The organism is Rossellomorea sp. NS-SX7, from assembly GCF_052828565.1.
Map to the genome: position 1 here is coordinate 3052204 of NZ_CM128249.1, position 57671 is coordinate 3109874.

Here is a 57671-nt window from a genome sequence, read left to right on the forward strand (position 1 = left end):
CAAGGACTGGACGATAATTAATATTACATACCGTATAGCAATTGCTGATCAGCGCATATTCCTGACGGCTGCGGTAAAAGTAATCCAGATGATGGGAAAAATGTTTGAACGACCCCACTCCCTCATCCACTGCGTCAAGTCCAGGTGCAGGAAAGAAGAACAGTCCGTCACGCTTACGGTTCAGATCCCAGTTCTTACCCGAACCGAGATGGTCCATCAGCGAGCGATATTGAAACTTTGGGAAAATCGCAACAGAGCCTATATCAGAATTCACCATATTCGAAAGGACAAAATCAATCAAGCGGTATCTTCCCGCAATCGGAAGGGCCGCCATGGAACGATGTAAGAGCAAATCCTCTAAAGATTTATAGTAACTAGTGGCATCAATGACTCCAAGCAATGAATTTTTCACGACAATTCCTCCTCTTAAGTTGTACTTTAGAGCTCCTTACACTTCTTCTTGTTCAAGTAATGTTTCGATGAATGATTCCGTCACAAGGATCACTTCTTCAGACCCCTCTTCCGGTATGATACAAACCCCTTTAGGCACTTTCACATTTGAAGGCACTATCGCTTGTTCGATATAAGCATTCTCTCCGATTACCGCGTCCGGCATGATGACCGACCGCGAAACGTGTGCTCCTTTTTCCACCGTGGTCCCCTGGAATAACACCGACTTCGAGATTGTTCCTTCAATCGTACATCCTTCATTGACTAGCGACCCTTCAACGAATGCATCCGCTGAAATATATTGCGGCGGTTCATTCGGATTGACTGAATACACTCTCCACTCATGATCGAACAGATTCAATTCGTTGTCCTCATCTATGAGATCCATATTCGCTTCCCATAAGCTTTTAACCGTACCGACGTCCTTCCAATAGCCCTTGAACGGATATGCCATCAGCTTCTTCTTTTCATCAAGCAGGAGCGGAATCACATCTTTTCCGAAATCATGACTGGAATGGGGGTTGCGTTCATCCATCTCAAGGAAATCCTTTAAGACGGACCAATTGAAGATATAGATCCCCATTGATGCGAGGTTGCTCTTCGGATACGCCGGCTTTTCTTCAAATTCAGTGATTCTCATTTCTTCGTTCGTATTCATTAAGCCGAAACGGCTGGCCTCGGCCCAATCCACTTCAATGACCGATATGGAGACGTCCGCTTTCTTCTCGATATGGTAGTCAAGCATTTTACTATAATCCATCTTGTAGATATGGTCGCCTGACAGGATCAATACGTACTCCGGATCATACTGTTCCAGATAATTCATATTTTGATAGATGGCGCTCGCCGTCCCTGTATACCAGCGCATCTCTGATGATTCAGCATAAGGAGGAAGCACCGTCACACCGCCATTTTTACGATCCAGATCCCACGCACTTCCAATCCCGATATAAGAATTCAGAACGAGCGGCTGATACTGAGTCAGAACCCCGACTGTATCGATTCCTGAGTTCGTGCAGTTGCTCAAGGTAAAATCTATGATGCGGTATTTTCCTCCGAATGGAACGGCTGGCTTCGCTAAGTTTTTCGTCAACGAACTCAGCCGACTCCCCTTACCTCCTGCTAATAACATGGCCACACATCTTCCCTTTGCCATTCTATTCTCCCCTTCCGTCATATTCTGGTTTTAAGTAAACAGCTCCATATGGAGGTATTGTCATGACCACAAACCCCTCTTTCCCGTGATAGGTTTCATGATGTACATGAAGCGGTGCAGCATTAACCTGATTTGAACCTCCATATTTCCCGTCATCACTATTCCATATCTCTCTATAGGAATCGGCTTGAGGGACACCGACCTTGTACCCGTGATAGACCATAGGACTGAAATTGCAGATCACCACGAGATGATTGTTCTGTTTCTTTCCTTTTCTTATAAAGGAAAAAATCTGCTGATCTGAATTATTCACATCGATCCACTCGAAACCCCGGGATTGGTGATCCAGCTCATATAAAGCTTCAGCACCCTTATATACATGCATGAGATCCCTGAAATATGAATTGAATTTGTGATGAAAATCGTAACTCGTTAAATGCCAATCCAATTCCTCTAGATCCTTCCACTCCGAAAACGGAGCCAGCTCGCTTCCCATAAAAAGAAGCTTCTTACCCGGATGGGCAACCATAAAACTGAGAAGAAGCCTGTATTGCGCAAACTTCTGCCAGTAATCACCCGGCATTTTATTCAATAACGATTTCTTCCCATGCACGACCTCATCATGTGAAAAAGGGAGAACATAATTCTCAGAAAAGGCATAAAGAAGAGAAAACGTCATCAGGGAGTGAACGTCTTTCCGTTCGGAATGAGGCGTCTCCATATAATCGAGCACATCATTCATCCATCCCATATTCCATTTATAATTAAAACCTAACCCCCCATAATGAACCGGGGATGTGACCTGAGGCCAGTCAGTCGAATCCTCCGCAATCATCAGGATGGAAGAATCAAATTCGAATACCGCCTGGTTAAGCTTTTTCAAGAATTCAATCGCCCCCTGGTTCGGAGACTGCTGGCCCTGATTGGCCCAGTAAATGATATTCGCCACTGCATCAATCCGGAATCCGTCAATATGATAAACTTCCATCCAAAAGCGGGCATTGGAAATTAAAAAGCTCCTGACTTCGCCTTTCCCTAAGTCGAAATTCGCCGTCCCCCATGTATAGTTCTCACGGTCACGTTCTTCCCCGTATTCATAGGCGAATGACCCATCGAACTGATACAAGCCATGAGCATCTTTACAGAAATGTCCCGGAACCCAGTCCAGGATCACTCCTATATCGTTTCTGTGGCATTCATTGATGAAACTCATCAAGTCATGAGGCTCGCCGTACCGGCTTGTCGGTGCATAATACCCTGTACTCTGATAGCCCCAGGACCGGTCAAAAGGATGCTCTGTAATCGGCAGCAGTTCAATATGAGTAAAGCCATGCTCCTTCACATATGGAATCATCTCCCCGGCAAGCTCCTTATAAGAAAGAAATTTCCCTTTCTTCTTTCTCCACGTCCCCAAATGCACTTCATAAATGAACATAGGTTTATCGTATACCGTCGAACCTGACCTCTTCTCGAGCCACTCTTCGTCGCTCCATCTGAATCCTTCCAGATCGTACACGATGCTTGCTGTTTGAGGGCGCTTCTCTGAAGCAAAACCATACGGATCCGCTTTAAGCTTCCTCTCCCCGGATAATGTCCTGATTTCAAATTTATACGTTTCCCCCGTCAAATCACGGTCCACCTTGATGACCCACAGACCTTCCCGGTTCCACTTTTCGAGTTCATAACCGGAACCATTCCAGTCATTGAATGAACCAACCAAAGCCACACTTCTCGCATTCGGTGCCCAAACGCAAAATTCTGTATAGGTCCCACGTGAATCCCTTCTCACATGAGAACCCATAAACTGATACGCTTGCTGTAAACTTCCCTCATGAAATAAAAATACATCATAATCAGATAACATCATTGCGTTCATCACTTCACCTACATTTTTCAATCTATTAACTACTTTCTGCCACTTATGAAAAAATCCTTTTTAAAAACATCGCTCAATTACGACATAATCCTACATCGATTATTAGGAAAACGCTTGCATTGTAATATACAGGAAAATGATAGGGGTTACATTCAAAGAAAATGCAGAAACTTGTCGAAAATTATTTGAGTGAAAAAAGAGGGAAAAAAAGAAAAAAATAAAAGGATTCCGTTATTTAGTAGGGAAATCATGTCAATAGTACTATCCATTTTTTACTTATATGAGAATGATAAAGATGTAGAATTTAGAGGGAATACACGGAATTAAAGTATAAATATGGTAAAATATAGATACGTCCCTCTCTGCATTAACGCGATGAGGAATGGGCCTTTAATATTTTTTAGGGGGGTTGTATGAATGGGTATGTTACAAGATAGGTTGATGGAACACTTGTCGGTGCTTTCGCGTGAAATCGGGTGCAGGCCGGTGGGGAGCGCAGAAAATGCTGCTGCAGCGGATTATATTAAAAAGGTTTTCAACGACATGGGAGCATATGTGGAAGAACAGGAATTCGAGGTTCCCAGTTGGGAATCGACCGAAGCTTTTCTTGAAATAAACAATGAACGCCTGGAAGTAACCGCCAACACGTTTACAGTTCCCTGTGAAGCATCGGGTGAACTGGTCTCATTTTGTACACTGGACGAGCTGGAATCCGCTCCCGATTTAAATGGAAAGATTGCTTTGCTGTACGGTGAACTATCAAAGGAGAACTATGTTCCAAAAGGATTCACCATCTATAACCCTGAACATCATAAAAAAGCATTAAGATTGCTAGAATCAAAGAATCCATCCGCCATCATCACGATTCGTATGCAAAAGGGAAGTCCGAGCCCGCTCATCAGTGATTGGGATTTTAACATCCCTTCTGTCACTGTAACCCCTGAAACAGGATTATTTATTAAAGAGAACCAGTCCGCAAAGCTTCTGATAAAGAGTAAAAAAAGTCCCGGTACCACCAGAAACGTCATCGGAAAAATACCTGGGAGACGCAAAGAGAAAATTATATTAACTGCCCACTACGATACCGTCTTCAATACGAATGGTGCCTTTGATAATGCATCGGGTGTATCCGTCATGCTAACGCTTGCCGAAGAGCTTGCCAAACGAAGAAATTTGGAGACTGGGTTTGAATGTATCGCATTCAGTTCTGAAGAATACCTCGGCCTTGGAGATGAAGTTTACTTACAGCAGCACAAAGAAGACCTTCACAATGCGCTGGCAGCCATGAATTTTGATGGAGTAGGCCAATCACTGGGTACAAACAACATCACCCTTATGTCGGGCTCAGATGAACTCCAGACCCACCTGAAAACAATAAAACACGACTTCCCTGCAGTCGAATGGACGAATCCATGGTACGAAAGCAATCATTATACATTTTTCTCAAACGGCGTACCGAGCATCCCATTCAGCTGCAGAGGCGTTTCGGATTTACTTCATACTGCTGAAGATACCATGCGATGGGTCTGCTCTGACAAATTGGCTGAAGTCCACTCATTGGCTTTAAACATACTGATGAGCCTGCAGGATAAACGGCCGTCATGGACAAGGGAGGCCAAGCAGTCTTGTTCTAAGTTCATTACTTGACCTGAACACAAAAAGGGAGACTGAACTATGATCTTCTTTTCGATAATAGGTGTTATACTCAGTTTACTAATTTTATATTACATCATCGAAATCGCTGTCAGGAATGCCATCAACAGTTCGGTCATCGGAGAATTCCTTGAAGAAAAGCACGGCACCTCAGCAAAATTAGACGACGATGATTTACTGGATGAGGAATTTAAGAAACAATAAGACTGCATTTTGTATATAGAAAAAACGCTCAGATTAGCATCTGGGCGTTTATGGTTTAGAAGGAAGGCTCGAATGCTGGGTGCTCCCTTTACTCAAAAAACTCCATATGTAACTTAGCTTCTTTATAGTAGTTCAGCCGATCTTGCAGTGTACCTGTATGAAACTCGAATTTATGGCCATCCGGGTCTGTAAAATAAATGGACTTCTTGTCTCTCTCATCTCTATCCCGCCCCGGTAAAATGTTTACCTCTAATTCAATCAGATTGTTGTACATACGATCAAATTCAGCTTCATCAATCGTGAAAGCAATATGTGTGTACGATTGCTTTATTTCCTGGCGCGGTATATCTTTCTCAACATTAAGAGCAAGCCACATCCCATTTAAATCAAAGTAGGCAGTGTTTCTACCCTTTGCTAACAACTTAGCTTGGAATACCTTTTGATAAAATTCAATTGATTGTTCAAGATTCGAAACTGAAAATAAGAAGTGATTGAGACCTTGTATCGACACGTTTCCACCTCCTTACGTTACACCTTCCCAAACGTTCTCTGAACAGCTTCATACCTCTCCCATTCATTCATCATATTCATAATCAATCCCGTTATATCTTTCACTCTTACTTCCCCGCATTCCTCCTTATTCAACAAATCGAGCAATGCAATCAGGTCCAGCAGCTTCGCTTTTTTCAGCCAGTCTTCCGGCAAGACGCCGCCGTTCTCCTGATAACTTAGGATGAAGGGCTTCAACATGCCTGTGGAGCCCATCCCCTCATATCGAAGCATATTCCCGATATCCATTAAAGGCGAACCGCTGAATGCGTATTCCCAATCCAGAATGGCAGAGATCTTCATCTCACTTTCTTTTTCCTCCACCACCAGGATATTCAACGGGTTAAAATCACTATGCACCAACGAATGTTGGTCCCCGGGATCGTCCATTAGAGAAGCATGTTCCTGCGCAAATCTCACAACATCACCGCATAGCGTCTCTTCTAAGTGTTTGGAAACATATCCTTTTTCAATCATTTCTTCAATAAACTCCAGAAATGTGTCTGCAGTGATTTCAACACGTTCTTTTATGTTCAACTCATCATCTAAGAAACCGGATTCGGGAAATGTAACTGCATGAATGTTGGCTAAAGCCTCTCCTGCTGCATGGGCTGCAGTCCATAGTATCTTTTCATTCTTCCTATCTACCATTTCAGAAAGCTGCACCCCCGGAACCCACTTCATCAACATGAACGGATAATGAAAAACAGAACAGCTTGAATCAGCGTACAGAGTCTGAGGCACCGGCACTCTTCCATCTAAGAGCCTGGCTATTTCTGCTTCAATCTTCATATTATTGCTGCGTTCATTATAAATCCGCAAAACAAAGTCTTCATGAGAATCTGTTGTGACCTTGATGTTGGAATTGTTCAACCCGCCACTCAACCTAGCGATTTTCTCGACAAACCTACCTTTTAAAAAGGGTTTCAACATATTTCTGACTTCGTGTAAGTCAGGCATGATATAATCATTTGAACGCTCCCACCCGGCTTTCATCACTACATTCCTCCCAGTCCATTTCAAATATCTCTATCGTTTCATCATCAAGCACTTTCATCTGCTTGGTTTAATTGTAACATTCTTCTATAACAGAACTCCCGGATACTAGTGACTCTATTCCTGTATGGCACGCATACACAACAATGCTGCTGATTGTTATAATCAGCGGCCAATACTCCAATACAATATAAAAAAAGAAGAGTGTCCCCACTCTCCTTTCTTCTGCTTACTTCTTCAATTCTTCGTACTGACGAACGACTTCCTCTGTAATCGGGCTCGATTCGTCCAGGCTGCTGACCTTTTTGAGCACGTAAGGAACTCCGTTTTCTTTGATCATATTCTGAAGTTCGACTGCTTCCTGATCTTCAGGATGATTAAACAGCAATGCGGCTGCAATGGCTTTGGCAAGGTAAGAATATGATAAGCCCGCTTTTTGAGCTTCTGTAGTCGGCCGGACCAGTCTGTCATCCGGACCGAGTTTGCGCATAGGCGCACGTCCCACTCTGGTGACCCCGTCATTCAGGTATGCATTCTTGAACCGCTCGATGTTTTTCTCGATATATGAGAGGTGCCCGCTTTCATCCAGCCCGTATTGCTTCACCAGGTAAGCACCGGTTTCTTTCAGCGTCTCCTTCACCTGTTCAGCGATGTTTTCGTCTGCCAATGTTTCATCGATTGTTGTTTTCCCTTTCAAGTAGCCAAGGTATGCAATCACGGCATGACCAGTGTTTACCGTAAACAGCTTCCGTTCAATGAATGGTGCAAGATCGCCGACGATCGTCATGCCGGTAACCGGTGGGATTGTTTCATTCGCTTCCACTACCCACTCATAGTATGGTTCAACGAGTACATCCAACGATTCGTGATTCTGGATGGGCACGATGCGGTCAACCGCGGAATTGAAGAAATGGATCTTCCCTTCCATTTTGGACTTCACGTCATGGGATAACTGCTCCATGATGTGCCCCTTTAAAATGTCCGTCGCACCGATTTGATTCTCACATGCAATAACGTACAATGGTTCGTCCGACGTGAGGACGCGCTTTTCAATTCCTTTCGAGATCAGTGGCGCAATTCTAGGAAGGATGTTCGGACCGATGGCTGTCGTCAAATAAGTTGCGTGTGTGATCTCCTCAATCACTTCATTTTCCTGGTGAAGATTATTAAGGCCTGACACATTGGAAATCGTTTCACTTTCTTGTTTTTCCGTTGCTAATTTAACCTGGTAGGTACCTTCCTCATTCAGTTTACCGATGATCCCTTCTGCGATATCGACAAAAGTGACATGATAGCCTGATTTGGAGAACAAAGCCCCGATGAAACCTCTGCCAATATTTCCTGCACCAAAATGAACGGTTCGTTTCACAATCATCATTCCTTTATCAAATTATTTTGTAAGTAATCGAGAAAAAGTTTTTCAAGTTTTCTATAAATCATGTTTTCGTTCGCGGACGAATAAATCATCATCGAACCATGATCTTCAATGAGGCTCGTACTGATGATACTGAGGATTTCCTGTTCTCTTTTCCTTAAATGCTCTGGAGCGATCATCAAAAGAAGGCTTTTCACCTCTAGGTCTTTCCCATCCATTCCCTTGATGACGCACGGTTGATCTATATGAGCCACCTGAAACAAGAGCTTCTTGACATGTTCGTCACGGCAATGGAAGAGTGCCATACTGGTGTTCGGGATCCCCAGTCCTCCTTTTCTCTCCCTTTCAACGAGCTGATTCAGCACGGCTTCCGTGTTCGTTACCAGGCCACCCTGTTCAGCATGGGCTACCATCTCATGTAAGACAGCATAATGGCTCTCAGCAGAGGATTTACGGTAGACGCGGAAATGATCGAGGATGGACTCAATGCTCGATTGAACATCTTTTATCTCCTCCAGGACCCCTCTGATTTCTGTAGGGCGTTTGTGATCCTCTGCCCGTGGCGCCGGCTTCATGTATTTTTTCCTTGTGATTTTTTCAATGTTTTTCTGCAAATAGTCCTGGATGAATCCGGTGTCCTTTTCACTTAACAGCGGATTTACCAATAGGTAGTCAACCTCGGTGAAAGGCAGCCTTACCGTTGAAACCACGATGTCATATTCATTTAGGTTCGCGGTCCGGAAATCGGCAATCGATAATATATCAACTGAATGAATCATCTTCAACTCTTTTTGAATACGGCTTGCCAGCATCTTTGATGCACCGATGCCGGTCGGACACACCACGACGGCGTCTATTTTGAGCTTTTCTTCATTCATCAGAAGTGCAGAGCCGAAATGAAGGACAATATACGCCACCTCTGCATCAGGGAAAACGATATCCGTAAATTCGTTCTCAAGGCTGTTTTTAACTGCCAAGAACAGCACCGGATACTTCTCCTTTATTTCCTCCGTCAGCGGATTGAATAATTCCATCTGCTGCTTCAGCCGGAAAATTGATGGTCCCATATGGGCAAGCAGGCCCTGGAACAGAGAAAAGTCGTCAGTCAGATCAACATTCAAGCTGGTGGATACATCCTTGACAACCTTCTTGATCAGATGACCGAGAAAAATGCTGTCATAATAAGCGGCATCCGCTTCTTGTACCTTGGAGCCTTTTAATATAAGCGTCAAAAAGTTGACATCCGAATCGGTGATCCGTATGGAAAGGACCTCCTCAAGCTCTGCCGCAATGTCCATCATCATTTTATATTCACTGGAGTAATTGCTTTCCAATCGATTCATGTTCGTTATGACCCAGTTTTTCTGAGTCCGCTGGATGCTCAGGCTCACATGGATGACCAGGCCGATATAATCGTTATCTACCAGGCTCAGCTGCTCTTTGGATAAGTGCCTGTCTACTGTCTGATAGACAGCCTTCAGATAATCCGGCTGGAAATAACCCAGAACCGGCTCAGTGATCAAATGTCCATTTTGCATTAAATACAGGCTTTCAATGATATCTTCATAAAAATAGACGAGGAAAAAGCTTGCGAGTGCATTTCGCTTACTTGATTCATCTGCAATCAGCTCCACGCCCACCCCTCTCTTCCTCGTGAGGGTGATGCTGAACTTACTCAGCCAGTCCGCCAGCTCGTCAAGATAGGCACTTAATGTGGTGACACTGATCCCGAGCTGATGAGCAAGCACTTGCTTCTTGAATGAAGGACCTTCATGCAGCAGGATGATCAATAGCTGCAGCTTTCGTTCTTCAGGTGTTTCGTCGGTTGGGCTCGCTTCTGCCAGCCCTTGGATCAGCTTGTATATATGTTCGTTCTTCCCATCGATGAACAGCCCATCGCTTCCTGTCCTCTTCAATTCCAGATGATAATGTTTCAAAATGGCTTCGATGGACTTCAGATTCCGTTGTATCGTCCTGCCGCTGACATTCATGAAAGCAGAGAGAGAATGAACGGTATGCTTACCAGATGTTTTTACAATCAGTTCTATGATTGCTTTTTCCCTTGATGTAATGAACATGCTCTCCCTCCTTTTCTTTTAGTGCCAGTCGGCGTATTTAAATGTCTTAAGTAAGTTTTCCAGTCGTGCATTTTCAAGGATGATCCCATCTAGTCATATTTCGTTTTATATTAATACAGCCAAAACGGAAAGGCAAAAGACACCTTTCCGGATTGGATATTAGTTGCTATTGATGATTTCCTTCAGTTCTTTAGCCGTTTTGGCCAGTACCATCTTGTCAACATTCTCCTGTTCGGAGCAGATGACTGCGATGCTTGACAGGATCTCAAGATGCGTGCCATCTTTACCGGCGATACCGAAGATTAGCTTTGCCTGTTCACCGTTGAATTCCACTCCGTTCGGTACTTGGATCACCGTGAAGCCGGATTTGATGACTGCTTTTTTCGCATCTTCCGTACCATGAGGGATGGCCACGTTATTTCCCATATAGGTCGTCGTGATACCTTCACGTTCGATCATTGCCTCGACATAACTTTCTTTTACATAGCCTGCTTTGACCAAGGCTTCACCTGCGAATCGTATTGCTTCTTCCTTCGTTCCAAACTCCTGGCCGATGAAGATGTTTTCTTCAAGTAACAGATCATCCTCTGCATCTGCCTGCGGTTCAACATCGACTGCTTCTTTCTCTGCCGTTTCGACAAGCTCATCCTGACCTTCTGTGATGTCGTTTTGGAGACTTCCAATCAGCTTATCGTATTCAGGGCTTGAAAGAAAATTATCGACCGATATGTGGTACACATTCGGCAGTTTGTTTTTCGCACGTGGAGTCAATTCTTCCTGCGTGATGACCACCTGTGCATCGGATGGCAGATTGCTGATGGCGGTGTTCGTTACCGCTATATTGAGTCCTGCTTCCTTCACTTTTTTGCGCAGTAAGGAAGCACCCATTGCACTGGATCCCATCCCAGCATCACATGCGAAGACGATTTTATCCACTATATCAGGCAGTGTCCCTTGATTCTGGTTCATTTGTCCAGCAACGGAACTTTTTTTGCCTTTCATTTGTTCCATTCTCTTCGTTGCTTCTTCAATGTCATCTTCTTGTTTCTTGCTGGATTTCAATACGATCGCAGAAACGATGAATGAAACGACAGCTGCGACGATGACAGCAGCAAAGTTGGCAACATACGCCATTCCTTCGGGCGGAGTGACGGCAGTGATCGCAAGGATACTACCAGGAGATGCCGGTGCAACCAGTCCCCCTCCCAACAATACTAGCGTGAAGACCCCGCTCATTCCACCCAGGATGACGGATAGGAATAACATCGGTTTCATCAGGACGTACGGGAAGTAGATCTCATGGATCCCACCAAGGAAGTGAATGATCGCCGCACCCGGAGCGGATTGCTTTGCCGTCCCTTTGCCGAACAGCATGAACGCCAATAGGACACCGAGACCTGGTCCCGGATTCGCCTCCAATAAGAACAGCAGTGACTGACCGGTTTGTTGAACCTGTTCCAAACCGATCGGTGAAAGAACACCATGGTTGATGGCATTGTTCAGGAATAAGATTTTTGCAGGTTCGATCAATAGGCTTGTCAACGGCAGTAAACCTGCCCCTACAAGCCAGTCAACACCGGCAACAAGAAGATTCGTGAATCCATGAACGGCAGGACCGACACCAAGAAACGCAAGGATTGCCAGGATTCCTCCAAGAATACCCGCTGAGAAGTTATTGACGAGCATTTCAAAGCCAGCTCTGACTCTACCTTCGATCGCACCATCGAATTTTTTGATGACAAATGCTCCAAGCGGTCCCATCACCATAGCGCCAAGGAACATCGGTGTATCCGGTGCACCGACAATGACACCCATTGTGGCGATCGCACCTACGACGCCTCCGCGCTGATCATGCACAAGCTTACCACCTGTGTATCCAATCAGGAGCGGCAGCAGATACGTCACCATCGGTCCGACTAATTTGGCAAGGCTTTCATTTGGGAAAAAACCAGTAGGAATGAATAATGCAGTAATCAATCCCCAAGCTATGAAAGCACCGATATTCGGCAATACCATCGAGCTGAGGAAGTTACCGAACTTTTGTATTTTAACTTTTACAGTTGATTGAGTCATTTTCCTCTTCCTTTCTAATAAATCAAGTACTCATATATCAATCTTATGGTACAAAATGCTGAACAACAAGGAAGATGAAAGCTAACTTTGTCACGCCCCTGACGACAAACCTATTGTTTCTCCTATATACATGTCTCATACAATGCTGTATTGTCACTTCTTATGGAATCACATTCAAAAATAAAACGCCCTATGAGCTTTCATAGGACGTTAGAGTATTAGAGAACATCAACTGATAAAATCATGGGTAACTGCGCTAAAAATAAAAAAAGACTATCTGAACGATAGTCTTCCTAAATGACCCGTACGGGATTCGAACCCGTGTTACCGCCGTGAAAGGGCGGTGTCTTAACCGCTTGACCAACGGGCCTAAATGGCGGAGAAGGAGGGATTTGAACCCTCGCGCCAGTTGCCCGACCTACACCCTTAGCAGGGGCGCCTCTTCAGCCACTTGAGTACTTCTCCATATGGCTCCGCAGGCAAGATTCGAACTTGCGACCGATCGGTTAACAGCCGATAGCTCTACCACTGAGCTACTGCGGAATATTGAAATGGTGGGCCTAAGTGGACTCGAACCACCGACCTCACGCTTATCAGGCGTGCGCTCTAACCAGCTGAGCTATAGGCCCATGGAGCGGGTGATGGGAATCGAACCCACGACATCAGCTTGGAAGGCTGAGGTTTTACCATTAAACTACACCCGCAATAAATATGGGGCGACTGATGGGAATCGAACCCACGAATGCCGGAACCACAATCCGGTGCGTTAACCACTTCGCCACAATCGCCATAAAAGTATGATATAAATGAAAAATGGTGGCTCAGGACGGAATCGAACCGCCGACACATGGATTTTCAGTCCATTGCTCTACCAACTGAGCTACTGAGCCATCATATGTAAATTTCCTAAACATAGAGTGTGATAGTCCATCGTCCAGCTTTCAGAAAGACTATTCAAGATGCTGCTCAAGCTGTACGCTGATGCATAATCGATGAAGCTTATTCACCGTGCTCTACCAACTGAGCTACTGATCCACACTATGTAATTAGTGGCGGTCTGGACGGGACTCGAACCCGCGACCTCCTGCGTGACAGGCAGGCATTCTAACCAACTGAACTACCAGACCAAGAATTTTTGACGATAGTCAAAATATTCATCCATCGGTTACCGATTAGGATAAGTATTAGCTTGTCAAAAATGGTATTGCGGGGACAGGATTTGAACCTGCGACCTTCGGGTTATGAGCCCGACGAGCTACCGAACTGCTCCACCCCGCGACGATAATAAGAGTTAAATTAAATTGTGACCTCACGAATTAATATCCGTTAGAACCACCCCGACTTCAGTAAGCTTATTCAAGCTGCTGCTCCGTCGGTGCGCTGATGTGAAAGCTCCGAAGATTATTCGGACGTGCTCCACCCCGCGACGATAATAATTTAAAAGGGAATATGGCGGAGGAAGAGGGATTCGAACCCCCGCGGGCTTTAACACCCCTGTCGGTTTTCAAGACCGATCCCTTCAGCCGGACTTGGGTATTCCTCCGTGTTTTAAATGTAAATGGTGGACCTTGTAGGACTCGAACCTACGACCGGACGGTTATGAGCCGTCTGCTCTAACCAACTGAGCTAAAGGTCCGTATTGGTAGCGGCGGAGGGGATCGAACCCCCGACCTCACGGGTATGAACCGTACGCTCTAGCCAGCTGAGCTACACCGCCAAGAAACATTTATATCTAATTGTAGATATTTTGCTGAAGCAAAATAATATGGAAGATTGTTTTACTCCGCTTACGCTGCGTAAAAAATCTTGGTGGAGCCTAGCGGGATCGAACCGCTGACCTCCTGCGTGCAAAGCAGGCGCTCTCCCAGCTGAGCTAAGGCCCCATCTAAGGTGGTCGGGAAGACAGGATTCGAACCTGCGACCCCTTGGTCCCAAACCAAGTGCTCTACCAAGCTGAGCTACTTCCCGAAATAGATGGCGCGCCCGAGAGGAGTCGAACCCCTAACCTTTTGATCCGTAGTCAAACGCTCTATCCAATTGAGCTACGGGCGCTTAATATTATGAATGTTATTTTCTTTCACAAAAAAACTCTGGTGCCGAGGACCGGAATCGAACCGGTACGGTAGTCACCTACCGCAGGATTTTAAGTCCTGTGCGTCTGCCAGTTCCGCCACCCCGGCAAAAATCGTTGGAGCGGAAGACGGGATTCGAACCCGCGACCCCCACCTTGGCAAGGTGGTGTTCTACCACTGAACTACTTCCGCGTAAATGGTGCGGGTGAAGGGACTTGAACCCCCACGCCTTGCGGCGCCAGATCCTAAGTCTGGTGCGTCTGCCAATTCCGCCACACCCGCATGATAAAAGATATGATGTTCTGCCTGAGCAAAAATCAATGGTGAGCCATGAAGGACTCGAACCTTCGACCCTCTGATTAAAAGTCAGATGCTCTACCAACTGAGCTAATGGCTCATAAAAGTTATGAGATTTAAACCAAAGTGGTGCCGGCAAGAGGACTTGAACCCCCAACCTACTGATTACAAGTCAGTTGCTCTACCAGTTGAGCTACACCGGCGTGGTTATATTACAGGCTTGTCTGTTAGACGAAGCATTGAATACATTGTAGAGATTAAGGACGCTTATTTTACTCCGCTTCGCTTCGTAAAAAAGCATGGTGGAGGATGACGGGATCGAACCGCCGACCCTCTGCTTGTAAGGCAGATGCTCTCCCAGCTGAGCTAATCCTCCATATTATGCCTGGCGACGTCCTACTCTCACAGGGGGAGATCCCCCAACTACCATCGGCGCTGAAGAGCTTAACTTCCGTGTTCGGCATGGGAACGGGTGTGACCTCTTCGCCATAGTCACCAGACTGTTCATCCTTTTTTAAGGACAAGTATTATTATATCTTTTTCAGAGAAAATTTCAAGTATTAATTTAAAATTTATTCCCTGAAAACTAGATAAAGGATTGATGTCAAGAATACCGGTATTGCCGTTGTTCATTTAAAAATGACTCTTTGTGGTTAAGTCCTCGATCGATTAGTATCAGTCAGCTCCACATGTCACCATGCTTCCACCTCTGACCTATCTACCTAGTCATCTTCTAGGGATCTTACTCACATAAAGTGATGGGAAATCTCATCTCGAGGGGGGCTTCATGCTTAGATGCTTTCAGCACTTATCCCTTCCGCACATAGCTACCCAGCGATGCCTTTGGCAAGACAACTGGTACACCAGCGGTGCGTCCATCCCGGTCCTCTCGTACTAAGGACAGCTCCTCTCAAATTTCCTGCGCCCACGACGGATAGGGACCGAACTGTCTCACGACGTTCTGAACCCAGCTCGCGTACCGCTTTAATGGGCGAACAGCCCAACCCTTGGGACCGACTACAGCCCCAGGATGCGATGAGCCGACATCGAGGTGCCAAACCTCCCCGTCGATGTGGACTCTTGGGGGAGATAAGCCTGTTATCCCCGGGGTAGCTTTTATCCGTTGAGCGATGGCCCTTCCATGCGGAACCACCGGATCACTAAGCCCGACTTTCGTCCCTGCTCGACTTGTAGGTCTCGCAGTCAAGCTCCCTTGTGCCTTTACACTCTGCGAATGATTTCCAACCATTCTGAGGGAACCTTTGGGCGCCTCCGTTACTCTTTAGGAGGCGACCGCCCCAGTCAAACTGCCCACCTGACACTGTCTCCCACCCCGATAAGGGGCGCGGGTTAGAATTTCAATACAGCCAGGGTAGTATCCCACCAACGCCTCCACCGAAGCTGGCGCTCCGGCTTCCAAGGCTCCTACCTATCCTGTACAAGCTGTACCAAAATTCAATATCAGGCTACAGTAAAGCTCCACGGGGTCTTTCCGTCCTGTCGCGGGTAACCTGCATCTTCACAGGTACTATAATTTCACCGAGTCTCTCGTTGAGACAGTGCCCAGATCGTTACGCCTTTCGTGCGGGTCGGAACTTACCCGACAAGGAATTTCGCTACCTTAGGACCGTTATAGTTACGGCCGCCGTTTACTGGGGCTTCGATTCGCACCTTCGCTTGCGCTAAGCACTCCTCTTAACCTTCCAGCACCGGGCAGGCGTCAGCCCCTATACTTCGCCTTACGGCTTCGCAGAGACCTGTGTTTTTGCTAAACAGTCGCCTGGGCCTATTCACTGCGGCTCTTCGAGGCTATGCACCTCAAAGAGCACCCCTTCTCCCGAAGTTACGGGGTCATTTTGCCGAGTTCCTTAACGAGAGTTCTCTCGCTCACCTTAGGATTCTCTCCTCGCCTACCTGTGTCGGTTTGCGGTACGGGCACCTTTTTCCTCGCTAGAGGCTTTTCTTGGCAGTGTGGAATCAGGAACTTCGCTACTATAATTCGCTCGCTATCACAGCTCAGCCTTCACGATGACGGGATTTGCCTCATCATCAGCCTAACTGCTTAGACGCACATATCCAGCAGTGCGCTTACCCTATCCTCCTGCGTCCCCCCATTGCTCAAACGGAAAAGAGGTGGTACAGGAATATCAACCTGTTGTCCATCGTCTACGCCTATCGGCCTCGACTTAGGTCCCGACTAACCCTGAGCGGACGAGCCTTCCTCAGGAAACCTTAGGCATTCGGTGGATGGGATTCTCACCCATCTTTCGCTACTCATACCGGCATTCTCACTTCTAAGCACTCCACCAGTCCTTACGGTCTGACTTCACTGTCCTTAGAACGCTCTCCTACCACTGACACCTAAAGGTGTCAATCCACAGCTTCGGTGATACGTTTAGCCCCGGTACATTTTCGGCGCAGAGTCACTCGACCAGTGAGCTATTACGCACTCTTTAAATGGTGGCTGCTTCTAAGCCAACATCCTGGTTGTCTAAGCAACTCCACATCCTTTTCCACTTAACGTATACTTTGGGACCTTAGCTGGTGGTCTGGGCTGTTTCCCTTTCGACTACGGATCTTATCACTCGCAGTCTGACTCCCATGGATAAGTCTTTGGCATTCGGAGTTTGTCTGAATTCGGTAACCCGATGAGGGCCCCTAGTCCAAACAGTGCTCTACCTCCAAGACTCTTACACATGAGGCTAGCCCTAAAGCTATTTCGGAGAGAACCAGCTATCTCCAAGTTCGATTGGAATTTCTCCGCTACCCACACCTCATCCCCGCACTTTTCAACGTGCGTGGGTTCGGACCTCCATCCAGTGTTACCTGGACTTCATCCTGGACATGGGTAGATCACCTGGTTTCGGGTCTACGACCACATACTCATTCGCCCTATTCAGACTCGCTTTCGCTGCGGCTCCGTCTCATCGACTTAACCTTGCATGGGATCGTAACTCGCCGGTTCATTCTACAAAAGGCACGCCATCACCCGTTAACGGGCTCTGACTACTTGTAGGCACACGGTTTCAGGTTCTCTTTCACTCCCCTTCCGGGGTGCTTTTCACCTTTCCCTCACGGTACTGGTTCACTATCGGTCACTAGGTAGTATTTAGCCTTGGGAGATGGTCCTCCCAGCTTCCGACGGGATTTCACGTGTCCCGCCGTACTCAGGATCCACTCAAGAGGGAACGAAGTTTCAACTACAGGGTTGTTACCTTCTTTGACGAGCCTTTCCAGACTTCTTCGTCTACTCCGTTCCTTTGTAACTCCGTATAGAGTGTCCTACAACCCCAAGAGGCAAGCCTCTTGGTTTGGGCTACATCCCGTTTCGCTCGCCGCTACTCAGGGAATCGCATTTGCTTTCTCTTCCTCCAGGTACTTAGATGTTTCAGTTCCCTGGGTCTGCCTTCCATAATCTATGTATTCAAATATGGATATTGTTCCATTACGAACAATGGGTTCCCCCATTCGGAAATCTCCGGATCAAAGCTCACTTACAGCTCCCCGAAGCATATCGGTGTTAGTCCCGTCCTTCATCGGCTCCTAGTGCCAAGGCATCCACCGTGCGCCCTTCATAACTTAACCGAATTGGTTGTTACATAAGGTTTAAAACCTAAAATGGCGATACTCGGTAATTTCTTGACTATCAATAAATCTTTATCTAGTTTTCAAAGAACAAATTAGATGGATGGTTCTTTTGCTTACGCAAAAAACCTTATTAAACCATCAAAACTGAACAAAACTTCGACTGTCAAACGTTTCATATATATTCCTTAGAAAGGAGGTGATCCAGCCGCACCTTCCGATACGGCTACCTTGTTACGACTTCACCCCAATCATCTGTCCCACCTTAGGCGGCTGGCTCCAAAAGGTTACCTCACCGACTTCGGGTGTTACAAACTCTCGTGGTGTGACGGGCGGTGTGTACAAGGCCCGGGAACGTATTCACCGCGGCATGCTGATCCGCGATTACTAGCGATTCCAGCTTCATGCAGGCGAGTTGCAGCCTGCAATCCGAACTGAGAACGGTTTTATGGGATTGGCTAAACCTCGCGGTCTCGCTGCCCTTTGTACCGTCCATTGTAGCACGTGTGTAGCCCAGGTCATAAGGGGCATGATGATTTGACGTCATCCCCACCTTCCTCCGGTTTGTCACCGGCAGTCATCTTAGAGTGCCCAACTGAATGCTGGCAACTAAGATCAAGGGTTGCGCTCGTTGCGGGACTTAACCCAACATCTCACGACACGAGCTGACGACAACCATGCACCACCTGTCACTCTGTCCCCCGAAGGGGAAAGCCCTATCTCTAGGGTTGTCAGAGGATGTCAAGACCTGGTAAGGTTCTTCGCGTTGCTTCGAATTAAACCACATGCTCCACCGCTTGTGCGGGCCCCCGTCAATTCCTTTGAGTTTCAGTCTTGCGACCGTACTCCCCAGGCGGAGTGCTTAATGCGTTAGCTGCAGCACTAAAGGGCGGAAACCCTCTAACACTTAGCACTCATCGTTTACGGCGTGGACTACCAGGGTATCTAATCCTGTTTGCTCCCCACGCTTTCGCGCCTCAGTGTCAGTTACAGACCAGAAAGTCGCCTTCGCCACTGGTGTTCCTCCAAATATCTACGCATTTCACCGCTACACTTGGAATTCCACTTTCCTCTTCTGCACTCAAGTTCCCCAGTTTCCAATGACCCTCCACGGTTGAGCCGTGGGCTTTCACATCAGACTTAAGAAACCACCTGCGCGCGCTTTACGCCCAATAATTCCGGACAACGCTTGCCACCTACGTATTACCGCGGCTGCTGGCACGTAGTTAGCCGTGGCTTTCTGGTTAGGTACCGTCAAGGTGCCGCCCTATTCGAACGGCACTTGTTCTTCCCTAACAACAGAGTTTTACGATCCGAAAACCTTCTTCACTCACGCGGCGTTGCTCCGTCAGACTTTCGTCCATTGCGGAAGATTCCCTACTGCTGCCTCCCGTAGGAGTCTGGGCCGTGTCTCAGTCCCAGTGTGGCCGATCACCCTCTCAGGTCGGCTACGCATCGTCGCCTTGGTGAGCCGTTACCTCACCAACTAGCTAATGCGCCGCGGGTCCATCTGTAAGTGATAGCCGAAGCCACCTTTCAACAGTTCCTCATGCGAGGAACTGAGTTATCCGGTATTAGCCCCGGTTTCCCGGAGTTATCCCAGTCTTACAGGCAGGTTACCCACGTGTTACTCACCCGTCCGCCGCTGAACTCAGGGAGCAAGCTCCCTTTGATCCGCTCGACTTGCATGTATTAGGCACGCCGCCAGCGTTCGTCCTGAGCCAGGATCAAACTCTCCGATAAAAGTTTGAATAGCTCTTTTTTGCAACGATTACTCGTTGCGGTAAATCTAGAATTAACGTTGACGTATTGTCTTGTTTTGTTCAGTTTTCAAGGTTCAATTTGTTGATGCGCTCCGTTTGAAGCGACTTTATTAATATAACACGTTTTATCACTTCGCGTCAACAACTTTTTTAATTTCTTTTTTTGAAATGTTGTTTGCTGTATCAGCGACGTTTATTAATATATCACGCCCTTAATATTATTGCAATATATTTTTTACAAAAAATTTAATACTTGTCCATTTTTCTTGGTCTTGCCCCTGATTTTAATACATATACTTATGAATAGACAATCCCTGAAAGGAGATCCAGGATATGACGCTTATCGATACAGCACAGTACCTATCTTACTTTATGGCCATTTATCTATTCGCATACTCGTATGTAACAGGGTTGAAAATTAGTGAAAGTACGAAACCCGTCAGAGGGTTTACTTTTATTCTTTCTGTCGTTATGGCATTTGTCTTTTCCGGTTTTACATATACATTCTCATAGCCATTAATAGAAGAGACAAGTTCTGCGAACACCGTGCAGTTTAGCTCCACACAAAAGTTAAGACACGGTATTAAGATTTTACACAGTCAACTAAAACATAACGACGCAGGACTCGATGACCTGCGTCTTTTTCTTTGATATTACAATGTAAACAGTAAACCCTCTTCATCATATTCTTCTCCACCGATTGAGATTATTTGTTCTTTGACGGTTACAGGGTTAAACGAATAATAAAAGTGCTTGGACGCATTCTCCTTCAACACCCACACGAGCATGTTGGAGAAGCCTTGTGATTTCAAAGCATCCATCGCAAATGTAAAAAGGTCACTGCCAATTCCATTCCTCTGATATTCCTTCAATAAGTATATGGCGTACAATTCGCCTTCATATTTCTTTTCACGCTCTTTGCCTATAGAAACGAACCCGGCAATACTCCCGTCTTCCAGTTGGCACACATATGTTTGATGAGAACCGGAGAGGATGCCGTCCCATCTCACTGTCCTATCTTCTACTGTTAAGGAATCCAGGTACTCATCGGATACGATATCTTTATAAGTCGTTTTCCAGCTGTTGATATGGACATTTGCGATTCCTGCTGCGTCAGTGGGCACTGCTTTTCTAATAAGGTAATTCTTCATTCTTTTTCACCTCATTCACTTGTCGAACCATTTTCTTGACCTTCCTTTCTTCCATTAGAAAGAGGGTCACTCCCAGGATGATGATCATTCCGCCGATGACCTGAGTAAGAAGTATTTTTTCGGCCAATAACCAATAGGCTAGTAAAGAGGCCCCTATGGGTTCGAACAGAATCGCCATTGAAATGGTCGAGGTACTTAACCATTTCAATGACCAGTTAAATAATGTATGTCCCAGAAGGGTCGGGACGATCGCCAGCAGCAGAAAATAAATCCAGTCTTCACTCGGATAAGGTCCCAGTCTCTCCCCCCTGATGAGTGCATAGAAGAAAAGTACAACGGCACTGATTGCATAGACCATGTACGTATAAGTGATCAATGACAGCCGTTTACGGACCGTTTGTCCAAACAAGAGATAGCCTGTCACTAAGGCGCAGGCAAGCAAAGCTAAAATGTCTCCCCATAGGGCTTCTCCGCTGATCCTGAAATCACCCCAGCTGATGATGAAGCTGCCGGTCACTGCTAATAGAGCGGAGATGACTGCTTTCCCGGTGAGTTTTTCCTGGAAAAATAAATAGGCTCCAATAAATGCAAACAGCGGCTGCAGGGTGACAAGCACCGTCGAACTGGCCACTGAAGTATAGTTGAGTGACTCGAACCAAAGGATGAAGTGAAAAGCGAGAAAGACACCGGCGATAATGGAAAACACCCAGTCTCTCCTTGTAATAACTTTGAGTTCCTTCACATACTTTAAGAAAAATACAGGTGACATTAGAAGTACTGTGAAGAAGAGTCTGTAAAACGCTAAAACACCAGCCGGAGCACTTGATACTTTTACTAAAATCGCTGATGTGGAGACGGAGATGACTCCGACGGCAAGAAGCAGATAAGGATTTACTTTGGTTTCGGACATGGAAACACCCCCGTGCTTTTTCTGAATGATGTAGCGGCTTCCCGTGTAAAAGGATTGATTGTTATCATTTTAATAAATTGATAGAGAGAATACTATATCCATTTTTCATTTTTCTACATTCGTCATAAGAGATATGGAGGGGGTCAGGTGGACTTCATAGACACAGCATTATACATGAAACTGGGAATCTCTGCGGTTCTTGGGCTGGTCATCGGTTTGGAAAGAGAATTAAAGAGGAAGCCTGTCGGACTTAAAACATCTTTGGTCATTTGTATTGTAAGCTGCCTGTTGACCGTTGTTTCGATTGAATCGGCTTATATATCCGAAGGTTCTGAGAAAGTGAATATTACAATGGACCCATTGCGGCTTGCAGCACAAATTGTATCAGGTATCGGTTTCCTTGGCGCAGGCGTTATCTTAAGAAGGGGAAATGACAGCATTTCGGGATTAACAACAGCAGCCATGATCTGGGGAGCAGCCGGAATCGGGATAGCCGTCGGCGCAGGATTCTATTTAGAAGCGACAGCCGGCGTCATCCTCCTCATAGTTTCTGTCGAAGTAGTTCCTACCATCATCACCTTCATCGGCCCTAAACGTTTGCGTGAGAAGGAATTATTCCTGAGGGCGACTATTAAAGAAAAGAATGAAATCAAATCGATCATTGAACGGATCAAAGAAGAAGACATAGGGATAGAGAGCATGCGCATCAAGGATTTAAAGAATAATATGCATCTTCTTGAGTTGAAAATTATCGTTGATTTCAGGAAGAAGACGACAGATATTTATTACACGATTTCTGAAATCAGCGGAATCAAGGATGTAGAAATCGAGAGCTTGTGAAAATATGAAATAACCCCCGGAACCATCCGGGGGTTATTTTTTATGAAGCTGGATTTTATCAATGCATGGCAGATCCTTTACCACTTCCAATACACCATTGAAATTAACCGTATCAGGCGTAAGGAGCAGGAGAGAATATTTGAATCGCTCCAGACCTTTGAGGTCATCGTCATCTTCGACTTGATACTGAGTGATTTCAATGCCGTGCTGGATTATGGCATTATTGATGGCACTGATGTGACCTTCCCCTTTTTTTACGACTAAACTTAATAGAAGGAGCTGTTTATGTCTCACTTTCATTTTGTAAAAGGATTCGAACTTATTTAAGAAGAACAACGTGATCACGATGATGAATGTAGTAAAAATGGCTTCCCAATACATGCCGATTCCGACTACAAGGCCTAGTCCCGCTACTACCCATATACTCGCTGCGGTCGTAAGTCCCCTCACCGTTATCCCGCCGTGGACCATGATCGTCCCTGCTCCGAGAAAACCGATACCCGAGATGACATATGATGGGATACGGCTCGGATCAAAACCGACTAACTCAGGGTGTTCTTCCAAGAACGGTTCGAATCCATACAGCGAGACGAGCATCAATAAACAGGAGCCGACCCCTACCAGAATGTGTGTCCGCAGTCCCGCCGGATGGTTTTTAGATTCTCTCTCGATTCCGATCAGGCCGCTCAAAATGACGATTAACATGATGCGGTACAGTGAAAGCTCGAATTCATCCGGCAATTCCAAATCGATCATTCCAAAAAAGTCCATAGGCGCTTCCCCTTTTCAAAACTTCTATTACCTTTACTTTTAACCGATATTGATCATTTTAAAACAATGTAATCAGAGAGAAGTCACTCATTCAAAGGACGGGTATTCCTATCCTTTCAAAAAAAATCAAAAAACCAGGCAACGAAACCGTCACCTGGCATTTTTACATTTATTGAACCGGCTTTTTCAAAAGGCCGACCATGATAGCTGTAATGATTGAACCACTCAATACAGCCAGAAGATATAAGAAAGGATTACCTTCCACTACAGGGAAAACGAATAATCCCCCGTGCGGAGCAGGCAGGCCGATACCGAATGCCATTGCAAGGGCACCCGCAACCGCCGAACCTGTTACGATTGAAGGAATGACCCTGAATGGATCCGCTGCTGCGAACGGGATCGCACCTTCCGTGATGAAGGATGCTCCCATGAAATAAGCGGCAATTCCCGCTTTTCTTTCATGATCTTTGAATTTCTTTTTAAAGAAAGTGGTGGCAAGTGCCAACCCAAGCGGCGGTACCATCCCGCCTGCCATGATGGCTGCGTGAGGTGCAAGATTGCCACCTTCAATCATTGCGATACCAAATGTAAATGCAGCCTTGTTGATTGGCCCTCCCATATCAACTGCCATCATCCCGCCAAGAATCAAACCAAGTACGATGAGATTTCCTGTACCCAGTCCATCCAGCCAATTCTGGATCCCAGTGTTAACGGCACTTAGAGGCTCGACCAGGAATTGAAGCATGATGAAACCTGTAATAAAGATGCCGAGCAGCGGATAGATCAGTACCGGCTTGATCCCTTCAAGAGCTGCCGGAAAGTTCTTTGTTAAACGCTTTATGCCAACGACCACATATCCGGCAAGGAAACCGGCAATGATTCCCCCAAGGAATCCGCTTTGCCCAGTAGCAGCAATTAATCCGCCAATCATACCAGGGGCAAAACCAGGACGGTCCGCAATGCTCATAGCGATAAACCCAGCAAGGACAGGCACCATTAAGTAAAATGCATTGTCGCCGCCGATTTTCATTAACAGAGCTGCAAACTCATTGTATTCAGCATGATTCGGGTTGGCTGACTGAATTCCGAAGAGAAACGAAATCGCAATCAGGATCCCGCCTCCAACGACGAACGGAAGCATGTTCGACACACCGTTCATCAAATGCTTATAGAATCCCGTACGCTGTTTTTTCTCCGGACCCTGATCCTCTGTTTCACTTGCTGATTTACCTCCGCTGAATATCGGAGCATCCTTTTTCGCCGCTTTCTCAAGCAGTTCCCTAGGATTTCTGATTGCTTCTGCAACAGGAACTTCAATGACAGGTTTTCCTTTGAATCGATTCATCTCCACTTTCGTATCTGCAGCGACAATGATCGCTGCAGCGCTTTCAATTTCAGCTGCGGTCAACACATTCTTAGCTCCTCCAGAGCCATTCGTTTCTACCTTAAAGTCGATTCCCATCTCTTTCGCTTTTGCTTTGAGGGCATCCGCTGCCATGTATGTGTGGGCGATACCTGTAGGGCAAGCCGTTACAGCCAGCACTTTCCTTTCATTTGAAGAGGTCTCTTCAGAATCCGTTTCCTCTTCTTCCTCTTTATCATGAAGATTAATAATCTCTAAAACTTCTTGTTTGCTGGAAGCTTCCACTAATGACTTTCGGACATGCTCATCCATCAGCATGGAAGAAAGCCGGCTGAGCGCCTCCAAATGTGTTTGATTCGCACCCTCGGTTGCCGCAATCATGAAGAACAGATGTGCCGGAGCCCCGTCCAGGGATTCATAATCTATGCCAGCTGCCGATTTCCCAAAAACAATCGCCGGAGACTTTACGGCTGCTGTTTTTGCATGGGGAATGGCGATGCCTTCGCCGATCCCGGTCGTACTTTGTGATTCACGGTTTAAAATTGCTTTTTTAAACTCTTTGGCATCCTGAAGGTTTCCGCTCTTTTCCAGAACAGAAACCAGCTCATCTATGACGGCAGCTTTGGATGATGCCTGCAAATCCAATGCGATTGTTTCTTCTCTTAAAAGCTCTGTTATTCGCATTGTCCTTCCTCCCTTTTATGTTTCTCTGATTTCTATTTGTTTATATAATTCATTTACTTTTTCTGCTTCACACAGTCCAATGGAAAAAGCCGTCGCCGAACCAGCAGCAGTTCCTAAACGGAATGAATCTTCGACACTGAGTCCGTTAGACAAGCCTGCCAGGAATCCGGCAACCGTTGAATCACCCGCTCCTACTGAGCTTTTTAATTCCCCCGATGGAACGGATGCCTGATAAATATCCTCTCCGGTCAGAAGCAGAGCTCCTTTTTCCGCCATCGATATAATTACGTTTTGGGCTCCTCTTTCTTTCAGCTTCTTCCCATAATGAATGGCTTCCTCAATGGTTTCGATCACCACGCCGAACATATCTCCTAGTTCATGATGATTCGGTTTGATTAAGAATGGCTTAAAGGATAGAACCGGTTCAATCAGCTTCTTCTCCGCATCGATGACAATTCTTACTCCCTTTTTCTCACAAAGAGCTGCCGCTTCCTGATAAAAGGACTTCGGTACAGAAGCGGGGATGCTTCCAGCAAGTACAAGGGTGTCATCATTTGTTAAGGTAGAAATTTGATTCAGCAGCTGATGTAACTGTTCTTCATTGACTGCGGGGCCATTCCCGTTAATTTCTGTTTCGTCATCAGCCTTCACCTTGACATTGATCCGTGACATATCTTCTACTTCCACAAAATCAGCATGTATGTTTTCTTCGGATAAAAACCGTTTGATGTATTCACCAGTAAAGCCTCCTGCAAAACCAAGTGCTGTACTTTTCACACCCAAGACATGAAGGACACGCGAGACATTGATCCCCTTTCCTCCAGGAAGTGCATTTTCTTTCGCAGCCCGGTTCAATCCCCCTTTTGTGAACTGATCAAGCTCCATGATGTAATCAACTGACGGATTAAGCGTCAAGGTGTAAATCATGCTGTCACAACCTTTACTGTAGTTTGTTTCATATATGCCAAATCCATCTCGTTCTCACTTCCATTCGTGATGACGACTGCTTTATCCAAATCAGCAATCTTACTGAACGCAATTTCCCCGAACTTTGAATCATCAGCCAAGACCATCGCTTCTCTTGAAAGGTCAATGGCTTTCCTCTTTACTTGAGCTTCTTCTGGATCTGGCGTGGTGTATCCATATTGGGGATGGACACCGTTCGTTCCGAGAAACGCTTTATCAAATCGGTATTGTTGAAGAGATTCGATGGCTCCGCTCCCGACCATGGCTTTCGTAGTCGGCTTCACGCTGCCCCCGATGATATACGTCTTGAATCCTTTCTGAAGCAGGTCATCTACATGAGTCAAACCGTTCGTCACGACCACGATATCCATTTCAGGGAGGAAATCAATCATTCCGAGCGTCGTGGTTCCCGCATCCAGAAATATGCAATCTCCTTCTTCAATCAGGCTTGCAGCATATCGACCGATCACACTCTTTTCATGAAGGCTTTTGGATGTTTTCTCAGAAACAGTCAATTCCTTCAACTTCCCTTGCAGTCTCGATGCCCCTCCATGGACCCTCTTTAAGAACTTTTCTTGTTCAAGCTGAGTCAAATCACGGCGTATCGTTGATTCAGAGGCATCCGTCAACACTGCAATCTCCTGGATTTTGATGGCTTCCTTCTGTTTAAGCAAGTCTAAAATGATACGGTGTCGCTCTTCGGTTAACATAAATTCCTCCTGCTATTTCTTTATTAAGTTCATTATAATGACAACGTTTTCAAAAATCAATCATTTTCAATCAAAAACTTTCATTTCCATCCACAAAACATTCAAAAACATTCATGACTCGTAGAGAGGGCCAGATTTCAAATTTGCGATTGTATTGGCTGCATTTGGCGTTGTATGTACATTTCTCTCTGTCTACTGTATATATATCCCAACTAAACAACCCATGTCATCCAACCGATAAAAACTACAATAAGTCTATACACAACATATTATTTTTCACTTCGCGAAGGTAAAAACATTCACCACTGCCTAAAAAACATAACAACTTTATCTGCAATCAATATGAGGCCACAAACAACCAGAAGGAGAGACCTTACATGAATGAATGGATTGGCATGATGAACGAATGGATTATAGAGAATCAGTTACTAAGTGTTCATTACTTAAAAATTAAAAAAGGGACACATTCCTTTTCAGGCAGACTGCTTCAAGTAAATGATGAACACCTGCTTTTTTACGCAGATGATACGAAAGAAGTGATCCATCTGCACATGAATCAGATTGACCATATCGAACCTTTCGCATAACCTCGTAAATAAAAAGTCTCTCAGCGTTATATTGCGCTGAGGGACGGGCCTTCAGCTTCATTAAAAAAGCCAGCTCCGTTTTAGGAGCTGGCTTTTTATCACACTGTCTTATTCATGGTTTTCATCATGTTTTGCTTCAGGATTTTCTGTGCTTTTAGGGTTTGGATTGATATACTGATAATCTTTACGATCGATCGGTGTATATCCTTCAGGTTTGTGAAAGCGCAGTAAATCTTCATAGACTACTTTATCTGAAAGCTCGAGACGTTTTTGTGCATCTTTACTCATATCTTCACAAGCTTTGTTTGCTTCTTCATTTCCTTCTTCAACAGGTTTACCTGTTTCATTATCGTAGCAGACGCCCTTGATGTTTGAATACTTATCAGTGATCACATCACCATTACGGAAAGGAACGATTTGCTTACGTTCTTTAGACAACAAGTCTTGACCAAAGCTTAAATAATCTTTCGTCTCAACTCCAAGAAGGTGCATAACTGTAGAACGAAGGTCGACCTGTCCGCCGTACGTATGGTTGACTCCACCTTCTGCACCAGAGTTCAGGATGAACAATGGTACACGTTGAAGCTGAGCACTCTCATAGTCACCGACTTCTTTGCCAAGAATTTCAGACATCGCTCTGTTATGGTTATCAGAAATACCATAATGGTCACCATAAAGGACAATCATCGTATTGTCATAAAGACCTTTTTCTTTCAAGTCGTTTACGAAATTCTCCAATTGTTCATCCATATAGTGAGCAGTTTGGAAGTAACGGTTCACTACACCATCATTCGTTTCAGCCGTCGGGAAGTCAGTATCATTCTCGTGACGGTCGAACGGGAAGTGGTTGGATAATGTCAGGAACTTCGTATAGAACGGTTGTTTCAATCCTTCGAGCATCGGAATGGAGTCTTCGAAGAACGGCTTATCTTTCAATCCGTATGGAAGCTGCTCTTCCGGGTTGCTCATATCATAATATGTCGCATCGAAGAACTCGTCATATCCCATTGAACGGTACATTTCAGAACGGTTCCAGAACGTTTTATAGTTACCGTGGAACACGGCTGACGTATATCCTTTGTCCTTCAGGATGGCAGGTGCTGACTGATACGTGTTATTTGCATGGGTCATGAACACTGCCCCTTGCGGAAGCGGGTATAATCCGTTTTCGATGATAAACTCTGAGTCGGACGTTTTACCCTGACCTGTCTGATGGAAGAAGTTATCAAAGTACATGGCATCTTTATTCTCAACCAATGAGTTAAGGAATGGTGTAACTTCCTGGCCATTCAACTCTCTCCCGATCATGAATGATTGCAGGGATTCCATAGAAATATAAATGACGTTTTTACCTTCAGCTTTTCCGAAGGCATCAGGGTTTGGAGCCACTTTGTTTGCTTTCACAAAGTTCTCGACCTCTGATACTTCATTGCTGTCGGCCATCGCACGCTTGGCATGTGTCTTAGAGTTTTGTACTACATCATAAATCGTAAAGTTCGTTGTACCAAGATATTTCACAAGATAGTTACGGTCGAAGCTTCGAGTCAATAACTCCGGGCGATCGATATTCGCAAGGCCAAGGTTCAATAAGAACACAAGAACTGCAGAAGTCATGACAGCGAATACTGCACGGAAACGCAGTTTTTCCTGAGGCTTCACTTTCTTAAGGATCATTAATCCAATGATAATGAACAGATCCAGGAAGTAAAGAATGTCTACAGGATTGATTAACTCAGCGGCACTTCCGCCAAGTCCATTATTCGTTTTTGCCTGAAGAATAACCGGAACTGTAATGAAATCATTAAAGAAACGGTAGTACACGACGTTTGCATATAAAACGAAAGACATTAATAAGTTTATGACGATAAACGCAATGTATCGTCCTCTGCCTTTCCAGAAAAGAGCAAATGCAAAGAAAAATAATGCTGAACTTAGCGGGTTAAAGAATAGTAAGAATTGCTGCATGAAATTTTGAATTCCAAGGTTAAATTCCGCTAAATAAACAGCATACGTTTTAAACCAAAATAAAATGACTACTGTAAAGAAGAAAGTCAACTTCCCAGCACGCATCTCACTGCGCATGTCATTGAAACGGTTCTTAAAGAAGTTCATACTTCATCACCTTTTATATTAAGATTTAGTAAAGTTCATTTGTTGTTTTTGTAAATCGAAAATGAGTCAACAAAAAGTATTATAGCAGAAATTAATTTCAGCTGTATAACATTTTAGTGTAATTCGTAACAAAAATATTTCATCGGAATTCGACATTTCCACTTTAAATCTTTGAGGAATCTACTCATATATGGGGATACAGCGCTTTCACACTTTAGGCAATTTTCACCGATCGATACCTGAATATACTTCAGGTGTAAATAATAACCAAGGAAACATTAATTACATGTAAATTTCTACCCCGATTGATTCAAATTCAAACAAAAATCGTGATTATGTAGATATTAGGCTCTGTTAAACATAGGTGTTGTATACAGAGAAGACTCATGACCTTCCCAAGAAAAAACGTCGTACAGGAATCAACATATTAATGAAGGAAATTTTTAAATGTGGTTTACAGATTATGAATGGGGGTATCTATAAAGTAAAGAAAAAACAAGGGGCGATCGCCCCTTGTTCGTAAAAGACTATTCAATGATTCTGCGTGCTGTCACATAATTTTCTTGATACCAGCTTCTATCCAGGTCACGTTTTACAACACCCAATGTCTTACCGGCAGACATGATCACTTCATTGTTACCTGCGTAAATTGCTGTGTTTACGATTTTCCCGTTACTTGAAGAATTTGAGAAGAACACAAGGTCGCCTTCCTGCAATTGAGATTTAGCGACGTATTGACCTTTTGCTGACTGTCCAGCTGCCGTTTTATCCCCAAGGTCGATACCGTTCTGTTTATATACATAGTAAGCCAGTCCTGCACTGTTAAAGCTCATCGTACCTTCGTCATATGAACGTCCATACTGGGCCTTGCCCATTAGATCTTCAGCAAGACCTGAAATTTCAGCACCTTTATTTTGAGTAGGAGCAGGCTTGTCTTCAGTGTTTTCCGGTTTATCTGCTGGAGCCTCTGGTTGAGCATCCGTCTCTGTTTCTGGTTTTTCAGCTGGCGCTTCTGGTTGAGCATCCGTCTCTGTTCCAGGCTTTTCAGCCGGTGCTTCTGGTTGTGTTTCTGGTTGAACATCTGTCTCCGTTTCAGGTTTTTCCTGAGGAGCAGCAGGTGTTTCAGTTTCAGTATTTGTATTTTCTGCTGGATCTTCCGTAGCAGCAGCATTCACATCAATCACACGGCGCGCGGTAACATAATGCTCGTCGTAGTAGCCATTAAGAATAACGCTCTTCTTGACTCCTGAATCTGAGCCCGCAGCGTGGACAATTTGATCATTCCCTGCATAAACCCCTACATGGACAATCTTTCCGTCGCTTGAGTTATTTGAAAGGAACACAAGGTCTCCTTTTTGAAGGTCTTCACGTTTCACAGGTTCACCAAGTTTAGACTGTTCACTGGCTGTTTTTGATTTAAGATCGATTCCTACCTGCTTAAACGTATAATATGTCAGACCTGCACCATTGAAGGTCAATGTTTCTTCGTTATAAGGAGTACCATAAGAAGCTTTTCCGATTAAACCTTCTGCAATTTCAACAACCTTTTCTGCAGTTGAAGAAGTGGCTTGATCAAACATAAAGGAAGGAAGTACACGGCGCGCAGTTTTATAGTTATTTTTGTAATAGTCTTTACCATCCAGGTCAGAGATCAGAATATCGTTTTCTTCATCTGCCATATGGATGATCTTGTTATCCCCGATGTAAATTCCATTGTGAGTAACCGGGTCACTATCATTCGGGTTTGAATCAAAGAACACAAGGTCTCCCTTTTGAAGCTGATCCTTTGGTACATATTCACCTAATTGTGCCTGTACGTTCGTATCTCTTGTTGCAAGGTCGATACCATTCTGTTTGAAGGCATAATATATGAATCCGCTGCAGCCAAATTGATGCGGCGGGTTATAAACATATCGTTCATATGTCGCAGTGCCAATCAAGCTCTTGGCAGTTGAAATAATATTATCAGCTTTCTGCTCTACCTCAGGTTGCTGGGAAGCAGTTGCTGCAGTTGCTTGCTGCACAGGCGGAATTGACACAGAGCTGAACGTTAGGGCAACTGTGCATACCGCGGTTGTCATTAATTTCTTCATGTTTCTACCTCCTGTGAATAAAGTTAAATTTTCTAATTTTTTATCCACAGCAAGTATAACAAAGATTTTCGCCATTATATGATGTAATAATTGCCAAGAACAGCGTGATACTTAAAGGGGTAATGGAAGTAGGACTTTATTCTCAACCGCTTTTCATTTTTCCTTTAATGACCTGGCAAGACCCATCAATTCAGTATCCATCATCGATCCTTTGATCAAAAGAGTCGTTTTTTCATCTAACAGATTTTCAACATATTTCTTCACCCGGGCAGGGGAATCCGCTGTATACACTTTGCCCTTGAATCCATCCTTTTTAGCCTGCTCTGCCACATACTTAGTATTTTTTCCTACAGCAATCAGGGTATCGATTTTCTTCGATGCTATCAATTTTCCCAATTCATAATAAACATTCTTTTCTTGATCACCCAAATAGGCAATATTACCTAATAGTAAGGCACTTTTTCTATCATTTCCCAAGCTCTCTAGTACATCAATGGCAGCTTCGATGGAGGTTGGATTTGTACTCCATGTATCATCAATGATCGTAGAGGCTTTTTTGCCTTTTTCAACCTGCAGATGCCTTTCTACATTTTTAAACGTCCTCATTCTTAACGCTGCCTTCCTTAAGGTCAATCCGATTTTATGGGCAGCCGCAAGGGCAAACAGTGCATTGTAAATCTGATGTTTCCCGAATCCAGGTATATACATTGCATATGTCTTGTCTTTATGATGAAGCGTAAATGACATTCCGGTCCTTCCGTACACAATATCACTGGCCCTGTAATCAGCTTCTTCACTTGTGCCGCAATAAATGATTTCCCCCGTGAACCCTGATAATGATACTTTTTTTGTATGTTCATCCTCACTGTTTAAAATAAGGGTGCCGTCTTTTCTGACACCCGCCACAATCTCGGATTTTGCTTTAATATACCCATCCAGCGTCTTGCACTTATCCAGATGATCGACCCCGATGGTGGTGATGATCCCGATTGTCGGTTGAAACACCTTACAATGATAGTGAAGATTCCCAGGTCCGCGCAGACCTGTTTCAAAGACAGCAGCATCCGTATTTTCATCGATGCCCATCAAGTATTGAAAGGATTTTCTGGTAGCATTCCTGCTTCTGATGGTAGATTGAATAGAATATGTGGAAGATAGCAAGTGGGAAAGGATCTCTTTGGTAGTGGTTTTTCCGCAGGTACCTGTAACGGCAACGATCGGCAGGTCAAAGAGCTGGCGGTAATAGCGGGTAAAAGCCCAGAATGCATCATCTGTATTTTGAACCCTTATGATACCGGCAGCTTCAATATCCTTTATTTCTTCATCACTTTTATCAGTTACGATAATATATGGTGAATATCTAATCACCTTACGAACGTGAAAGGCCTCGTTTTTCCTTAAAAATATTAACGTGTTTCTCATTTTAATTCTGTGCAAGTGTGAAACCATCGCATCCTTCACGATGAAGTTTCCATCCCCATATACGATCTCTCCATTAATGACTCCAAGTATTTCCTGCAGCGGCAGTGGTTTCATTTTTTCACTCCTGTCTTAAGTTCATCGTTCATCTTGCTGACTCCATTATCTTTCATCATTTTCTAGTAATTGTTCTTTCAGTTCCATTAAATCATTATCTGTATTTGAACATTTGAACAGAAACAAGCTGTCAGGGGATAATAATGAGCTGACTTTGTAATAGGCATGCTCTGCATTCAAATAGGAATGTACTTCGATTTCATTGTTTTTATCTGCCACTCTCCTGGCGACATCTCTGGCATTATGTCCAACAGTGACCAGGACATCGATGTCTTGCTCTGATATCATATCCCCGACTTCTACATGAGTTTTTTTTGTGTGGTCCCCCAACCGGCCGATATTCCCGATCAGAAGAATTTTTTTTCTATGTCCCGCAATGGACTGAAGTACCTTCAATGCTTCTTTTAACGCTCCGGGTGTTAAACTCCATGAATCATCGATGATTGTAGAACCGTTAATACCTTGCTTCACTTGTAAATGTTTTTCGAGCACATTGAACGATTTCAAAGCTTCGATGGCATACTTGATATCCACTCCAGCATCCAATGCTGCCCCGATTGCTGCCATCGCATTATAGGCTTGATGTTCCCCGAGACATGGCAGAACCACCTGGTATTGTTTATCCTTATAAGTCATTTTGAATGTGGTTTGATTCCAGTCGATTCTTATATCAGCAGCTCTCAAGTCGGCATCTGGCGACTTTCCGAAGGACACCAGTTTCCCTTTATAATTTCTTAAAGGCAGTGTGGCTATATTTTCATCATCCGCATTGACAAGTAATGTCCCTTTATTCTTTAAACCTTCAATGATTTCTCCCTTTGCCTCAATATAATTTTCCATTGTTTTACATTTATCTAAATGAAAGACACCGATGTTTGTGATGATCCCGATTGTAGGTTGGAAAATATCACAATGATACCGAAGATTGCCTGGCGCTCCCAAGCCGGTTTCGAATACGCCAACGTCTGTTGCCTGATCGATCCGCATCAGATACTCGAAAGACTTCCTTGGCGCATTTCTGCTTCTCGTCGTGGACTGAACAGAATAGCGCCCTTTCAAGATATGAACGATCATGTCCTTTGTCGTTGTCTTGCCATTCGTTCCGGTGATGGCAATAATCGGGATCCTCCATAAGCTTCTATAATAATCTGCAAAATCAAAAACAGCCCTTCTGATATTTTCCACTTCGATCACCGCAGACGCTTCCTTATACCTTTCTTTACAGTCCCTTGCATCACTGATGATGACATATGGCTGCAGATGCTCGATTTCTTCATGATGGAATGGCTTCCTTCTGTCTAAAAAGATGATGGAATGACTTTTGGTGACCCCATGGAGGTGATAAATGACTGCATCTTCCACCAATAAGTTCCCATTCCCATGAACCAAGCGTCCACCCACTTCCTGTATTACGGTCTTAAGTTGTAAAACTTTCACCCTTCACCTCTCCTTTCTATCCTCACTCAGTTTCCATCAAACGTTCTTTTAACTTCATCAATGGCTTACTGCCGGATCGGCATTTAACCAGCATGTATGTCTGTTCATCAAGATGTTTCAATATCGCTCTTTCCAGTCCTTTAATAGAGGTAAAAGGATATACAATGATATCTTCACTTTCCCTCGCTGCCTGCTCCGCCAGTATCTTCGCCTTCTTCCCATACGTGAACAGAATATCGATTCCGCATTCAACGACAAACGTTCCGATTTCCCTGTGAACGTCCTTTGTTTTTTTGCTGAGCCTTTCAACATTTCCCAATAAGGCAATTTTTTTCTTATCTTTAGCAATGATGGAAAGTGTTTTGATGGCTTCTTTCAAAGAAGTAGGGTTCACGTTCCAAGTATCATCCACGATCGTCGAGCCATTCCGTCCTTTACGCACTTGAAAATGCCTCTCCAAATTCTTAAAGGTACTCAGCCTTTTGATCCCTGTTTCAATATCGATACCCAGCTCCAGCGCCGACCGCAATGCTGCCAGTCCGTTGTACACTTGATGTTCTCCGATTTCAGGAATGAAAACAGGATATGTGCGGCCATTTGTGTGTAAAGTGAAATGAGTGCCCTCTTCCCTGATTGATATACGTGTACCCCTGAAGTCCGAAGGCTGATGGATACTGAAATAATGAACGGTTCCTTTATACTCTTCTAAATTGATTTTAGACGTATTCCGGTCATCCGCATTCAGAAACAACGTGCCTTTATTCTGCAGCCCTTCAAGCATCTCCGCTTTGGCTGCAATATATCCTTCAGGTGTCTTACACCGGTCCAGATGATAGGCCCCGATATTGGTGATGATCCCCATATTGGGTTGATAGACCTTACAGTGATAACGCAGGTCCCCCGGACCTCCCAATCCTGTTTCAAATACCCCTGCGTCCGTGCTTTCATCGATCTTCATCAGGTATTCAAATGAACTATGAGGTTTATTGTCATTCTGGTCCGTGGATATGACAGAATGATCCTCGCTCAGAATATGTGTCAGCATCTCGCGGGTCGTCGTTTTTCCGCATGTACCTGTAATCGCAACAATCGGGAGTGTATACATTTCACGGAAATATCTTACAAACTTTGTAAAGGCTTCCCTGACATTCCCTACCCGAATGATGGTCATACCTTCTTCGCCTCTTACAGCCCCTTCTTCATAATCTGTAACCACGGCGCATGGAGCATTTCTTTTCATCGCATTCCATTTTCTTTCACTGATCACCTTCCTTTTATCGATGAAAACCAGTGTATTCGTCCTCTTCAGCTTATGTTGATGGAAGATGATTGCATCATGGATCTCCATCTTTTCAGAACCGCTTACCAGCCTGCCTTCCAATTGTCTTCTGATTTCCTCTAATCTCAGCTTACCCATTTCAATCCTCCTATTCTTCTAGTGAACCAAATGCAAGACAACATCTGTATATTTCCTGGATCTCGAGCCTGTACTCTTAAACCCGTAAGCTAAAAAGCAGCCTAAGGACATCTTCGTACAGGATGCTTTAATGATCTTTACATCGACAATCGATACGTAGTCCAATCTTGCCTCGAACAGTTTTCGATAGATGCCTCTACGCCTATATTCCTCCCGTACATAATCACTTTTAAATACTGCCTTTCCCTTCCTCTTCCTTATATAGCAAGAAACAAAGCCGGCCAATTCCCCATCCACTTTTGCACAAAACCATATAGAGCCCGGTACATCATGAACCCTCATCCCATCCTTCCTTGCCATTTGAATGACGGATTCCAGTTCCTTGAATGTGGATTCTTCAATCGTCATATTCACAGGTATACACCTCTCCTAATCGGTTGATCCACTCCTTTTATTACTTTATGTACAAGTCTTCCAGGAGGAGACGGCAGAAGACTAGATATGACATGATGTTTTCACCACACTCAGGTGCTGCATCCGATCGTAAATCCAATATGCCCGTAAATACGAAATGCCTGGAAACACAGTTGTGGAAGGGCAGTCATTTACGAAATCCACATAAAACCAATAGTGAAAATCGACCATATTCGTCCTGATGTGACACTTGTCCATGTCAGAAATCCCTTGTCTTGAATTAACTATAGAAAGGAGGCTATGACTATATGGGAAGTACTATACTTTCTTACACGAAACTAGAAGCATCATTAAAGAAGAAGAGCCGGCAATGTCCATTTCTATCCCTCTCCTCAATCGGCAAGTCCATTGAAGGGCGTGACATTTGGTGTGTGACGATTGAAAAGCCCGATGATCCGGGTACTAAAATAGTTCAGAATAGTAAACGGTCCCGGCAGTCGCAAAAGAAGACCCCAATCGTCATTACCGCTTCCATTCATGGACATGAAGCCACAGGTTCGACCGCTTTACTGCGATTTCTGGATAAGATTCAGAGAGAAGGCAAAAGCACAAATTGGCTGGATGATTTGGTCATTTATTGTGTCATTTGCTGCAATCCGGACGGATATGTCCATAATACCCGCTATAACGCAGAAGGCTTCGATTTAAACCGGGACTTCATTACGCAATCCCAGCCTGAAACACAAAGCATCGTCAATCTGATTGTGAAGCAAAAACCGGCAGTCGTTTTGGACTTGCACGGGTATGTTTGGAAAAAGTCCACTCACCTTGGATTGATCGAACCCTGTACCCCGCCTCACAATCCAGCTTATGAATATGATTTGTACCTTAAATGGGCGCTGCCCCTTGCTGAACACATGGAAACGTGTTTGGTTGCAGAGAGGAACAAGTTTTCAACTAAAAAGTTCAAGTCGATTAAAGGCACGTACATCCCTTATCGAGATGGAAAAAATGGATGGGACGACTATAGTCCATTTTGCTGTTCGATGTATTCGATGCTGCAGGGAGCCATCGGTCTTACAATCGAATCGCCAAGCCGCTCGGAGGACGGCACCACCTGGCTTCTTTTAGCTGTTTCAGCTGCTCTTTCCCATATTTCAATGCACAGGAAGGAATTAAAACAAACCCAGGCTGCCTTTTTTCGCAGAGGAAACAAGAATTATCATCCGACTCATTCTCCCGGCTATTTCCCAAAATATTTTATGCTGACAGAAAAGAGCGGACTTCAGTCCTCTTTCAAGAAGCTGACACGGCACCTTCATCAGAATGGAATCAAGCTGTACAACACTACAGAAGAACTCTTATATGAAGGACACTCATTCCCGAAAGGCACCGCCGTCGTCCCAATGAATCAAGCACGGGCTAATTTGGCTTATTGTTTTTTGTCACAGGGGGAAGATTTATCACAGAGTTCTGAACGATTGTCTGAATTTTGCGCCTGGAGTCTTCCGTTAAACTGGGGAGTCGATTGCCGCCCTGTATTTGGACATGTAAGTGTAGACAAAAAGCCATACAAATCCAGCGAAGACGTCTTTCCCCCTTTTCCTGCACCTGAAAAACAACATGTTTCAGTCGGGATTTTAATAGATGATGGACTTTTTCATAAAAGAGCCCATTCAGGGCTGAAGCTTTCCCTTCAGCAAATGAATATCCCTTTTACAGAATTAAAAGCAAAGGATCTTGCCTCTAAACATGCGTTATCCTCCATCAATGTTCTTATTTATAACGGTTACGAGCACTTATTTTATCCACCTTCAAATATCAGGAGCCTATACCGGGATCTTGTACTCGATTCCCCGGCTCAGCAGGAAGCCTGTCGTAAAAATATTCATGCCTATTTACAGAAGGGCGGAAAAGTGATCGGGATCGGCGCAGGCGCGTCAAAGGCCTTGACGTCTATTCTTGAGTTGAGTGAAGCTGAGGTCCATTCCGGCGGCTGGAATAAGAATGCTTTGTTAAAAATTCATTATGATGACCATGCGATTACGGAAGGATACCTCGCTGAAGATATCGGTTTTGTGTACCGGCCGGCGTGGTTTACGAATACCGGGAAGATGAAGGTGGTTGCCTCTTATGGAGAGGGTCAGGATACACTGCTCGCCGGTTACTGGCCAGACTATCACCTGGCACATGGAAAGGCTGTCATCATCACCAATCAGAAGGGAAATCTCATTCTCTTTGGCTTGGAAATTTGCTTCAGGGGACATACGAGTTATCTTTATAGGCTTTTGTGGAATGCCATCTATTCTTGACCTTGGAGAAGAATGAGTGAAAAAGGGCGGTTTACCCAATACAAGTGTCGTTCCCTAAACGGGGCTATCATCATTTACTAGTTAGGAAGAAGATCATTCATTATTTATCAAAAGGAGGTCAGTCAATTGATTCGAATTGGAATGCTGCACCACAGAAAGCATCCTGAAAGTGTCATTAAATCATACGCGTATGCAGCTGTGGCCAAGGCAGAAGGAACGGAAATGATTTATTTTTCTCCAGGTGGCGTAGACTTCAACACACAAACAATTTCAGGATTTGAATATAAAGACGGTGAGTGGGTGGAAGGAACCTTTCCGTTCCCTCATGTCATCTACAACACAGGAAGCCCTGAAAAGCTGGCTAAATCCAACGATATCATTGAAGAGCTGAAGAAAACCATTCCCTTTACCACTCATTCGATCGGCAATAAGATGGCGGTTTATAAACGGTTGATGGAAGCTGGAGAATTCACGCAATACTTGATTCCATCAGAAGTCGTCAGGGGAACGAACCACTTCTTTTCTTTTCTGGATGCTTATCGAAAGATTGTCTTTAAACCGGTAAACGGCAGGAAAGGGAAATCCATCATTCTTATTGAGCGTGTAGGGAATGATTTTAGGGTGTTGATAGACAAGGAAGAATATCTTTACACTTATGACGAATTAAAAGCATTTGTCTCCACTCATATCGGAGAAGAAGACTTTCTCGTACAGCCCTATATCAATTGCCGCACAAAAGAAGGCAGTGTATTTGACTTTCGCCTTCACGTCCAAAAAGATGGAGAAGGAAAATGGGTCATTACATCGATCTATCCAAGAATCGGTGCCCCTGGAACGATTGTTTCCAATATCAATAGCGGAGGTTCGATGAATTATCTTGAGCCCTTTTTGAAACAGGAATTCGGGGACGATTATTTTAACATAAAGCGTTATTTAGAAAGCTTTTCCCTGACCCTTGCCCGCCATCTGGACGAATTGCAGCTCCAGCATTTTTCAGAGACAATCGATGAACTTGGAATCGATGTTGCTTTGGATGATATTGGAAAGATATGGATATACGAAGTCAACTGGAGACCCGGGTGCCCTCCAACCTTTTATCTTGAAATGGACGTGGTCAAAAATACGATTCTATACTGCAGCTATTTAGCCCAGCAACAATCACCAATGAAAGGAGGAGGACTATGAGTATAGATTTCACCGTTGAAAGACCGATCATTGCTGTAACCGGAAGTGCAGGAAAGACAACAACCAAATCCTTCATCGCATCCATCCTCAGAACCCGTTGGATCATCTTCGAATCCAGTGATTATTGGAACCGGACCGACCATACGGAAAAGCATCAGAATGAAATCAATTTCATCCATCGTGCCATCGTACTTGAATACGGCATGGCTTATCCAGGTGTAATCAGTAAACATTGTAAGATCATCCAGCCTAACATAGGGGCGATCACCAACATCGGAACTGCACACATCGGCAACTTCAATGGCGATATCAGAGGGATAGCAGCAGCTAAATCGGAGCTTATCAAAGGAATGGATGGTGATGGCCATCTATTCCTGAATGGAGACGACAAGCAGTCAAAGCTTCTTCATACAAAGAATTTCACAGGAGTGCTGAAAAAGGTCAGCATTCATAACCCTTCCGATTATCAAGCAAAGAATGTGCGCTACACTGTGAAAGGGATCAGCTTTGAACTTAAGCTGTCCGGTAAGTCTCATACCTTTTCCATTCCCTACCACGGGGAATTCCATGTATACAACGCCCTTCTGGCCATCGCGATTGCAGATCTCCTCGGATTTACACCCGAAGAAATCAAACAAGGCTTGAGTGAAGTAAAGAAACCGAGGCACAGGCTTGATGTCATGCAGCTGAAAAACAACATCACGCTGATTGATGATACGGTACATGCCTTTCCTGATGCCATGAAAGGTGCCATTGACGTGCTTACGAATTTAGAGGGAGAAAAGAAATTGGCCGTCCTTGGAAGCATGGCAGGATTTGCAGACCAGCATGAAAAAGTTCACAAGGACATAGGAAGATATGTTGCCGAGAAGAAGATCGATTACCTCTTCACCTATGGCAATCTTTCCAAAAACATTGGAGCCGGCGCCATTGAAGCCGGAATGAACAAGCAGCAGATCTATCACTTCAATCGAACCTCCATGGATCAATTAAATGAGAAATTGCTCAAAACCATCAAGCCGAATTGGACCATCCTCATCAAAGGGGCAAGCGGTTTGGGAATGGTGGATACCGTCGAATTCATGAAAAAGAATTTGGGCTGATGGCCCGGTCTTTAACAAGTCTGTTCAGATCGATGACGAACATCATTCCTTTCGGCCGTCTGGAAAGTAAGTCGCGGGAAACCACCGTACACGCCTTGCAGGGTCAACTAAAAGAGAACACCTCCGTTCAAGCAGATAGAGCTTAAACAAGGTGTTCTCTTTTCACTTCTAACCAAATGGTTGGACTTGTACATAAAATCAGGAAGGGAAACGGCCCCCTCCCTTTCCCTAATTTATTTCCGTTGTGATCCTTTCTTTTGGAGACTCCTCAATCCAAAATTGAATTTCCGATGCTGCCTTCTTGGCATTCGTCTCCGCTTCTTTTGCAGTCTTTCCGACAGCGGTCACATATGCATATCGGTGTCCCATCGACAATGGCGGTGTAATCGTCGAACCTTTACGCGGCTTGACGTAAACTTCCACTACGCCTTTCGAAGCGAGGGCTTTACTTTTTCCTGTGACTTTCTTTAGCGTCCCCTTTTTTTCTACTGTCACATATTGCATATATACGTTCTTTTGAAACTTGGGATGTAAGTCCGGTGTTTTTCCCAGAGCCATTTTCAGCGTCTCTTCGACCAGATTGATACCGAAGGCCGCTTTGATCATGTTGTTCATTCCAGCCCCTGAAATACGCGCATTTATTTCAATCAGCTTCCACTGAGTTCCTTTGCGGCGAAGCTCCAAATGACAAGCGCCAGACTTAAGCCCGTGCTGAGCAACGATTTCTTCCACCGCCTTCTTCAGTCCATCAGAAAAGTTTTTACCTGCATTCAGCATCAATTTATAGCCCATGACGATAAAACGCTTATTAAATCGAATATCCTGTTTGATCACCGCCATAATATGAACCTTTCCTTGATGGACCACAACTTCCACCAGATACTGAGGCTCAGGCAGAAATTCTTCTATTAATATGGGCTGATTTTCATAACGATGAATCAACGTCTCATACCGCTGACGATATTCTGCGAGATTCTCAACCTTATAGACATCCTTTGAACCCGTAGATTTGGGGGATTTCATAATCAATGGGAACTTATCCTTGATTTGCAGTTCCAATGCCTTGCTTTCTTCTTCTGTTGCAACCGTCCAGTACGCGGGAGTTCTTGATGAGTCTTTCATCAGCCGGCGTGATTCAATCTTGTTTTGAATATTCTTCATCCCTTCAGTGGAAAAGTGATTCACATTGAATGTATCGGCAAGAGCACATGCTGTGTATGTGTGAGGATCCACATAGCTCACGATAGCGGAGACTTCTATCCCTTTTAAAATAAGGGCTTTCACTTCCTTTTGCAGTTCCTTCATATCACCTAGATCACATAATTTCATAAAGTGGACATCGGGAAATTCCTCCCGCTTCGCAACAAAGTTAGGTCTTTCAGTAAAAAGGACGGTATAATAGCCAAGTCTGTCTGCCGTCTTAATCGCTTCCCTGCTTGAACCTGACTTAGTCGTTTCAATAAAAATGATAGACTTCATTCAAGGTACGCTCCTTCATCATAAATATTCTCTTTCAACGCTCAATATGGGTACGAGCAATGCTTTACTGTATAGTCTATTCTCTGAGTACATGCGGGGTGTAGGCAAATTCATTGAGGATTTTTTGAAATATTGTAAGATTGCTTGTTTCTTAGATTTGTTCCATTTCTATTCATATGCCCCTTTGTCTGACTTTTTTAAGTACCTATAAGAGAAAAGTTCATTGAAATCCCGCAATATTTATTGATTGAAGTTCCTCGATTTATCCTTTTCACATTCAACTGCCCATACTTCTCCAAAAACAGCTCATATAATGAGTAGTGATGAAAACCTGAGAAACATTCATAAAGGAGCTGCTTTTTTCTCATGAACGAATACATCATATTTATAGGTACTCACCGGTCAGGCTCCTCAAGGGACGGTATCGAAGCTGGAAAGGAATTGGGTTACTCCACCATTCTATTTACCAATAACAGAAGAATTATTAGAGAAAGGGAATCCTTCCCCGAAGTGGATGAAATATACGAAGTGAATTTAAAGCAGGAAGAAGCAATCAGGAAAGAAATATCCTCCCTCCAGCAGAAAGGAAAGAAAATAGCATGCATCATCAGTTTCTTCGATGCTCATGTTTCTATGTCAGCCCGGCTTTCAAATGAATTCTGCGGGACCGATATTTCCTTGCTGCCAATCGCTGACTGTATGGATAAGACAACGCTCCGGATGAAACTGGCTGGAAAAGAGTATTCCGCAGATTTCATTAAATTGGAGCCCCCTTTTTCAAAAGAGAGTGTAAAAGAGATCCCCTATCCCCTTGTCTTAAAATCACCCGTTTCCAACGGGTCGAAGGATGTCCTCCTCATTCACGATGAAGAAGAGCTGGCATGGGGCATAAAGAAACTGAACCGAAAAAAACCTCCGACCATCCTTGTGGAAGAGTACTTAGAAGGACCCCAATACTTGATTGAAGTAGTGGTGAAAGAGGGAAAGCCTGTGACTTCAGTAATCGTCAAACAGGAAATCAATTATCAGGAGCGATTCATCGTAACCGGGTATAGTGTCTCATCTGTATACCAATATCCGGAACTAGTCCAAAAGGTGAAAGAAATCGTCACTGATCTGGGGTTTGTGAACGGAAGCTGTCATCTGGAAATGAGGCTGGTCAATCATCAATGGAAGCTCATAGAAATCAACCCCCGGATTTCCGGAGGAGCCATGAATAAAATGATCAGAGAAGCATTCGGACTTAGTATAGTGGAAGAAACGCTGCGGGTATATCTCAGAAAACCCAACAACATCGGCCGAAAATGGGAAAAACATATCTATACCTACTACATGACAGTTAACAAAGTCGGAAAGCTTCTAAAAGTGACAGGAACAGAGAAGGCGGAGGAGCATGAGGGCATCATTGAAGTGTATATAAAACCTAAAAACGGAAAAGTACTGCGCCCCCCTACTTCCATGGGGCATCGATACGGGTATATCATGGCGAGCGGAGAATCTGTGGAGGAATCAGAGAAGCACGCAAAAAATGCCTCTAAGGACATACAATTTTATTTAGAATCAACTTAAACCGTTATATATGCACTACACCAGTTCCTATAACGGAAATACACTGATAATAAGAGTCAGTTGAAAGGAGGATTCGTGGCGATGATTTGTCATCACAACAGCTGTATATGTGAAACCCTGGATGAATTGCTGATGGAGCAATGCAAATTGGCGACTCAAAGATTCAAGTTCATTTGTGAATATGACAAGGTTGATACCATCCCATTTATTTTATACACAAAAGAAGATAGTAAGCCGTTTGAGGCACACATACACTCAGACAGTACCATCTTCTTTAAGATCATCGATATAGATGAAGAATGCGCAACACTCCGTTTACTGGACGGAATGGATATAGACGGTTATACCACCTGCGATGTCGAAGATGTATTTGCCCTTTATAAAACCGACAAATGTATCACCATCGACTGCAGCTGCTTCCTTGGAATCCAGCCCCTTCCTCCGAAATTGGTCAACCGGAAGCTTCCGGAAGTCAATCACGGAGACGGACGGGGAAGCGGGTCAGGATGGGATCATGGCATCGGTAAGGGGTATGGTTCAGGATATGATTGTGAATGGGATCCCAAATAGGGAGCGGAGCTGAATCTGATCATTAGGTTTAGCTCTTTTTTTGTGTAGGGAGGGTTGGAGCCAAACGAAAAGACTCCAACCCAAAGACACCAATTAAACGCGGGTCAATCGATTCAATACGAACTCCTCCACTACTTCTGCTACGCCTTCCTCCATATTAGAAGCTGTTACATGATCAGCCTTCTCTTTTATATCTTCAGGCGCATTTCCCATGGCGACGCCAAGACCGGCGAACTCAATCATGGTCAAGTCATTGTAGCTGTCCCCGATGGCGATGACTTCTTCTCTCTTGATTCCAAGAGGTTTGATCAAGGTATCGAGGCTGGCACCTTTCGTGACACCAAGCTGAGTGAACTCCAGGAAAAACGGTTTTGAGCGCATAACGGACAATTCCCCATCAAGCTCTGCCTGAAGCTTCTTTTCCACTTCGACAAGTCGTTCTGCTTCTTTCAGCATGAGTGCTTTTACGACAGGTCCTTCGACTGCATCTTTGAAGCTCGGCACCACTTTCACAGGCAGTCCTGTCAGCCTGCTTTCGATATCAGCAAATTCATTTGGCTCTTCAACCAATATACTGTCCTCGGAATACGTAAGAATACCGACTCCTTCCCGCTTGCTTATATCGTATAATCTGTGAACCGTTTCAGCGGATATCGTACGGCTGTAAGTTTCATCATTTGTACGGCAGTTGATGATCTTAGAACCATTAAAGGATAAAATGTAGCTTCCATACTGGTCCAGTTTCAGCTCGTTCGCCACCCAACGCATTCCGTAAGTCGGACGTCCGGAAGCAAGGACCACCTTCACTCCGGATTCCTGCGCATCCATCAATGCCTTCTTCGTACGATCAGAAATCGTCTGGTCGTCACGCAGCAATGTATCATCTAAATCAAGCACGATCATTTTATAACTCATGAATGAAAATTCCTTTCAATAAAAAAATTATTTTTCTACTATAACATCAAACTGAATGTTTATAAAAGGAAAGCTTTGTTAATGGCGCAGTGAAATGAAATGGAAAAGAGGCTGGGACAAAACTAAAAAACTACCACATAAAGACGAACAATTTCAGTGTGGGCTCTTAATACCGCTAATGATTTCCGTGCAAGACTTCGCTTTCCGCGGATAGCCCGTGAGCTTCCTAGGGTGCGGGGTCTCACATGTCTAGCTACAGGGCTTAGAGACACAGGTCATAAGCCAAACCGACCAAGAAGGCAAAGAACGCCTTCGTGGCCGATTCGTCTTATGCCCCCAGCCTCTGAGCAAAGCCCTTCCGCTTTTCTAGTAAGCTACTCTTCCCGCAGGAGTCTTCGTCTTGCACTCCAATCAACCGCTAGAAAGAGCTAAATCTAAATATCTATTTGTTCAAATTAAAAACCCGAACTAATTTGTCTTTTATACCACAAATTAGTTCGGGTATTACTTAGGCTAAAATACTTTTGTCCTAGCCTCTTTTCAGGGACCATTTCTTCAACCGGAACTCTGCCTTTTTAGAAGCACTGAACGAAATCCTATCCAGGTTCGGAGATGGATAAAAACGGGATGTAAAGGTTTCTTCCCCGCCATTGATGAAAATCTCGATTGATGATGTATCGATGAAAATCTGCATGGACTTTAACTCGTTCAACGTACATTGACGCTTTTCGACCGTTCCGTCAACATAGCTTTTACGCTCAAATGTGAAGACCTTATCGCTTTGATGATATAACAGTCTTGCACCATCACTGATGGTAAGGTCCAACCATCCGTTTTCTATACGAATATCATCAAGCTGCAGTTCCACCGTTTTACCACGGACGCCTTCGAGCTCTTTGTTTTCCCTCATTAAAGTTACACGGTGCTCGACGACACCCTCAGCTCGCAATGCCGTAAGCTCCCCGACCGGAATCTGCCAGACCTTGTCACCCACTACCTTTAGTTCGCGCGGAAGCGTCATTGTATGAAGCCACTTATATTCTATTGTGGGATGATTCTGTTCATTCTGATCCGGCACGCTCATCCAGCCGTATAGGATTCTCCTTCCCTTGTCATCAAGCGTCGTCTGCGGTGCATAGAAGTCAAAGCCGCGATCCAGCTCCTCGAAATCACCATGCTCGAATGCTGTGCTTTCAGGGTCGAAGCTTCCTTTTACATATCCTGCCTGATATACATTCCTATACTTCATCCCTTCCGCCTCCAGACCCTGAGGAGAGAAAATGAGCACATCCTCCCCGTCAAGCGGGAATAGATCAGGGCATTCAAACATATACCCGAAGTCTGCAAGCTTCCCTCTTCCTCCTCCGGCGAGGATGCCGGAATATGTCCAGTCAGCAAGGTTTTCTGATCTGAAGATGGCTACGGCACCTTTTAAATCCGTTGTTTGAGCACCTACAACCATGTAATATGTCCCATCCTGCTTCCACACCTTCGGATCCCGGAAATGGGCAGTGAATCCGACCGGCAGATGAACGACAGGTCCTTTTTTATCAAAAGTGACGCCGTCTTCTGAAACGGCGAGGCATTGATACGTTTCTCTGTTGCCTTCTTCATCTTTGACGTTACCGGTGTAGAACACATGGATGTTTCCGTCATGTTCGATGGCGCTGCCTGAGTAGCAGCCGTTCTTCTCATACCATTCGGATGGTGTAAGGGCGATTTCTTCATGGGTCCAGTCCACCAGGTCTGTTGATGAATAATGCCCCCAGAACTTGGCTCCGTGTCCGGTCTTGAACGGCATCCATTGATAATAGAGGTGATAGACGCCACGGGATTGGATGAAACCATTCGGATCGTTCAAGAGTCCGACTGGCGGCATCAGATGATAGCGAAGACGATAAGGGTCCCGTTCAACGATTTCCTTGTGCTCGTCCATTTCAGCATAAGCTGCCTGCCTCAGCTGTTCATCTCTCGTCATCTTTTATTTCCCCTCCCTTAGTTGACTGTTCACTTCTTCCAGTGTAGGAAGTGCTGTCATCGCTCCTTTGGTCGATGCTGCGAGTGCTCCTGATACCGATGCAAACCGGGCCATCTCCACCGCTTCCTGAAGCGTAAGGGATTCCATGTCTCCCTCATATTCATGAAGCGAATACAAAATCCCTGATACGAAGGCATCTCCAGCCCCAGTCGTATCGACTGCCTTTACCTTCATAGCCGGCACATGTTCATTCGAAATTCCTTTGAACACATAACTGCCTTCTGCCCCTAACGTGACAATAATGAGAGGAATCTCATATTCTAGCAGTTTTTCGACGCCTTCTTTAATACCCTTTTCACCAGTAATGAACTCCAGCTCTTCTTCTGAAATCTTTAGCACATCCGCCTGCGAAAGCATGCTTTTGATTGTTTCTCGTGCGTTCTCTTCTGAATCCCAAAGTCCAAGACGAAGATTGGGATCATAGGAAACGATCATATCATTCTGCTTTGCAAGCCTTACTGCATGATGAGTGGCTTCCTTTGAAGGACTGCTGATCATGGAAATCGAACCGAAGTGAAGGATTTTATGAGACACGAAATCTTCTTCATCGATGTCCTTATTTTCAAGATAACGATCGGCGCTCGGGTCGATGTAAAAGTCGAAGCTTCGCTCTCCGTCTTCTGCGTTGGTCACGAAAACGACACCCGTACGAACATCCCTCATAAGATGCATCTGATTCGTCCCTACACCAAAATCATTCAGCGTCTGCTTCAGGAATTTCCCCAATACGTCCTCTCCCACTTTCCCTAAAAAAGTAGATTTCGCACCTAACCTGGCAAGACCCACGGCCACATTTGCAGGTGCTCCGCCGGGACTTTTTTGATAAGTGGTGTTCTCCTTATCAAGAGGGATAAAATCAATCAGTGCCTCTCCAAGGGAAATGATTCCTTTCTTCATGTTCGGTTCCTCCTTATTTCACAATTTTATAAAGTAAATCCTTACAGGTAAAGCCAGTAAGGACTTCATTGTTCATTTTGTTTCTTCTTTCCATCCTAACAGAAGTGTCGCAATGAAAGCACCTGCTACGGCAATGACAAAGCCGATTCCATAATTGATCGGATCCTGCGCAATCGCAAACATCGGAATACCGGTCAGCCCGATTCCGTTAGCCATTACTTGTGTGAAAACGACGTACGCTCCCCCTAGAGCCCCGCCGATTGCCGCACCGATGAATGGACGGCGGTGCTTCAGGTTCACCCCGAAAATCGCGGGCTCCGTGATTCCAAGGAATGCTGAAACAGCTGCCGGAACGGCGATTTCTTTCGTCTTTTTATTTTTCGTCCTGAAAAAGACAGCAAGTGTCGCTCCACCCTGTGCGACATTCGCCATCGCCCAAATCGGCAACAGATAGTTTCCACCGACATTCGCCAGTAACTCCGCTTCAATTGCATGGAAGCTGTGATGAACACCAGTGAGGACGATTGTTGAGTAAAGCCCTCCGAAAACCAGACCCGCAATCGGTCCTGCTGTATTATAAACAACATCCAATACGGTCGTGATGCCATTACCAAGTACTCTTCCCAATGGCCCTACAACCAAAAGCGCAATGAATCCTGTAATAATAACAGTCAAAAATGGTGTAACAAGTAAATCCACTGCGTTCGGTACAACTTTGCGCAAGCCTTTTTCAAGCTTTGCCATCACATAAACCGTCAAAAGAACCGGGATGACCGTTCCCTGATAACCAAGCATTTCGACACCCATGCCAAAGAAATCAAGCGTTTCAGGCTTTGCATCCGCAAGCCCCCAAGGGTTCAAAAGTGCGGGATGTGTCATAATTCCCCCGATGACGGCCCCAAGGTAGCCATTCGCTCCGAATTCCTTTGCGGCACTCATCCCGATTAAAACCGGCAGAATGATGAATGCGGCAGATGAGAACATATCAAGCATGACGAACAGGCCGCTTTCCGGATCCACCCATTTGTATGTTTTCATCAACCCTAGAAGCCCCATCAGCATACCGGCTGCAACGATCGCCGGGATGATCGGTACAAAAATATTGGATAATGTACGGGCGAATCGAGCGAACGGATTCATCTTACGCTTCGCAGCATCGCTGTGAGACTCTCCGGTTGGGGACTTGTCATCCACCGAGGCCCCGACCATCGGACCGAAATGTTCAAATACTTTATTGACATTCCCTGTCCCAAAGATGATCTGGAACTGCCCTGAGCTTGAAAATGCCCCCTTCACGCCGTCAAGATCCTCGATTGCCCCTTTATCGACCTGACTCTCATCTTCAATGACAAGACGTAAGCGAGTCGCACAGTGAGTCGCACTGACGACATTATTTTTCCCGCCCAAAAGCGGAACCAGCTTCTCAGCAACTTCACGATGATTCACATGAATTCCTCCTCTATTTTCTATTCAGCAACAAAAAAAGACCTAAAACATATAAGAAAATAGAGGTAGGTCATGGATAGACTTCTACCGCTGTCTTATACATTCTAGGTCTTGCCTGCTTAACCAGTAACAATCCTGCTGTATTTAATTGAATTCGACATCATTCTACAATATGAAAACGGTACCGTCAACCGTTTTCTTTTGGCTGCTTATCAGGAAGAATCGTTTAGATCAGCCGTTGGATATGCAGGGCAATATAGGCAATTTCTGATTGAGGGAATTGGATGTCATATTCCGCCTGCAAATATTCCGTTATTTCCTTAGACGTTTCGTATGCAGATTCATATTTCATTTTGATGAGATCGAACATATCCTCATCGATGGGATCGAACTGGTCCCCCTGCTGGATCCTGTTCAGTGCAAATCTGAGATGGGTGATGAGGCGCTGATAATTGATGCTGGATTCCTCGACTTCAATATCCAGGATTTCTTCGATTTTATCGACGAAGTCTCTTAGAATCGTTGCCTGCTTCAAAGATTCGCTCATGGAAGGTGCGTCCATTTTTGCCGTGTGGATATGAAGGGCTATGTGGGCTGCCTCATCGTCTGGAATGTCGATCCCGAGTTTCTTCTTGATCTCCTCTTTAGCCCATAAGCCGACTTCATATTCCTTTTTATACAGCATCCTGATCTCGTTCAACAGCTTATTCTGTATCGGAATTCCCTGCTGCAGCCTTTCAAGCGCAAAAGAAAGATGGTCCGTCAGCGCGATGTGGATATGATCACTAAGGGGAGCATGCAAATGCCCTTCCGCAAAAGAGATGATACTCTCAGCAATTTCAATATGCTCTTCCGGCAGGGTTGCCAGCAGCTGCTGAAACTTCTCAGAAGAATTGCCGTGCAGCACAAATATCTTCTCAATCTTATTCTTAGGGATGATATCATTCCGCTTCTTCTGAAACGCAATGCCGCTCCCCATCACGATTTTCTCCTGCGGTCCGTCCACAACTACCACCGCATTATTGTTTAAAATCCTAAAAATACGCATAAGGTATCCTCCGTGCTTTTCATTAGTCCTAATGTTACCATGATTGCGGGAAAGATTACATTGATAATCTACAGCTAATGCAGGCAGTAGTTCTAACAGCTGGTTCATTTCAAGGAAATTTTTAAAAAGTACACACAAATGTTGTTGACAACAAAATAGACAATCTATTAAAATATCTTCATAGCCCTTACCAAGGCGTACATACCTCATCACGGGGCATTAGCTCAGCTGGGAGAGCGTTTGGCTGGCAGCCAAAAGGTCAGCGGTTCGATCCCGCTATGCTCCATACCAAAAAAGCAGGGAAACCTATACGGTCTTCCCTGCTTTTTTTATTGATTCACCAGTTTTACAGGCAAAGTGACGGCTTTATAAGGGAGTAAGTTAAATAGAGGCCTATAACTATGACTTCAAACTTTTTAGTTATGGTGGTTTGAAGGAAATCTATTAATTTTAAGCGATAATCTTCGAATTTGAGGGAAAAACCTTCGAGTTGTGGACGATAATCTTTTAGTTTTTAATCATAATCTTCGAGTTTTCATCAATATTCTCTCAGTTACCATACATAAGCTTCAATTCACAAAGCGAGGTCGATTCACTAAGAACCTGGCGGTATAGCTGGCGGAAAAAGAGACAGGTCCAGCCGATCATCATTATCACCTTATGTCCCTCAACCTGCCCAATCGAAGATTCTTTCAGTTGATTGATCCACCCCTGGCATTTCTTCTGGAGCGACATCCAAATCCCCCTCATCCCTATACCCTGTCATCAATAGCGGATTTTCAACGATCCTCACAACCGCTCCCTTCGGCACAATGTCAAAGATGTCTTGAACATCTTCATTGGTCAGCCTGATGCAGCCAAGCGATTGTTCCTTACCAATCGATGCCTCCTCATACGTGCCGTGAATGGCGTAATCACCCATACCCAGTCCTGCGGCACCAAACATTTCGGGGCGGGACCCAACTGGTTCCCATACACGGTTCAGAATAGTGAACGTCCCTTCCGGAGTAGAATCATCTTTCCCCAGTCCAACTGATTTCAAATCCATTAAATAGGGTGAACTTTTCACCATAAGAGTGAACGATCGCTTATCTACGACGACCTCGACAGGATGAAAAGGGATATGGACGGCGTCTGTTATATTGGGGGTGACCATTTGATCTGTGCTTGCTGCACCCGGATCATACACCCAGCCGCCATTGCCGGTATATACGGGTGAGACCTCGTTCGAACCAAGGTATAGCTCCTTTGGGATGTAGCTGAGATAATTGTTCGGATAATCCTCCACAAGGACATCCAAAGAAGGAGGCGGGTACCCTTTTTCATCTATAAACGCTTTCAAAGCCGTTCGCAAAAGATTTGCTCCAATATAGGTATTTGAGAAGGGATCAATGGCAGCATGCTGATTGTTCAAGAAGCGGATTTTCACAGAATCATCAATGGCGGAATTGTATCCAGCCAGCACAAAGGCCTGAGACTTTATCCTATCGCTCTTTAATGGGCGGACCTCAAGGGCAAGTGCGGGATCTGCCGTCCAAACACCGTATAACAGAACACTCTTATTCGATTGTTCATTCCCTATGCGAATCGCCTTGTCATAAATCGAATTCTCCACCTCTTTAAGGGAGGTATCTTCAGTGAAGTAGAATACGAAGGGTATGTCTTCCGTCTCATACACAACGTCCTTATCGGTACCCCATCCTTTCGCACTGGAGGCGATCGTCCTGAGAGTGTCCCCTTTCCAAAACAAGATGGACAGCAGAATCAAATTAAAAAGAATAAGGAACACGATGAGAGACTTCATATAAATAGGCACCTTTTTCCGTACGGGTGGAGGCTGGGGTACCCGCGGAGGATTGATTCGTTCCTCCAGAGCCTTATACGCCCTTCTTGCTTTAAAATAATATGGGGACGTCACATCCTCTGCGTGTTTATAGTGGAGATAAGCTTTCACCAGCGCTCCCTCTTCTTCAAACTTCCTGCCTAAATAGTAGTGCGCCTCAGAATTGTCCGGGTCCTTATACCGCAGGATCTTCTCATAATATTGAGGATCATCCCGTGACACATACAAATTCCGGTGCAGCCTCAATAAATTCTTCTTCACATGACTCTCAAACAAGCTCATCGACCGTCCCCCCTTCACTTAATATTTATTATGGGACTGGGACTATTAGACCTGGTGCCGTCCTAGCAAAAATCAATAGACGATATGAATACAGCTTCTTCTATTTTACAAAGAAAGAAATCCTCCTTATACTGATACAATAGTCGTCGAAGGGTAGTGATTTAGAATGCTTTACATATGGAATATCGAAAAAATCATCCAGCAGACATTATCCGATCACAACTTAAAGATCAATTATGAATCAAATAATCAACTCACTGTGCCTATGAGTTATAACGTATCCCATAACACAATCAGATTTAATTACCTGAAGATCAATGGTTATATTGCGAAATTGAATATAAGGGAGACAAGGGAGAACCTTGTGAAGATCGTTCTCTACAGGGTTCTCGGCTATTATCTAGATTTCAAAAAGAATAAGCATGACACGAGGATTCTGATGTATGGAGATGATAAGGAAATAAAAGAGCTAAAGGCGCTGATCGAGAAGAACGCCTGGATTTATGGGCGTACATTGGTTCCAGAAGAGTTGTTAAGCGCCTATGATAAAATGTATGAATTGGATAAAGTATTGTTGTAATAAGTAAACTTTAAAAGGAAATCCTCTTTCGATGGAAAGTGGATTTCCTTTTTTATTTCGATCTAATTGATTTTATACAGCCCTATTTTTACAAAAGAGGACAAATATACACCCCACCATACCCATTAAGGCATATAAATATAATATGTCTAAAAAAGACAAGCCACCAGATTTATAGACTCAACCTATTGAAAAATGGGTTATTAAGAAAGGAGGAATTATTTTGTCTAGCAAAAATCAATGTGAAAAATGCTCCAAGCATCCATGTAAATGCAAAACAAATATTCAAAGTTCACAAAAAGGGTCTGAATTTGAACAGGATCTGAAACAGCATAGTTTTCAAGATGGTTCGGAACAGGACAATGAACAAGAACAGCACGCGATACAAGTGCCGATTCAGGAAGGTCCGCAACTGGACAGCAGTCAGGACCAGAGCGGAAACCTTACTGGACCGGAACAGTCGAACGAGCAGGAACAGTTCACCGGACAGATTCCGATTCAGGACGGCAGCGAAATCGACAATGACCAGGAGCAAATTACAGCTCAGGTCCCTATCCAGGATGGCAGTGAACAATCAAGCGATCAGGACCAGAACATGGCTCAAGTCCCTACTCAGGATGGGTCGGAACAGTCGAATGAACAAGAGCAGTTCACCGGTCAGATTCCGATCCAGGATGGCAGCGAAATCGACAATGACCAGGAGCAGATTACAGCTCAGGTCCCTATCCAGGATGGCAGTGAACAATCAAGCGACCAGGACCAGAATATGGCCCAAATTCCTACTCAGGATGGGTCGGAACAGTCGAATGAACAAGAACAGTTCACCGGACAGATTCCGATTCAGGATGGCAGTGAAATCGACAACGACCAGGAGCAGATTACAGCACAGGTCCCTATCCAGGATGGCGGGGAACAAGCAAGCGGTCAAGAGCAGAATATGGCCCAGACACCATCCCAGGATGGTTCAGAGCAGTCCAATGATCAGGATCAAATTACAGCACAGGCCACGCTCCAGGATGGCGGGGAACAATCTGCAGACCAAGATCAGACCATGGCCCAGGCACCTTCAATGGACGGTTCGGAACTATCCAGCGACCAAGATCAAATCACCGCACAGGCTCCGATCCAAGACGGTGGTGAACAATCAGCCGACCAAGATTTGAATATGGCCCAAGCCCCGACTCAGGACGGTTCCACCCAAGATTTAGACCAAGACCACATTACCGCACAAGTTCCCATTCAAGAAGGATCCACATTAGACAATCAGCAGACCACTACACAAATGCCCACACAAGAAGGCGCCAGCCTGAATCAATCACAAATGCAGGATCAAACCCAAGAAGAAGACCAACTTCAACTGATGGGAGATCAAAACCAAGAACAGGGTATGCAAACGATCGAGGGCCATACGAACGTTTCACCTCTCGAGAACACCCAAATGATTGATACGTCGGTAAGCGGTGTTACTGTCAACACGACCACTAATGTTAAATGCGGCTGCTCTATTGATGACGACGATAAAAAAGAGCATAGGGACAAGGATCATAAGGATAAACCAAGACCTTCAGAAGATTGCTGCCTAAAAGACATCGCCAGGTTGTTAAATGAAGTCCGGATCGCTCAGAGTCAACTAGAAGAACCGACAGACCAAGAAATTGACATCTTCACAGACGGAAACACAGGATTAGGGAATCCAATAGTAAATCAGGTAATCACAAATGTTAATGATTGTGCAACCGTCACATTCCGGCCAGCAGGACAAATGTCCCAGGTCCCAAACACTACACTCAAAATTGATAAAGTAACCGGAATCAAAGCTACAGACAATCTTCTATCTGACAATGACATTTTTGCATTCTTACTTTCTCTAGGTACTACTTGCTTCGATGATGACAACGAATGTTTTGAATGCAAGAAAAAGAAGCTTTGTTGTGAAGGAGAAATCCTGGACAATTTACAAGCAGCACTTACTTTCGGCTTGGGCCTTGACCTAGTCATTGAAGGATTGGATACGCCACTTGATACCCCTGTTTTTGTATGGAATATATGCGATTGCTTAGGGTTCTTTGTTGATGATCTGATTGAACCGACGATGATCTATGTATTTTCAATCTGCTCCATCGAAGGGTATTCAGTGCCAAGTCAAACATTAGGGTTACCAACTTAAGAATAAAGGAGGATTCACTTTTATGGATAAGGAACAAAACCACTCTTTTACGTATTCCTCAAACGTGACAAGAAACAATTCCAGCGATAATGTGAAGGTTAACAATGAAGAACTAAATAAAGAAGTGGCTGATGCGATCAAAAGCTCCATTGCAGAACTGAAGGCCAATTTAAAGCAGCAGAAAAATGAGTTCAAAGAATTAATGAAGAACAGAATGGTCAGCCAAAAAGAACTTATTAAAACCACTACAAAAAATATGGCAGACACCATAGCAAAAGCACAAGAAAAAGTACAAGAGACCGTAGAAGAATCAAATAAGGACAGCGATAATCAGCTGTAGGGAATAAATAAGCAGGTTCATCCATTTTGGATGAACCTGCTCATTTTCCTGTTTAAAACCTTACCGCTGCCTACAAAGCACCTTGTCCAACTAATAAAAGGGTCAGCAGCTGCTCCTTATCTTCAAATCTTTTAAATTACTCTTCATTTCCTGGATCTACATAATCCGGATAATCAGTAATGATCGCGTCAACCTCCATTTCGAATAGAAAGTCTGCTGCTTCTTGACTGCGTACCGTCCAAGAGCCTACTTGCATACCGAGGGAGTGAACGCCATCCACTAATTCTTCCGTCACAATACCATAGCTTGGATTTACCCAATCCGCATAGGATGCAAATTCCTGTAAAGCTTCCGTTGTTGTATGCGCACGGCTATAAGTTAATACACCGATTGGCACATGAGGAAGAAGCCCATTCATTTTTTTCATTGATTCAAAGTTAAAAGATTGAATGATGATTTTTTCATTTTGTGGTTTATCTAGATGATGATCTTTTAATGCTTCTGTCACTTCTTCTTCAATTCCAGGATAAAGCTCTGGAGCCTTTAGTTCTATTAAAATTCCAACTTTACCATGGTAACGCTCCAGAATTTCTTCAAAAGCAGGAATAGATTCTCCTGCAAATTGTTCCCCTTTCCAGCTTCCTGCGTCCAGGCTTTTTAGCTGTTCAAATGTTAAATCTCCCACTTTTCCTGTTCCATCCGTGGTACGATCGACAGTTGTATCATGGATCACCACCAACTCACCATCTTCACTTCTCTGAACATCGATTTCAATATAA

41 protein-coding genes, 22 tRNA genes and 3 rRNA genes (2 of these 66 only partly in view) are annotated in these 57671 nt (G+C 44.5%); 14 read left to right on the forward strand and 52 right to left on the reverse strand.

The window, feature by feature from the left end; translation table 11 throughout:
• The 3 genes in view from ACUXV2_RS15220 to glgB are tightly spaced (at most 36 nt apart) and all read right to left on the reverse strand, a layout consistent with a single transcriptional unit that may run on beyond the window.
• On the reverse strand, positions 1 to 412 hold the 5' end (the start) of the coding sequence (locus ACUXV2_RS15220) for a glucose-1-phosphate adenylyltransferase (RefSeq protein WP_446244027.1). It extends 617 nt beyond the left edge of the window; only the first 412 of its 1029 coding nucleotides appear in the window; the start codon lies at positions 410 to 412; its stop codon lies off the left edge, out of view.
• A gap of 36 nt (positions 413 to 448) precedes the next feature.
• Complete coding sequence (locus ACUXV2_RS15225; protein WP_446244028.1) at positions 449 to 1606, reverse strand: glucose-1-phosphate adenylyltransferase; 1158 nt, start codon at positions 1604 to 1606, stop codon at positions 449 to 451.
• Position 1607: 1 nt separating this feature from the next.
• Positions 1608 to 3482: a 1,4-alpha-glucan branching enzyme gene (glgB, locus tag ACUXV2_RS15230; RefSeq protein WP_446247086.1), complete on the reverse strand. Its 1875-nt coding sequence runs from the start codon at positions 3480 to 3482 to the stop codon at positions 1608 to 1610.
• Between the two features lie 417 nt (positions 3483 to 3899).
• Between glgB and ACUXV2_RS15235 the strand changes: the two genes are divergently transcribed.
• Together ACUXV2_RS15235 and ACUXV2_RS15240 are read left to right on the forward strand one after the other, a co-directional pair.
• Positions 3900 to 5129, forward strand: a complete 1230-nt coding sequence (locus ACUXV2_RS15235; RefSeq protein WP_446244029.1) for a DUF4910 domain-containing protein — start codon at positions 3900 to 3902, stop codon at positions 5127 to 5129.
• 27 nt (positions 5130 to 5156) lie between these two features.
• A complete protein-coding gene (locus tag ACUXV2_RS15240; RefSeq protein WP_446244030.1) occupies positions 5157 to 5339 on the forward strand; it encodes a hypothetical protein in 183 nt (60 codons plus the stop codon).
• An 88-nt stretch (positions 5340 to 5427) separates the two neighbouring features.
• Here ACUXV2_RS15240 and fosM read toward each other — a convergent pair whose 3' ends face one another.
• The 29 genes from fosM to ACUXV2_RS15385 form a co-directional block, all read right to left on the reverse strand.
• A complete protein-coding gene (gene fosM, locus ACUXV2_RS15245) occupies positions 5428 to 5850 on the reverse strand; it encodes a FosM family fosfomycin resistance protein (protein ID WP_446244031.1) in 423 nt (140 codons plus the stop codon).
• A 17-nt stretch (positions 5851 to 5867) separates the two neighbouring features.
• Complete coding sequence (locus ACUXV2_RS15250; RefSeq protein ID WP_446244032.1) at positions 5868 to 6884, reverse strand: phosphotransferase family protein; 1017 nt, start codon at positions 6882 to 6884, stop codon at positions 5868 to 5870.
• A 229-nt stretch (positions 6885 to 7113) separates the two neighbouring features.
• Entirely contained in the window at positions 7114 to 8253 is a 1140-nt protein-coding gene (locus tag ACUXV2_RS15255) for a mannitol-1-phosphate 5-dehydrogenase (RefSeq protein WP_446244033.1), read from the reverse strand.
• Positions 8254 to 8258: 5 nt separating this feature from the next.
• Positions 8259 to 10337, reverse strand: coding sequence for a BglG family transcription antiterminator (locus ACUXV2_RS15260; RefSeq protein ID WP_446244034.1), 2079 nt, complete (start codon positions 10335 to 10337; stop codon positions 8259 to 8261).
• Positions 10338 to 10496: 159 nt separating this feature from the next.
• Positions 10497 to 12410: a PTS mannitol transporter subunit IICBA gene (locus ACUXV2_RS15265; protein WP_446244035.1), complete on the reverse strand. Its 1914-nt coding sequence runs from the start codon at positions 12408 to 12410 to the stop codon at positions 10497 to 10499.
• A gap of 298 nt (positions 12411 to 12708) precedes the next feature.
• Positions 12709 to 12780 (reverse strand) — tRNA-Glu (locus ACUXV2_RS15270).
• Positions 12781 to 12784: 4 nt separating this feature from the next.
• A tRNA-Ser gene (locus tag ACUXV2_RS15275) sits at positions 12785 to 12875 on the reverse strand.
• Between the two features lie 3 nt (positions 12876 to 12878).
• A tRNA-Asn gene (locus ACUXV2_RS15280) sits at positions 12879 to 12953 on the reverse strand.
• Positions 12954 to 12962: 9 nt separating this feature from the next.
• Positions 12963 to 13039, reverse strand: a tRNA-Ile gene (locus ACUXV2_RS15285).
• Position 13040: 1 nt separating this feature from the next.
• Positions 13041 to 13114, reverse strand: a tRNA-Gly gene (locus tag ACUXV2_RS15290).
• 8 nt (positions 13115 to 13122) lie between these two features.
• Positions 13123 to 13198, reverse strand: a tRNA-His gene (locus ACUXV2_RS15295).
• A 26-nt stretch (positions 13199 to 13224) separates the two neighbouring features.
• A tRNA-Phe gene (locus tag ACUXV2_RS15300) sits at positions 13225 to 13300 on the reverse strand.
• Between the two features lie 160 nt (positions 13301 to 13460).
• Positions 13461 to 13537, reverse strand: a tRNA-Asp gene (locus ACUXV2_RS15305).
• Positions 13538 to 13614: 77 nt separating this feature from the next.
• A tRNA-Met gene (locus ACUXV2_RS15310) sits at positions 13615 to 13688 on the reverse strand.
• Between the two features lie 172 nt (positions 13689 to 13860).
• Positions 13861 to 13953 (reverse strand) — tRNA-Ser (locus ACUXV2_RS15315).
• A gap of 16 nt (positions 13954 to 13969) precedes the next feature.
• Positions 13970 to 14046: transfer RNA gene (locus ACUXV2_RS15320), tRNA-Ile, on the reverse strand.
• 4 nt (positions 14047 to 14050) lie between these two features.
• A tRNA-Met gene (locus ACUXV2_RS15325) sits at positions 14051 to 14127 on the reverse strand.
• 90 nt (positions 14128 to 14217) lie between these two features.
• A tRNA-Ala gene (locus tag ACUXV2_RS15330) sits at positions 14218 to 14293 on the reverse strand.
• 8 nt (positions 14294 to 14301) lie between these two features.
• Positions 14302 to 14378 (reverse strand) — tRNA-Pro (locus tag ACUXV2_RS15335).
• Positions 14379 to 14385: 7 nt separating this feature from the next.
• Positions 14386 to 14462: transfer RNA gene (locus ACUXV2_RS15340), tRNA-Arg, on the reverse strand.
• 39 nt (positions 14463 to 14501) lie between these two features.
• A tRNA-Leu gene (locus tag ACUXV2_RS15345) sits at positions 14502 to 14590 on the reverse strand.
• Between the two features lie 9 nt (positions 14591 to 14599).
• A tRNA-Gly gene (locus tag ACUXV2_RS15350) sits at positions 14600 to 14674 on the reverse strand.
• 5 nt (positions 14675 to 14679) lie between these two features.
• A tRNA-Leu gene (locus tag ACUXV2_RS15355) sits at positions 14680 to 14764 on the reverse strand.
• A 39-nt stretch (positions 14765 to 14803) separates the two neighbouring features.
• Positions 14804 to 14879: transfer RNA gene (locus tag ACUXV2_RS15360), tRNA-Lys, on the reverse strand.
• Between the two features lie 27 nt (positions 14880 to 14906).
• Positions 14907 to 14982, reverse strand: a tRNA-Thr gene (locus ACUXV2_RS15365).
• Positions 14983 to 15079: 97 nt separating this feature from the next.
• Positions 15080 to 15155: transfer RNA gene (locus ACUXV2_RS15370), tRNA-Val, on the reverse strand.
• Positions 15156 to 15162: 7 nt separating this feature from the next.
• A 5S ribosomal RNA gene (rrf, locus tag ACUXV2_RS15375) occupies positions 15163 to 15279 on the reverse strand.
• A 149-nt stretch (positions 15280 to 15428) separates the two neighbouring features.
• Positions 15429 to 18364, reverse strand: a 23S ribosomal RNA gene (locus ACUXV2_RS15380).
• A gap of 192 nt (positions 18365 to 18556) precedes the next feature.
• Positions 18557 to 20107 (reverse strand): 16S ribosomal RNA (locus ACUXV2_RS15385).
• Together the 16S, 23S and 5S rRNA genes with 21 tRNA genes alongside form the textbook arrangement of a ribosomal RNA operon.
• Before the next feature lie 353 nt (positions 20108 to 20460).
• On the opposite strand from ACUXV2_RS15385, the gene ACUXV2_RS15390 reads away from it, so the two are divergent.
• A complete protein-coding gene (locus ACUXV2_RS15390) occupies positions 20461 to 20640 on the forward strand; it encodes a hypothetical protein (protein WP_446244036.1) in 180 nt (59 codons plus the stop codon).
• A 140-nt stretch (positions 20641 to 20780) separates the two neighbouring features.
• Here ACUXV2_RS15390 and ACUXV2_RS15395 read toward each other — a convergent pair whose 3' ends face one another.
• Both ACUXV2_RS15395 and ACUXV2_RS15400 read right to left on the reverse strand, forming a co-directional pair.
• The gene (locus ACUXV2_RS15395) at positions 20781 to 21278 is read right to left on the reverse strand and encodes an N-acetyltransferase family protein (protein WP_446244037.1); all 498 of its coding nucleotides are present in this window, start codon (positions 21276 to 21278) and stop codon (positions 20781 to 20783) included.
• Positions 21259 to 22188 carry a DMT family transporter gene (locus ACUXV2_RS15400; protein ID WP_446244038.1) on the reverse strand — a complete coding sequence of 310 codons (930 nt, stop codon included), beginning with the start codon at positions 22186 to 22188 and terminating at the stop codon, positions 21259 to 21261. The genes ACUXV2_RS15395 and ACUXV2_RS15400 overlap by 20 nt, the downstream gene beginning before the upstream one ends.
• Before the next feature lie 174 nt (positions 22189 to 22362).
• Here ACUXV2_RS15400 and ACUXV2_RS15405 point away from each other — a divergent pair, with 174 nt between their 5' ends.
• Complete coding sequence (locus ACUXV2_RS15405) at positions 22363 to 23028, forward strand: MgtC/SapB family protein (RefSeq protein ID WP_446247087.1); 666 nt, start codon at positions 22363 to 22365, stop codon at positions 23026 to 23028.
• 33 nt (positions 23029 to 23061) lie between these two features.
• Here ACUXV2_RS15405 and ACUXV2_RS15410 read toward each other — a convergent pair whose 3' ends face one another.
• The 4 genes from ACUXV2_RS15410 to ACUXV2_RS15425 all read right to left on the reverse strand — a co-directional run bounded on the left by ACUXV2_RS15410 (position 23062) and on the right by ACUXV2_RS15425 (position 27522).
• Positions 23062 to 23733, reverse strand: a complete 672-nt coding sequence (locus ACUXV2_RS15410; RefSeq protein ID WP_446247088.1) for an MgtC/SapB family protein — start codon at positions 23731 to 23733, stop codon at positions 23062 to 23064.
• A gap of 235 nt (positions 23734 to 23968) precedes the next feature.
• Positions 23969 to 25846 (reverse strand): PTS fructose transporter subunit IIABC, encoded by a 1878-nt coding sequence (locus ACUXV2_RS15415; RefSeq protein ID WP_446244039.1) that lies wholly within the window; start codon positions 25844 to 25846, stop codon positions 23969 to 23971.
• A 15-nt stretch (positions 25847 to 25861) separates the two neighbouring features.
• On the reverse strand, positions 25862 to 26773 hold the full coding sequence (gene pfkB / locus ACUXV2_RS15420; protein ID WP_446244040.1) for a 1-phosphofructokinase: 912 nt from the start codon (positions 26771 to 26773) through the stop codon (positions 25862 to 25864).
• Positions 26770 to 27522: a DeoR/GlpR family DNA-binding transcription regulator gene (locus ACUXV2_RS15425; protein WP_446244041.1), complete on the reverse strand. Its 753-nt coding sequence runs from the start codon at positions 27520 to 27522 to the stop codon at positions 26770 to 26772. Before ACUXV2_RS15425 ends, pfkB begins: the two co-directional genes overlap by 4 nt.
• A 377-nt stretch (positions 27523 to 27899) precedes the next feature.
• Here ACUXV2_RS15425 and ACUXV2_RS15430 point away from each other — a divergent pair, with 377 nt between their 5' ends.
• Positions 27900 to 28109 (forward strand): hypothetical protein, encoded by a 210-nt coding sequence (locus tag ACUXV2_RS15430; protein ID WP_446244042.1) that lies wholly within the window; start codon positions 27900 to 27902, stop codon positions 28107 to 28109.
• Positions 28110 to 28217: 108 nt separating this feature from the next.
• On the opposite strand, the gene ACUXV2_RS15435 is transcribed toward ACUXV2_RS15430, so the two are convergent.
• From ACUXV2_RS15435 to ACUXV2_RS15460, 6 genes are all read right to left on the reverse strand, one after another.
• The gene (locus tag ACUXV2_RS15435; RefSeq protein WP_446247089.1) at positions 28218 to 30191 is read right to left on the reverse strand and encodes an LTA synthase family protein; all 1974 of its coding nucleotides are present in this window, start codon (positions 30189 to 30191) and stop codon (positions 28218 to 28220) included.
• A 557-nt stretch (positions 30192 to 30748) separates the two neighbouring features.
• Positions 30749 to 32314, reverse strand: coding sequence for a C40 family peptidase (locus ACUXV2_RS15440; RefSeq protein ID WP_446244043.1), 1566 nt, complete (start codon positions 32312 to 32314; stop codon positions 30749 to 30751).
• 153 nt (positions 32315 to 32467) lie between these two features.
• Positions 32468 to 33850, reverse strand: a complete 1383-nt coding sequence (locus ACUXV2_RS15445; protein ID WP_446244044.1) for a Mur ligase family protein — start codon at positions 33848 to 33850, stop codon at positions 32468 to 32470.
• A gap of 45 nt (positions 33851 to 33895) precedes the next feature.
• A complete protein-coding gene (locus tag ACUXV2_RS15450; protein ID WP_446244045.1) occupies positions 33896 to 35287 on the reverse strand; it encodes a UDP-N-acetylmuramoyl-tripeptide--D-alanyl-D-alanine ligase in 1392 nt (463 codons plus the stop codon).
• 22 nt (positions 35288 to 35309) lie between these two features.
• Positions 35310 to 36704, reverse strand: a complete 1395-nt coding sequence (locus tag ACUXV2_RS15455; RefSeq protein ID WP_446244046.1) for a UDP-N-acetylmuramoyl-tripeptide--D-alanyl-D-alanine ligase — start codon at positions 36702 to 36704, stop codon at positions 35310 to 35312.
• An 18-nt stretch (positions 36705 to 36722) separates the two neighbouring features.
• Positions 36723 to 37112: an N-acetyltransferase family protein gene (locus ACUXV2_RS15460; RefSeq protein WP_446247090.1), complete on the reverse strand. Its 390-nt coding sequence runs from the start codon at positions 37110 to 37112 to the stop codon at positions 36723 to 36725.
• A 314-nt stretch (positions 37113 to 37426) separates the two neighbouring features.
• On the opposite strand from ACUXV2_RS15460, the gene ACUXV2_RS15465 reads away from it, so the two are divergent.
• The 3 genes from ACUXV2_RS15465 to ACUXV2_RS15475 all read left to right on the forward strand — a co-directional run bounded on the left by ACUXV2_RS15465 (position 37427) and on the right by ACUXV2_RS15475 (position 41718).
• Complete coding sequence (locus ACUXV2_RS15465; RefSeq protein ID WP_446244047.1) at positions 37427 to 39430, forward strand: DUF2817 domain-containing protein; 2004 nt, start codon at positions 37427 to 37429, stop codon at positions 39428 to 39430.
• Positions 39431 to 39556: 126 nt separating this feature from the next.
• Entirely contained in the window at positions 39557 to 40615 is a 1059-nt protein-coding gene (locus tag ACUXV2_RS15470; RefSeq protein ID WP_446244048.1) for a YheC/YheD family endospore coat-associated protein, read from the forward strand.
• Positions 40612 to 41718 carry a UDP-N-acetylmuramoyl-tripeptide--D-alanyl-D-alanine ligase gene (locus ACUXV2_RS15475; protein ID WP_446244049.1) on the forward strand — a complete coding sequence of 369 codons (1107 nt, stop codon included), beginning with the start codon at positions 40612 to 40614 and terminating at the stop codon, positions 41716 to 41718. Before ACUXV2_RS15470 ends, ACUXV2_RS15475 begins: the two co-directional genes overlap by 4 nt.
• 228 nt (positions 41719 to 41946) lie before the next feature.
• Here ACUXV2_RS15475 and ACUXV2_RS15480 read toward each other — a convergent pair whose 3' ends face one another.
• Positions 41947 to 43197, reverse strand: coding sequence for an ATP-grasp domain-containing protein (locus ACUXV2_RS15480; protein WP_446244050.1), 1251 nt, complete (start codon positions 43195 to 43197; stop codon positions 41947 to 41949).
• 366 nt (positions 43198 to 43563) lie between these two features.
• Here ACUXV2_RS15480 and ACUXV2_RS15485 point away from each other — a divergent pair, with 366 nt between their 5' ends.
• Together ACUXV2_RS15485 and ACUXV2_RS15490 are read left to right on the forward strand one after the other, a co-directional pair.
• The gene (locus tag ACUXV2_RS15485) at positions 43564 to 44766 is read left to right on the forward strand and encodes an ATP-grasp domain-containing protein (protein WP_446244051.1); all 1203 of its coding nucleotides are present in this window, start codon (positions 43564 to 43566) and stop codon (positions 44764 to 44766) included.
• An 81-nt stretch (positions 44767 to 44847) separates the two neighbouring features.
• A complete protein-coding gene (locus ACUXV2_RS15490; RefSeq protein ID WP_446244052.1) occupies positions 44848 to 45336 on the forward strand; it encodes a CotY/CotZ family spore coat protein in 489 nt (162 codons plus the stop codon).
• Between the two features lie 93 nt (positions 45337 to 45429).
• Here ACUXV2_RS15490 and ACUXV2_RS15495 read toward each other — a convergent pair whose 3' ends face one another.
• The 5 genes from ACUXV2_RS15495 to ACUXV2_RS15515 all read right to left on the reverse strand — a co-directional run bounded on the left by ACUXV2_RS15495 (position 45430) and on the right by ACUXV2_RS15515 (position 51680).
• A complete protein-coding gene (locus tag ACUXV2_RS15495) occupies positions 45430 to 46251 on the reverse strand; it encodes a Cof-type HAD-IIB family hydrolase (protein WP_446244053.1) in 822 nt (273 codons plus the stop codon).
• A gap of 529 nt (positions 46252 to 46780) precedes the next feature.
• Complete coding sequence (locus ACUXV2_RS15500) at positions 46781 to 48229, reverse strand: glycoside hydrolase family 32 protein (protein WP_446244054.1); 1449 nt, start codon at positions 48227 to 48229, stop codon at positions 46781 to 46783.
• A 3-nt stretch (positions 48230 to 48232) separates the two neighbouring features.
• A complete protein-coding gene (locus ACUXV2_RS15505) occupies positions 48233 to 49186 on the reverse strand; it encodes an aminoimidazole riboside kinase (protein WP_446244055.1) in 954 nt (317 codons plus the stop codon).
• A gap of 72 nt (positions 49187 to 49258) precedes the next feature.
• Positions 49259 to 50632 (reverse strand): sucrose-specific PTS transporter subunit IIBC, encoded by a 1374-nt coding sequence (locus ACUXV2_RS15510; protein WP_446244056.1) that lies wholly within the window; start codon positions 50630 to 50632, stop codon positions 49259 to 49261.
• Positions 50633 to 50858: 226 nt separating this feature from the next.
• On the reverse strand, positions 50859 to 51680 hold the full coding sequence (locus ACUXV2_RS15515; protein ID WP_446244057.1) for a PRD domain-containing protein: 822 nt from the start codon (positions 51678 to 51680) through the stop codon (positions 50859 to 50861).
• Positions 51681 to 51893: 213 nt separating this feature from the next.
• Here ACUXV2_RS15515 and ACUXV2_RS15520 point away from each other — a divergent pair.
• Positions 51894 to 51966, forward strand: a tRNA-Ala gene (locus tag ACUXV2_RS15520).
• A gap of 381 nt (positions 51967 to 52347) precedes the next feature.
• On the opposite strand, the gene ACUXV2_RS15525 is transcribed toward ACUXV2_RS15520, so the two are convergent.
• On the reverse strand, positions 52348 to 53805 hold the full coding sequence (locus ACUXV2_RS15525; RefSeq protein WP_446244058.1) for a L,D-transpeptidase: 1458 nt from the start codon (positions 53803 to 53805) through the stop codon (positions 52348 to 52350).
• A 166-nt stretch (positions 53806 to 53971) separates the two neighbouring features.
• Here ACUXV2_RS15525 and ACUXV2_RS15530 point away from each other — a divergent pair, with 166 nt between their 5' ends.
• The 3 genes from ACUXV2_RS15530 (at position 53972) to ACUXV2_RS15540 (ending at position 56892) form a co-directional block, all read left to right on the forward strand.
• Complete coding sequence (locus ACUXV2_RS15530) at positions 53972 to 54385, forward strand: hypothetical protein (protein ID WP_446244059.1); 414 nt, start codon at positions 53972 to 53974, stop codon at positions 54383 to 54385.
• Positions 54386 to 54608: 223 nt separating this feature from the next.
• Positions 54609 to 56552, forward strand: coding sequence for a hypothetical protein (locus tag ACUXV2_RS15535; RefSeq protein WP_446244060.1), 1944 nt, complete (start codon positions 54609 to 54611; stop codon positions 56550 to 56552).
• 22 nt (positions 56553 to 56574) lie between these two features.
• Positions 56575 to 56892: a hypothetical protein gene (locus ACUXV2_RS15540; protein ID WP_446244061.1), complete on the forward strand. Its 318-nt coding sequence runs from the start codon at positions 56575 to 56577 to the stop codon at positions 56890 to 56892.
• Between the two features lie 136 nt (positions 56893 to 57028).
• Here the strand turns inward: ACUXV2_RS15540 and ACUXV2_RS15545 are convergent, their stop codons facing one another.
• On the reverse strand, positions 57029 to 57671 hold the 3' portion of the coding sequence (locus tag ACUXV2_RS15545) for a glycerophosphodiester phosphodiesterase (RefSeq protein WP_446244062.1). It continues 194 nt past the right edge of the window; the window shows 643 of its 837 coding nt (coding positions 195-837); its start codon lies beyond the right edge, outside the window; it ends in the stop codon at positions 57029 to 57031.

Excerpts from the sequence above, each read along its gene's own strand:
- glgB (WP_446247086.1), bottom strand. The coding sequence starts at position 3,482 with ATGAACGCAATGATGTTATCTGATTATGATGTATTTTTATTTCATGAG.
- ACUXV2_RS15435 (WP_446247089.1), bottom strand. The coding sequence starts at position 30,191 with ATGCGCAGTGAGATGCGTGCTGGGAAGTTGACTTTCTTCTTTACAGTA.
- ACUXV2_RS15525 (WP_446244058.1), bottom strand. The coding sequence starts at position 53,805 with ATGAGCTTGTTTGAGAGTCATGTGAAGAAGAATTTATTGAGGCTGCAC.
- ACUXV2_RS15480 (WP_446244050.1), bottom strand. The coding sequence starts at position 43,197 with ATGAAGTCTATCATTTTTATTGAAACGACTAAGTCAGGTTCAAGCAGG.
- ACUXV2_RS15400 (WP_446244038.1), bottom strand. The coding sequence starts at position 22,188 with ATGTCCGAAACCAAAGTAAATCCTTATCTGCTTCTTGCCGTCGGAGTC.
- pfkB (WP_446244040.1), bottom strand. The coding sequence starts at position 26,773 with ATGATTTACACCTTGACGCTTAATCCGTCAGTTGATTACATCATGGAG.
- ACUXV2_RS15235 (WP_446244029.1), top strand. The coding sequence starts at position 3,900 with ATGGGTATGTTACAAGATAGGTTGATGGAACACTTGTCGGTGCTTTCG.
- ACUXV2_RS15460 (WP_446247090.1), bottom strand. The coding sequence starts at position 37,112 with ATGACGATTGAAGAATCCACATTCAAGGAACTGGAATCCGTCATTCAA.
- ACUXV2_RS15475 (WP_446244049.1), top strand. The coding sequence starts at position 40,612 with ATGAGTATAGATTTCACCGTTGAAAGACCGATCATTGCTGTAACCGGA.
- ACUXV2_RS15410 (WP_446247088.1), bottom strand. The coding sequence starts at position 23,733 with ATGTTAATCGTCATTTTGAGCGGCCTGATCGGAATCGAGAGAGAATCT.
- ACUXV2_RS15465 (WP_446244047.1), top strand. The coding sequence starts at position 37,427 with ATGGGAAGTACTATACTTTCTTACACGAAACTAGAAGCATCATTAAAG.
- ACUXV2_RS15250 (WP_446244032.1), bottom strand. The coding sequence starts at position 6,884 with ATGAAAGCCGGGTGGGAGCGTTCAAATGATTATATCATGCCTGACTTA.
- ACUXV2_RS15505 (WP_446244055.1), bottom strand. The coding sequence starts at position 49,186 with ATGAAGAAAGGAATCATTTCCCTTGGAGAGGCACTGATTGATTTTATC.
- ACUXV2_RS15265 (WP_446244035.1), bottom strand. The coding sequence starts at position 12,410 with ATGACTCAATCAACTGTAAAAGTTAAAATACAAAAGTTCGGTAACTTC.
- ACUXV2_RS15395 (WP_446244037.1), bottom strand. The coding sequence starts at position 21,278 with ATGAAGAATTACCTTATTAGAAAAGCAGTGCCCACTGACGCAGCAGGA.
- ACUXV2_RS15415 (WP_446244039.1), bottom strand. The coding sequence starts at position 25,846 with ATGCGAATAACAGAGCTTTTAAGAGAAGAAACAATCGCATTGGATTTG.
- ACUXV2_RS15515 (WP_446244057.1), bottom strand. The coding sequence starts at position 51,680 with ATGCGTATTTTTAGGATTTTAAACAATAATGCGGTGGTAGTTGTGGAC.
- ACUXV2_RS15445 (WP_446244044.1), bottom strand. The coding sequence starts at position 33,850 with ATGAAACCACTGCCGCTGCAGGAAATACTTGGAGTCATTAATGGAGAG.
- ACUXV2_RS15490 (WP_446244052.1), top strand. The coding sequence starts at position 44,848 with ATGATTTGTCATCACAACAGCTGTATATGTGAAACCCTGGATGAATTG.
- ACUXV2_RS15430 (WP_446244042.1), top strand. The coding sequence starts at position 27,900 with ATGAATGAATGGATTGGCATGATGAACGAATGGATTATAGAGAATCAG.
- ACUXV2_RS15440 (WP_446244043.1), bottom strand. The coding sequence starts at position 32,314 with ATGAAGAAATTAATGACAACCGCGGTATGCACAGTTGCCCTAACGTTC.
- ACUXV2_RS15390 (WP_446244036.1), top strand. The coding sequence starts at position 20,461 with ATGACGCTTATCGATACAGCACAGTACCTATCTTACTTTATGGCCATT.
- ACUXV2_RS15260 (WP_446244034.1), bottom strand. The coding sequence starts at position 10,337 with ATGTTCATTACATCAAGGGAAAAAGCAATCATAGAACTGATTGTAAAA.
- ACUXV2_RS15425 (WP_446244041.1), bottom strand. The coding sequence starts at position 27,522 with ATGTTAACCGAAGAGCGACACCGTATCATTTTAGACTTGCTTAAACAG.
- ACUXV2_RS15485 (WP_446244051.1), top strand. The coding sequence starts at position 43,564 with ATGAACGAATACATCATATTTATAGGTACTCACCGGTCAGGCTCCTCA.
- ACUXV2_RS15455 (WP_446244046.1), bottom strand. The coding sequence starts at position 36,704 with ATGGGTAAGCTGAGATTAGAGGAAATCAGAAGACAATTGGAAGGCAGG.
- ACUXV2_RS15500 (WP_446244054.1), bottom strand. The coding sequence starts at position 48,229 with ATGACGAGAGATGAACAGCTGAGGCAGGCAGCTTATGCTGAAATGGAC.
- ACUXV2_RS15530 (WP_446244059.1), top strand. The coding sequence starts at position 53,972 with ATGCTTTACATATGGAATATCGAAAAAATCATCCAGCAGACATTATCC.
- ACUXV2_RS15495 (WP_446244053.1), bottom strand. The coding sequence starts at position 46,251 with ATGAGTTATAAAATGATCGTGCTTGATTTAGATGATACATTGCTGCGT.
- ACUXV2_RS15225 (WP_446244028.1), bottom strand. The coding sequence starts at position 1,606 with ATGGCAAAGGGAAGATGTGTGGCCATGTTATTAGCAGGAGGTAAGGGG.
- ACUXV2_RS15405 (WP_446247087.1), top strand. The coding sequence starts at position 22,363 with ATGAAACTGGGAATCTCTGCGGTTCTTGGGCTGGTCATCGGTTTGGAA.
- ACUXV2_RS15240 (WP_446244030.1), top strand. The coding sequence starts at position 5,157 with ATGATCTTCTTTTCGATAATAGGTGTTATACTCAGTTTACTAATTTTA.
- ACUXV2_RS15540 (WP_446244061.1), top strand. The coding sequence starts at position 56,575 with ATGGATAAGGAACAAAACCACTCTTTTACGTATTCCTCAAACGTGACA.